At 42.0% G+C, this 57,671-nt stretch carries 50 protein-coding genes (1 of these 50 cut by a window edge); 11 read left to right on the top strand and 39 right to left on the bottom strand.

Annotated features, from left to right (window positions below; genetic code table 11):
• The 27 genes from HMPREF2832_RS06240 to HMPREF2832_RS06115 form a co-directional block, all read right to left on the bottom strand.
• Window positions 1-975: the 5' portion of a flippase gene (locus tag HMPREF2832_RS06240; RefSeq protein ID WP_070506057.1), read on the bottom strand. It extends 441 nt beyond the left edge of the window; only the first 975 of its 1,416 coding nucleotides appear in the window; its start codon is at window positions 973-975; its stop codon lies beyond the left edge, outside the window.
• Window positions 976-977: 2 nt separating this feature from the next.
• The gene (locus tag HMPREF2832_RS06235) at window positions 978-2,126 is read right to left on the bottom strand and encodes a polysaccharide polymerase (RefSeq protein WP_070506036.1); all 1,149 of its coding nucleotides are present in this window, start codon (window positions 2,124-2,126) and stop codon (window positions 978-980) included.
• Between the two features lie 33 nt (window positions 2,127-2,159).
• Complete coding sequence (locus HMPREF2832_RS06230) at window positions 2,160-3,230, bottom strand: glycosyltransferase family 2 protein (RefSeq protein WP_070506034.1); 1,071 nt, start codon at window positions 3,228-3,230, stop codon at window positions 2,160-2,162.
• Window positions 3,230-4,195: a DUF6625 family protein gene (locus HMPREF2832_RS06225; protein ID WP_070506032.1), complete on the bottom strand. Its 966-nt coding sequence runs from the start codon at window positions 4,193-4,195 to the stop codon at window positions 3,230-3,232. The genes HMPREF2832_RS06230 and HMPREF2832_RS06225 overlap by 1 nt, the downstream gene beginning before the upstream one ends.
• Entirely contained in the window at window positions 4,192-4,833 is a 642-nt protein-coding gene (locus HMPREF2832_RS06220) for a DUF1919 domain-containing protein (protein ID WP_070506030.1), read from the bottom strand. The genes HMPREF2832_RS06225 and HMPREF2832_RS06220 overlap by 4 nt, the downstream gene beginning before the upstream one ends.
• 1 nt (window position 4,834) lies before the next feature.
• Complete coding sequence (locus tag HMPREF2832_RS06215; RefSeq protein ID WP_070506028.1) at window positions 4,835-5,983, bottom strand: glycosyltransferase family 4 protein; 1,149 nt, start codon at window positions 5,981-5,983, stop codon at window positions 4,835-4,837.
• Between the two features lie 2 nt (window positions 5,984-5,985).
• Window positions 5,986-7,158, bottom strand: coding sequence for a beta 1-4 rhamnosyltransferase Cps2T (gene cps2T / locus HMPREF2832_RS06210; RefSeq protein ID WP_070506025.1), 1,173 nt, complete (start codon window positions 7,156-7,158; stop codon window positions 5,986-5,988).
• 38 nt (window positions 7,159-7,196) lie between these two features.
• A complete protein-coding gene (locus HMPREF2832_RS06205; RefSeq protein WP_070506023.1) occupies window positions 7,197-8,573 on the bottom strand; it encodes a sugar transferase in 1,377 nt (458 codons plus the stop codon).
• 19 nt (window positions 8,574-8,592) lie between these two features.
• Window positions 8,593-9,285, bottom strand: coding sequence for a tyrosine-protein kinase (locus tag HMPREF2832_RS06200; RefSeq protein WP_070506022.1), 693 nt, complete (start codon window positions 9,283-9,285; stop codon window positions 8,593-8,595).
• 12 nt (window positions 9,286-9,297) lie between these two features.
• Window positions 9,298-9,993 carry a Wzz/FepE/Etk N-terminal domain-containing protein gene (locus tag HMPREF2832_RS06195; RefSeq protein WP_070506020.1) on the bottom strand — a complete coding sequence of 232 codons (696 nt, stop codon included), beginning with the start codon at window positions 9,991-9,993 and terminating at the stop codon, window positions 9,298-9,300.
• 44 nt (window positions 9,994-10,037) lie between these two features.
• A complete protein-coding gene (gene cps4B / locus HMPREF2832_RS06190) occupies window positions 10,038-10,769 on the bottom strand; it encodes a capsular polysaccharide biosynthesis protein Cps4B (RefSeq protein ID WP_070506018.1) in 732 nt (243 codons plus the stop codon).
• A complete protein-coding gene (locus tag HMPREF2832_RS06185; RefSeq protein WP_070506017.1) occupies window positions 10,766-12,235 on the bottom strand; it encodes an LCP family glycopolymer transferase CpsA in 1,470 nt (489 codons plus the stop codon). The genes cps4B and HMPREF2832_RS06185 overlap by 4 nt, the downstream gene beginning before the upstream one ends.
• A 189-nt stretch (window positions 12,236-12,424) precedes the next feature.
• Window positions 12,425-13,030: an anaerobic ribonucleoside-triphosphate reductase activating protein gene (gene nrdG, locus HMPREF2832_RS06180; protein ID WP_003009087.1), complete on the bottom strand. Its 606-nt coding sequence runs from the start codon at window positions 13,028-13,030 to the stop codon at window positions 12,425-12,427.
• 4 nt (window positions 13,031-13,034) lie between these two features.
• Window positions 13,035-13,535, bottom strand: coding sequence for a GNAT family N-acetyltransferase (locus HMPREF2832_RS06175; RefSeq protein WP_070506015.1), 501 nt, complete (start codon window positions 13,533-13,535; stop codon window positions 13,035-13,037).
• A 40-nt stretch (window positions 13,536-13,575) separates the two neighbouring features.
• On the bottom strand, window positions 13,576-13,716 hold the full coding sequence (locus HMPREF2832_RS10255; RefSeq protein WP_003002079.1) for a hypothetical protein: 141 nt from the start codon (window positions 13,714-13,716) through the stop codon (window positions 13,576-13,578).
• Between the two features lie 11 nt (window positions 13,717-13,727).
• Window positions 13,728-15,938, bottom strand: a complete 2,211-nt coding sequence (gene nrdD / locus HMPREF2832_RS06170; protein ID WP_031574358.1) for an anaerobic ribonucleoside-triphosphate reductase — start codon at window positions 15,936-15,938, stop codon at window positions 13,728-13,730.
• 122 nt (window positions 15,939-16,060) lie between these two features.
• Entirely contained in the window at window positions 16,061-17,899 is a 1,839-nt protein-coding gene (locus HMPREF2832_RS06165) for an MFS transporter (RefSeq protein WP_070506014.1), read from the bottom strand.
• Between the two features lie 171 nt (window positions 17,900-18,070).
• Window positions 18,071-19,606: a cardiolipin synthase gene (gene cls, locus HMPREF2832_RS06160; RefSeq protein WP_070506012.1), complete on the bottom strand. Its 1,536-nt coding sequence runs from the start codon at window positions 19,604-19,606 to the stop codon at window positions 18,071-18,073.
• Window positions 19,607-19,884: 278 nt separating this feature from the next.
• Window positions 19,885-20,295, bottom strand: a complete 411-nt coding sequence (locus HMPREF2832_RS06155; protein ID WP_070506010.1) for an SP_0198 family lipoprotein — start codon at window positions 20,293-20,295, stop codon at window positions 19,885-19,887.
• 76 nt (window positions 20,296-20,371) lie between these two features.
• Window positions 20,372-21,604 (bottom strand): bifunctional folylpolyglutamate synthase/dihydrofolate synthase, encoded by a 1,233-nt coding sequence (locus tag HMPREF2832_RS06150; RefSeq protein WP_049496457.1) that lies wholly within the window; start codon window positions 21,602-21,604, stop codon window positions 20,372-20,374.
• Window positions 21,605-21,912: 308 nt separating this feature from the next.
• A complete protein-coding gene (locus tag HMPREF2832_RS06145; RefSeq protein WP_003001941.1) occupies window positions 21,913-22,218 on the bottom strand; it encodes a DUF1292 domain-containing protein in 306 nt (101 codons plus the stop codon).
• A gap of 22 nt (window positions 22,219-22,240) precedes the next feature.
• Window positions 22,241-22,660, bottom strand: coding sequence for a Holliday junction resolvase RuvX (gene ruvX / locus HMPREF2832_RS06140; protein ID WP_049472111.1), 420 nt, complete (start codon window positions 22,658-22,660; stop codon window positions 22,241-22,243).
• Window positions 22,660-22,926 carry an IreB family regulatory phosphoprotein gene (locus HMPREF2832_RS06135; protein ID WP_003002070.1) on the bottom strand — a complete coding sequence of 89 codons (267 nt, stop codon included), beginning with the start codon at window positions 22,924-22,926 and terminating at the stop codon, window positions 22,660-22,662. The genes ruvX and HMPREF2832_RS06135 overlap by 1 nt, the downstream gene beginning before the upstream one ends.
• Before the next feature lie 124 nt (window positions 22,927-23,050).
• Window positions 23,051-23,647, bottom strand: coding sequence for an SP0191 family lipoprotein (locus tag HMPREF2832_RS06130; RefSeq protein ID WP_070506008.1), 597 nt, complete (start codon window positions 23,645-23,647; stop codon window positions 23,051-23,053).
• A gap of 135 nt (window positions 23,648-23,782) precedes the next feature.
• On the bottom strand, window positions 23,783-24,181 hold the full coding sequence (gene spx, locus HMPREF2832_RS06125) for a transcriptional regulator Spx (RefSeq protein ID WP_003009108.1): 399 nt from the start codon (window positions 24,179-24,181) through the stop codon (window positions 23,783-23,785).
• Between the two features lie 87 nt (window positions 24,182-24,268).
• On the bottom strand, window positions 24,269-25,414 hold the full coding sequence (gene recA / locus HMPREF2832_RS06120; protein WP_070506006.1) for a recombinase RecA: 1,146 nt from the start codon (window positions 25,412-25,414) through the stop codon (window positions 24,269-24,271).
• 119 nt (window positions 25,415-25,533) lie between these two features.
• On the bottom strand, window positions 25,534-26,802 hold the full coding sequence (locus HMPREF2832_RS06115) for a competence/damage-inducible protein A (protein ID WP_070506004.1): 1,269 nt from the start codon (window positions 26,800-26,802) through the stop codon (window positions 25,534-25,536).
• 375 nt (window positions 26,803-27,177) lie between these two features.
• Between HMPREF2832_RS06115 and HMPREF2832_RS06110 the strand changes: the two genes are divergently transcribed.
• The gene (locus HMPREF2832_RS06110) at window positions 27,178-28,209 is read left to right on the top strand and encodes a S66 family peptidase (RefSeq protein WP_049496474.1); all 1,032 of its coding nucleotides are present in this window, start codon (window positions 27,178-27,180) and stop codon (window positions 28,207-28,209) included.
• Window positions 28,210-28,271: 62 nt separating this feature from the next.
• Here HMPREF2832_RS06110 and HMPREF2832_RS06105 read toward each other — a convergent pair whose 3' ends face one another.
• From HMPREF2832_RS06105 to mutL, 3 genes are read right to left on the bottom strand one after another with little or no spacing between them, the layout of a single operon-like run.
• Window positions 28,272-28,835 (bottom strand): DNA-3-methyladenine glycosylase I, encoded by a 564-nt coding sequence (locus HMPREF2832_RS06105; protein WP_049496478.1) that lies wholly within the window; start codon window positions 28,833-28,835, stop codon window positions 28,272-28,274.
• 9 nt (window positions 28,836-28,844) lie between these two features.
• A complete protein-coding gene (ruvA, locus tag HMPREF2832_RS06100; RefSeq protein WP_049496482.1) occupies window positions 28,845-29,438 on the bottom strand; it encodes a Holliday junction branch migration protein RuvA in 594 nt (197 codons plus the stop codon).
• Window positions 29,439-29,458: 20 nt separating this feature from the next.
• On the bottom strand, window positions 29,459-31,402 hold the full coding sequence (gene mutL / locus HMPREF2832_RS06095; protein WP_049496485.1) for a DNA mismatch repair endonuclease MutL: 1,944 nt from the start codon (window positions 31,400-31,402) through the stop codon (window positions 29,459-29,461).
• Window positions 31,403-31,649: 247 nt separating this feature from the next.
• Between mutL and HMPREF2832_RS06090 the strand changes: the two genes are divergently transcribed.
• Both HMPREF2832_RS06090 and HMPREF2832_RS06085 read left to right on the top strand, forming a co-directional pair.
• A complete protein-coding gene (locus HMPREF2832_RS06090; RefSeq protein ID WP_049496490.1) occupies window positions 31,650-32,090 on the top strand; it encodes a LytTR family DNA-binding domain-containing protein in 441 nt (146 codons plus the stop codon).
• Complete coding sequence (locus HMPREF2832_RS06085; RefSeq protein ID WP_049496494.1) at window positions 32,084-32,539, top strand: DUF3021 domain-containing protein; 456 nt, start codon at window positions 32,084-32,086, stop codon at window positions 32,537-32,539. Before HMPREF2832_RS06090 ends, HMPREF2832_RS06085 begins: the two co-directional genes overlap by 7 nt.
• A gap of 259 nt (window positions 32,540-32,798) precedes the next feature.
• On the opposite strand, the gene mutS is transcribed toward HMPREF2832_RS06085, so the two are convergent.
• Together mutS and argR are read right to left on the bottom strand one after the other, a co-directional pair.
• The gene (gene mutS, locus HMPREF2832_RS06080; RefSeq protein WP_070506003.1) at window positions 32,799-35,348 is read right to left on the bottom strand and encodes a DNA mismatch repair protein MutS; all 2,550 of its coding nucleotides are present in this window, start codon (window positions 35,346-35,348) and stop codon (window positions 32,799-32,801) included.
• A 120-nt stretch (window positions 35,349-35,468) separates the two neighbouring features.
• Window positions 35,469-35,909, bottom strand: a complete 441-nt coding sequence (argR, locus tag HMPREF2832_RS06075) for an arginine repressor (RefSeq protein WP_023919910.1) — start codon at window positions 35,907-35,909, stop codon at window positions 35,469-35,471.
• Window positions 35,910-36,013: 104 nt separating this feature from the next.
• Between argR and argS the strand changes: the two genes are divergently transcribed.
• Complete coding sequence (argS, locus tag HMPREF2832_RS06070; protein ID WP_021154104.1) at window positions 36,014-37,702, top strand: arginine--tRNA ligase; 1,689 nt, start codon at window positions 36,014-36,016, stop codon at window positions 37,700-37,702.
• A gap of 153 nt (window positions 37,703-37,855) precedes the next feature.
• Window positions 37,856-38,101, top strand: coding sequence for a hypothetical protein (locus HMPREF2832_RS06065; RefSeq protein ID WP_023919916.1), 246 nt, complete (start codon window positions 37,856-37,858; stop codon window positions 38,099-38,101).
• A gap of 194 nt (window positions 38,102-38,295) precedes the next feature.
• Here the strand turns inward: HMPREF2832_RS06065 and nrdI are convergent, their stop codons facing one another.
• The 5 genes from nrdI to malQ form a co-directional block, all read right to left on the bottom strand.
• Complete coding sequence (gene nrdI, locus HMPREF2832_RS06060; RefSeq protein ID WP_049495685.1) at window positions 38,296-38,751, bottom strand: class Ib ribonucleoside-diphosphate reductase assembly flavoprotein NrdI; 456 nt, start codon at window positions 38,749-38,751, stop codon at window positions 38,296-38,298.
• Between the two features lie 61 nt (window positions 38,752-38,812).
• Complete coding sequence (locus tag HMPREF2832_RS06055) at window positions 38,813-39,328, bottom strand: ABC transporter permease (protein ID WP_049495688.1); 516 nt, start codon at window positions 39,326-39,328, stop codon at window positions 38,813-38,815.
• A 425-nt stretch (window positions 39,329-39,753) separates the two neighbouring features.
• The gene (locus tag HMPREF2832_RS06050) at window positions 39,754-42,546 is read right to left on the bottom strand and encodes a GbpC/Spa domain-containing protein (RefSeq protein ID WP_049495690.1); all 2,793 of its coding nucleotides are present in this window, start codon (window positions 42,544-42,546) and stop codon (window positions 39,754-39,756) included.
• A 692-nt stretch (window positions 42,547-43,238) separates the two neighbouring features.
• Complete coding sequence (gene glgP / locus HMPREF2832_RS06045; RefSeq protein WP_070506001.1) at window positions 43,239-45,497, bottom strand: glycogen/starch/alpha-glucan family phosphorylase; 2,259 nt, start codon at window positions 45,495-45,497, stop codon at window positions 43,239-43,241.
• A gap of 43 nt (window positions 45,498-45,540) precedes the next feature.
• Window positions 45,541-47,070: a 4-alpha-glucanotransferase gene (gene malQ, locus HMPREF2832_RS06040; protein ID WP_070505999.1), complete on the bottom strand. Its 1,530-nt coding sequence runs from the start codon at window positions 47,068-47,070 to the stop codon at window positions 45,541-45,543.
• A 446-nt stretch (window positions 47,071-47,516) separates the two neighbouring features.
• Here malQ and HMPREF2832_RS06035 point away from each other — a divergent pair, with 446 nt between their 5' ends.
• The 6 genes from HMPREF2832_RS06035 to pulA all read left to right on the top strand — a co-directional run bounded on the left by HMPREF2832_RS06035 (window position 47,517) and on the right by pulA (window position 55,070).
• The gene (locus HMPREF2832_RS06035; RefSeq protein ID WP_070505997.1) at window positions 47,517-48,773 is read left to right on the top strand and encodes an extracellular solute-binding protein; all 1,257 of its coding nucleotides are present in this window, start codon (window positions 47,517-47,519) and stop codon (window positions 48,771-48,773) included.
• Between the two features lie 127 nt (window positions 48,774-48,900).
• Window positions 48,901-50,196: a sugar ABC transporter permease gene (locus HMPREF2832_RS06030; protein ID WP_070505995.1), complete on the top strand. Its 1,296-nt coding sequence runs from the start codon at window positions 48,901-48,903 to the stop codon at window positions 50,194-50,196.
• A gap of 1 nt (window position 50,197) precedes the next feature.
• Complete coding sequence (locus tag HMPREF2832_RS06025; protein ID WP_021154117.1) at window positions 50,198-51,040, top strand: sugar ABC transporter permease; 843 nt, start codon at window positions 50,198-50,200, stop codon at window positions 51,038-51,040.
• Between the two features lie 144 nt (window positions 51,041-51,184).
• A complete protein-coding gene (locus HMPREF2832_RS06020; RefSeq protein WP_021154118.1) occupies window positions 51,185-51,997 on the top strand; it encodes a DUF1189 family protein in 813 nt (270 codons plus the stop codon).
• 11 nt (window positions 51,998-52,008) lie between these two features.
• Entirely contained in the window at window positions 52,009-52,992 is a 984-nt protein-coding gene (locus tag HMPREF2832_RS06015) for a LacI family DNA-binding transcriptional regulator (RefSeq protein ID WP_013904333.1), read from the top strand.
• Between the two features lie 8 nt (window positions 52,993-53,000).
• Window positions 53,001-55,070 (top strand): type I pullulanase, encoded by a 2,070-nt coding sequence (gene pulA, locus HMPREF2832_RS06010; protein WP_070505994.1) that lies wholly within the window; start codon window positions 53,001-53,003, stop codon window positions 55,068-55,070.
• Window positions 55,071-55,105: 35 nt separating this feature from the next.
• Here the strand turns inward: pulA and HMPREF2832_RS06005 are convergent, their stop codons facing one another.
• Both HMPREF2832_RS06005 and aspS read right to left on the bottom strand, forming a co-directional pair.
• A complete protein-coding gene (locus HMPREF2832_RS06005) occupies window positions 55,106-56,047 on the bottom strand; it encodes a YitT family protein (RefSeq protein WP_070505993.1) in 942 nt (313 codons plus the stop codon).
• Window positions 56,048-56,122: 75 nt separating this feature from the next.
• The coding region (aspS, locus tag HMPREF2832_RS06000) for an aspartate--tRNA ligase (RefSeq protein WP_070506054.1) at window positions 56,123-57,671 on the bottom strand (1,549 nt) is incomplete at its 5' end.

Genomic DNA, 57,671 nt, shown 5'->3' with positions numbered 1-57,671 from the left:
AAAAATCATGATGGCAATGGCATAACGCGCATCCTGGAAGTCCTTCCCTAGGAAGAATTGAACAAAATCATCATTGACGATTAGCATACCGGCAATAATCGGGAAAATGACCAAATTATAAATCAAAAAGGACATTTGGTGCATCTTGTTAACAGCCTTTTGGTCCCCTGAGGATAAGAGGCTCGATACCCGAGGCAACATGACGCTGCCCAGTGAGGTCACCAAGGTCAACAAAATATTGACGAGTTTTAAGGCTTGGTCGTAAATCCCCACATCCTTTGTAGAGGCGAGAGCCCCAAGCATGGTCCGATCCAAGGTGACATAGAGGGAAATGGCGATCTGCGGTAGAAAGAGCAGAATGACCGGCTTTAAATGTACCCGTGCATAAGCCATATCAAAATGGGCTTTCCCAATGAACTCCCGAGCGGGTAGCCACATGCTGAGCTGACCTAAGAGCTCAAAGATGGTGAGCAAGAATACGTAGAGATACAGATCATTGGCAGATTTGACAAACAAGAAGATGGAGATGACTCCAACCAGTTTGACCGTGATATTTCGAACGGTAATCTTGCGAAAGTCTTCCAATCCCTGAAAGAGCCAGGAGATATCGAGTCCCTTCGCAACTAAACTGAGCCCCAAAATATAGGCCACAGGATTTTGCATGGATGGAAGCATCAAGCAAAACAAAGCATAAAGGAGGAGAGAAACAGCTGTCGCTCCCAACTGGAGGGTATAGATCCCCCAGAAATTCTTTTGGATATCTTTGCGGTGTCCTGAAATCTCTTTGGTCCCATAGTTAGCCACCCCTAAAGTCGCTAAAAGAATAAAGTAGGTGACAATGGAGTTGAAATAGCCGTAAGTTCCTAAATCTTCAGAACTAAATACCCGAGTGACATATGGGGTAGTGATAATCGGTAGGATAATCACCAGTAGCTGGTAGGAAAGATTATAGGCGTAATTTTTAAGAACTTTCATGATCATTCAATTCTATCTTTTATTTTGTATTGAGCTGGCACAAGACTAGCAAAAAGTGTAAAAATAAAAATATTATATCCTGGTCTTATCCAAAAAGCTTCTATCATACAATTAATTGTAATAAGCGATAATAAAGCTAAGAATAGAAACATACCCTGTTTATAAATTCTCTTTGATGCAAGTACATAAATCAATACCAGTAAAACAACAGGAACAACTCCGTAGTAAAATAACATTTGAATATAAGAGGAATCTACATAGTTATAACTGTATACAGATTCTGTTGTGCCACCATATCCTATAAACTTAACCCCGGTTGCTCCAAACAAATGTAAGCCATAGGTCTCTATTGCATTCTTCCCTAAAAATAACCTCATACTGAATAAGTTGTTCAAATTCACAAATAATGAAGAAGACCAGGTAAAGAAATACGATAAGTAAAACATTAAGAAAGAAAATATAGCTGCAAAATAAGGTAGGATCCCATAAATTTTAAATTTTCTTTCTTTAGTAACATACATGACAATAAAAATGACAGTTGCTACAAGTACAGAAAGGGCATTTAACCTAGCATCACAAAATTTGATGATAAAAAATGCTAAACTAATGCCTACCAAGGTTCGTAGTATAATGAACCGTTTCCGTAGTACATATCCCCAAGCAATAAATAAATAAAAACAGTGAGACGCAAAGTCAGTTGGATAAATGAAACCAAAGGAATTTCTAATCACAAAGCCAGACGAACGGACCTGAGCAAATTGTAAATTAGGAATAACTCCCAGAATTGAAAGTAAGAAAACTCCGAACACTATCGTTCCTGACACAATAACGTATGTTTTTAAGATAACATCAATATCTGCATCATATAATAACAAAATCAACAATGAATAAAGTAGGAAATTAGTCCCACCCGTATGCATGAATACGATAGAACTTGTTAGTAGTAATAAAATAGCGGTTAAGATATAAAAGAACGTGAATTTTTTTATATACAAAAATCTAAAACATAATAATAATGAAAAACTGATTAATAAAATAACCGGAAGGTTTGGGATTATTCTGTTTAACATTGTTGTCATAAGAGTATCGTACCCAACAATGAGAGTCAATACTAGAATAACCAAAAGGTTCTCAAACTTAATTTTTAACATAATACCTTTTTACTCTTAATAAAATAGCTACACCTATTTAAAAGCAATTTTACGTAAAATTGGATTCATTTTCATTTTTTCAATAAAGATGACTGTCCGAAATTTTTTTTTGGCGAGAAGATCAATACTCAATCTTCTAAGAAAAGAAGAAATATCTCGCTGTCTTAATAAGGTCTTATAAGACCCTATCATTTGATTCCTATTTCCTGAAAAAATATTATCAAAAGCTTTATTAGTAATTATAGATTGCAGTAATTCTATCTTTTCTCTCCTTCTCGCATTTAAATTAGAAATTTGAAAGGCTGCACTTACAATGATTTTTGTCTTAATTTCTTGAATTAATGTGGCATCTTCTATTTGGAACTTCTCAAGTAATTTTTGCAATGCTTGAAGTTCATCTAATTGTATTTCGATTCTTCTAGGATGAAAACTGGTCAATGCTGAACCGCTTCTACCAGCAATATAATTATAAAGAATCGAATCAATAAATTGAATGGTATTTAAATATCGATAAACTTGAAAATTGAATGAAGTATCCTCTCCTATTGGTTTACTAGGAAACTTAATATCGTGTTTTAAAATAAATGACTTGTTATAGATTCTTGACCAAACATTATACATCATATCAGTTTTGAATAACTCTATAAATTCATTTCTAAATTCATTCTTTCCAAGAAGACCACAATGCGTATACAAATGAGGGCGACAAGACAAAATAGTGTCCTTATTTTCTTTAATTTCATTGTAGCCAAAACAAAGAACATCCCATTTATCATTGAGGTTAGGAAAAATTTTTTCAAAGAAATCCTCAGATACAAAGTCGTCTGGATCCATAAAAAATAAATAATTACCCCTTGATAAAGAAATACCTAGGTTCCTGGCTTCTGATACTCCGTTATTTTCAATATGCCTAACACAAACATTAGAAAAATTATTTTGGTACTCATCGCAAATCGCACCACTATTATCACTTGAACCGTCATCAATTAACACAATTTCATAATTGATTGATGACGATTGCTTAAGTATGGAATCTAGGGCTCTTTTTAAATAACCTTCAACATTAAATACTGGAACAATAATGCTCAAATCTATATTATCCATTAACCCTTCATCCTTAATTTATGACGAATAAACTCTAGTGTCCATTTCTCTTTTTTAAACTTCTTTAAAATTGTTGATTTAACATATGCCCAATAGAATTTATTTCTTGTTACTTCTAAAAACTCTTCCTTAGAAATCTTCTCTCCAATAACTAATTGATTTGGTATAACATAAAATGAATCTACTAGTCTAAACTCAGGACACTTAATCACTCTCTTTTGAAAATGTGCATATAGAGGACGATTAATCTCTATATTACCATCGATTAAATTTATTGATTCCAAACCATTTTCCTCTGACCAAAAATAATAGCGTTTAGGTTCATTTTCACCATATTCTCGAAATGAGAAATGACTAATATCGATATCATCAAAAAACTTATCTTGCAGTTGTTTGAAATTACTTTTTTCAAAAATCTTTTGGATACCGTTTGCCTCATCAAAAATAAAACTTTGTTCACTCGTATAGACATTGTGATAATCTAATCGATAGTTTAAACCTTGACCAGACATAAAAACACGATTAACTTCACTTGAATTCTTAAAAATTTGCAGATGACCTAAAAGACCATATCTAGCATAGTCATTCTCAAAAAAGCTATGCTCTTCAAAAAATTGATAAATATCACCTAGTAAGACATCTGTGTCACAAAAACCCCAGTAATCATAACCCTTTAACTCTTCTTCAAAGATAAGCCCATAAGCAACTTTATAGTCACATAATTTATAAGGTGTTTTAAGAGAGATTTTAAAATCAAACTTAGACTGAACTCTCTCTCTTAACTCATCAAAAGAAAGAGTTACAAATTCTATATTTTTTGCATTTAAAATTTCAAATTGGTCAATCTTTTGATCCGTATAAATTAAGAAATCAATTTTTTGATTACGTTTAGCGGTCAACAAAAAATATGGGAAAAATTTTGGAAGTCTTCCGAAATATGGAATAATAAGTCTTATTCTTTTCATTTAGTTAGATCCTCTCCACCCTTATTCAGCCAAGTGACAGCATCAAAATAGCGGTGGTACGTTTTCAGATCAATGCCAACGTGTCCTTGCTTTTCAGCTGATTTAAAATGAACTAATGAAGGCAAGTCACTATAATTCTTTGAAGAGAAAATCACCTTACTCTTATATGGAAGCTCTTCAAACTCTTTCATCAGCTCATAAGTACAAGCATCATTGTCATTGAACTTGAAATACAAATTATCCCAATGCATTCTCTTCAAACGGCGGTTCCATTTTTGAGTTGCTTCTTCTTCATCTGCATAATGCAAAAAATGAAGTTCAATATCATCAAGAATTGCAAGAGGGTAGGCGTTATCAAAGTCTTTGATATATTTCGATTCCTGAACAAATTTCAAGGGGATGTTTCCACTCAAATAGTGTTTTAAATTCTTGAGCATCTTGATATAATCAGGCGAAAAGACAAACATCCCTACAAATGGTGTTTGATAAGGCAAGCCCAACTCCTGATATACTTTTCCAGCCCAACAATTATCACAAATGATCGTAAAATTTTTATTCTTGAGTCTTCGTCTAGGAATAAAGTTAATAATTGGATAAATGATTGGTTTTAATTTATTCTTAATTTTTTCAGTATTCATTTTAATATTTCTTATACAACTCCGAAAAATTCCGAATATAACTTTGTAATGAGAAGAGTTCTTTTTGACGTTGGACAGAGGCCTTACCAAATTGTTCTCTCTTCTCAGTATTCTCTGCTAATTCTTGGATAGCCTTAGACAATCCTGTTGGCTCATTTGGCGTGGCAAGAAGGCCGTTATCACCTTCCTTGACCATTTCACAGACACCACCATGACGGTAGCCGACTACAGGTTTACCACAAGCCATAGCTTCTAGTACGACTGTTGGTAGTGGATCTGGATTGGTACTTGGCAAGACAAAGATATCAAACATATTATAGAGCTCTGTTGTCTTACTATAATAATCGATACGCTTGATTTGTTCAGCTACTGGTGATTCTGAAATAGCTTTTTCCAAGTCACCCACGCGCCACTCTTCACCTTCAAATGCACTCCCTGCCAGAAAGGCTACTGCTTTTGAATTAGCCTGTAAGATTGGAGTGACAGCTTCTAAGAAATCGCCTTGCCCTTTCCAAGCATTCACTCGACCAACCATTCCGATAATCAAAGCATCCTGGGCGATACCAAACTGGTCACGAACTGCGCTAGCATCCATCACCTGATAGACCGCATTGTCAACACCATTATAGATGACTTGAACTTGGTCATCTTTTACAAAACGAGACTGCTTGACGTGATTAGCAACAGCATTTGAAACTGTCACAATCGTATCCGCATAGCGCCCCATCAAAAAGTTGATAAAATCTGAAATGGCTTTTGGCTTGACGATAATCTCATGCACATGCCAAATCAAAGGTAATTTCAACTTACGTTTAAGATAAATCCCCTCAAGTACCGCAGTTGTATTGTTGTGAACAAGGGTAATCCCATTTTCTTTAGCATATTGAGCAATCTGTTTGGAGTAACGGTTATAAGAGCCAAAGTACTCAAGAATCCCTTTTGGATTAAAATATTTCCGGCGCAAGATTGGGTAATCAATGACTTTAACCTTAGCACCGACATCTTCTAGAGCACCCACTAAGACACCGTCATTGGGTAAAATAACGTGTGCTTCAAAAGCATCTTTATCCAAACCCTTAATAAGCTCCAACAAAACCTTGTCAGCACCATACATTTCGGCACCAGCGTGAAGATATAAAATTTTCTGCATTTCTATCCTTTAAATACTTTCTCGTAGTCTGTAACAATTTTTTCCCAAGTAAAGGCTTCAGCAATCCGTTGACTTGATTTTTGATTGAGATCTTCGATTGCTTGAGTATCCATTTGTTCAGCCTGATCGATGACATGTGCCAATTGATCTTTCTTCCAATAGAGCGCCCCATCTTCACCGACTTCACGGTTAAAGCCAACATCCAACAAGAGATTGAGCTTAGTAGACTCAAGAGCCTCAAGAAGGGATGGATTGGTACCACCTACTTCATGACCATGGAAGTAAGCAAAGGCATTCTCACGGATGTATTTGAGCAATTCTTGATCATAGACCGTCCCGACAAACTTCACTCGAGGATCTTGATCAAATCCAGTATCTTTACGCAACTGTTCATAGAACTTGTTTTGTTCTACATTGGTAATTAGAACAAAATCTTTTTGGGAGTTTGACTGCATAAAGCCACGAATCATGGCCTCATAGTTGTTTTCCGGTACAAAACGTCCCACGACAAGGTAGTAATCTCCTTCAGTAACTTGCTTATCTGCAAACCAAGTCCGTACTTTCTCGTCTTCTTTACTCAGGATAGACTTGCTTGTATCGGTTCCATAAGCAATATAGGTCGTCTGTGGCTGATACTTAGCATAATCCTTCTGAATATAAGCTTCGATGTTCTTACTATCACAAATCAAAAGATCAGCATGTTTGACCATGAGTTGCTCAGAAAACTTCCAATACTTGCGGACTGGGAGACTCCATTTCGCGCGAAGCCATTCATGACCATCTGGATTGACCATGAGGGTCCCACCGATCGCCTTGATTTTCTTTTTAATTTTTGAGATAAAAGGACCAATCCGGCAAGCCAAGATATAGAAGATCGGAGCTTGATCCTTATTTTCTTTAGCCATTTCAATAGCCTTATTGAGGGCCGCAATATCATAAGCAATAGCACGCGCAGGACCGATATTAGGGACGTCAATATTGTAACAGATTGCTCCATTATGCTCGAAAGTATCTGCTGTAATGTCTGATTTTGCAGAGTTTTCCCGCATACAAGCCACATAATACTGAATTTCTTTGTCTTTTTGGAATTCTGTCAATTTCTCAACAAAGGTTTCAAAACCACCATATTTTGCTGGAATACCTTTGGAACCAACTATATAAATTGATTGTGTCATTTTTCTCCTAACATGGAAAGGACGAAGTAGGCAGTCTCCTACTTCGCTCCTTCTTTTCTAAGTACAACCTTCACGGTCTTGAGCAAGATCTGAATGTCTCTCCAAATCGTCCAATCATCCATGTACGCAACGTCCAGTTTGACCACTTCGTCAAAGTCTGTAATCTCACTGCGTCCGCTCACTTGCCAAAGTCCCGTAATACCTGGTTTGAAGCTGAGTCGGCGTTTTTGGGCTGGCGTATATTCTTGGTATTCGTCAACCGTTGGGGGACGAGTCCCAACCAGACTCATATCACCGATCAGAACATTGTAAAATTGTGGCAATTCATCGAGACTGGTCTTACGGATAAAGCGTCCGATTGGCGTTACCCGCGGATCATTTTCCATCTTAAACATCCCACCTGTCATGGTATTTTGTGCCATGAGATCTTTCTTAATCTCTTCGGCATCCACACGCATGGAGCGGAATTTATAGAAGTTGAAATACCGTCCGTTCTTTCCGACCCGCTTCTGTACAAAGAAGGCAGGTCCGCCATCCTTGCGAATCAGAGGGACTAAGACGATACTCACTAGGCCACAAATCAAGAGACCAAAGAGGGCTCCTGCAATGTCCAAGAGACGTTTAGCAAACACGTGACTCGACTTGTAGAAATTGGTTGAGAAAGTAACAACACTTAGTCCTCCGACTTCTCGAACCCGTTTATTACCTAAGGACGCGAAGTTAAAGGCATTGAGATTGACAGTTACATCGATCCCCATACTCTCAAACTCCGAGACCAAGTCACTAATATTGTAGTCCTCACTTGGCAGATTGATAAACACTTCATCCACCACTTCCTTGGTCACAAAATTCATCATTTGATCTGGCTGCACCACCCGTACACCTGAATGAGCAAAATCAGTATCGTCCATGACAGTGACACCGATTAGTTCTCCATGATAAAGGCTGGGCGAATGCAGAATATCAAACACTTTTTCCATCCGACTGGTCGCTGTGATCAGGAAAATCTTTCTCGAGCTTTTCCGCCGTGGGGAAACAGACCTCCGGTATCTCTTGAGCAAGAGATCCATGACATAGACAGAAAATGTATTCAAAAGAAAGAAGTAGATCATCCCCCGACGAGAGATGGAAAAGACCCCATCGAGCATAAAAGAGGTAAAGGTGATCCCAACAGCGAAAAACACATTGTATTTCAAGACCTGAAAGAGCTCATCCAGGTAACCCCTGCTATAAAAACGATAGGCAATATTGCTAATGTAGAAAGCTACAAAATGTAAGAGATAGAGAATGGCGATCGTCTGTGACGTGTATTCTGCATCCTTAAAAAGACTCACAATGTAAGCTGAAAATAGGACAGCTAAACTTTGAAAGAGAACAATATTTAGTTTTTCCAGTTCAATTCTTTCTTCTCCCATTTCCCCTCAATCCTATTCTTTACTTTTTCCCGTACTCTCCGTAAGATCCGTATCCTCCATACGAACCATATTCAGCAGCTTTAATGTTAAATTTATTGAGCACAACTCCCAAGAAAGGTGTGCCTGTTTGTTCTAATTGGTCCTTAGCTTTTTGGACAGCCTTGCGTCCATTGGCGCCAGATTCCGTGATCAAGACAGTTCCATCACAGCGTTGGGCGATAATGGCCGCATCGATCACAACCCCAATTGGAGGCGTATCGACAATGATGTAGTCAAAATGCTCACGCAGGGCATCCATCATCACAGTGAAGTTCTTGCTTTGCAAGAGACCTGTTGGGTTTGGTGCGACCTGTCCAGATTCGATGATATCCAAATTTGGAAAATCTGTCGCATACAAGATTTGGTCCAATTGGCTACGGCCAGATAAGAAGTCGGTCAAGCCTTGAATCTTAGTACGACTACGGAAAATCCCTGTCATGACAGAGTTCCGGATATCACAGTCGACCAAGAGGGTCTTGTAACCCGCACGAGCAAAGGCAACGGCCAAGTTGGTTGAAGTGGTTGATTTCCCTTCATTTTCTTGAACAGATGAGATAGCGATGACTTTCAAGTCCACCCCACTCAATTGGATATTGGTCGCAAGGGCATTGAAGTACTCTTCTGCCTTCCGAACTTCTTGCAATTTGTTTTTTGAAATTTCTAACGTATTCATGCGATCCCCAGTCTACAGTTTCTTAATATCTGGCACAACACCAAGTAAGGTGAAGCCCATCAGCTCTTCAACGTCTTCTGGTCTCTTAACACGATCGTCCAAGACTTCTACTACGACCATGAGAACCACCATCAAGCCCGCTCCAGCAATAAAACCAAGAAGGACATTGCGTCGGATATTTGGTGAAGAAGGTGTTTGAGGCACTTCTGCTTCATCCAAGGTCGTAACATCTGACACCTTGGTCACAGCAATGATCTTTTCAGCTGCTACATTCCGAAGGCCATTGGCAATACGAGCTGCTTCTTTTGGATCTCCGTCCTTAGCCGTGATCGAAAGGATACGAGTATCTGTCGGAACAGACACACTGATCTTTTTCGACAACTCAGCAGGTGTCATATCGAGTTTCAATTCTTCGATAGCTTGGCTCAAGACATTTTGAGAAAGAATGATCTCACGGTAGTCCTTAACCAAGTAAGAACCAGCCTGCAAATCAGAGTTTGTCAAGGCATTGTTGTCTTGGTTTTGACGGCTGACCACATAGATCCGGCTAGTACTTTGGTATTCTTTCTTGGCTAAAAAGGCACTGTAGCCAAATGCTGCAATGGCAAAGACAAGAGCGACCAAAACGATCGAAAACTTGCGTTTCCATAGGGTCTTCAGCATAGCAAAAACATCAATTTCCACTGCTTGATTTTCTTGATTGTTCATTTCCTAATTACTCCTTCATGTGGATCTCTCCACCTGTTTCATGGTTAGATTAATTCATCCGCTAACAAGAGCTGTTGATTGTCGACAAAGAGCCTTTGTGCTCGTTGTTCTCCGTATTCTTCCTTGATCAAACGATAGGCTTCCGCCATATAAGGCGGTCGTTTATCCACATTGTGCATATCACTGGCCACAAAGTGCACCAAGTCTTTTTCTAAGAAGTACCGAGCTCGTTTTTTGAGTTGTTTTTGCTCATCCCCAAAGAGGCGAGGCTTGAGAACGCTGGAACTATTGATCTGCATGTAGCAGCCCATGTCAATCATCTCTTGCACGCGCTCCTCATTTTTCTCCAAGCACTTGTAGCGCTCGATATGGGCCACCACCGGTGTCACACCTAGATGGAGCAAACGGTCCAAAGCCGTATGGATCTCCTTGTAAGGCGTTCCCATGCTGAATTCAATCAGCGCAAAGCGCGTATCTGCCAAACGTGGAATGATCTTTTCTTCCAGTTTTTTCAAGACATCATTCGTAAAGTAGATCTCTGCCCCGTAATGAATCGTTAAATCTGATGCGACCTCTGCCGCAATTTTTTTCACTTCTTGAAAATTTTCAGAAATCTTTTCTTCGGGAGTTTCAAACATCCCCTTGCGACGATGAGAAGTGGAGATAATGGTCCGCACCCCTTGGCGATAGCTTTCTTCCAATAAGGCACGCGTATCTTCTCTTGTCTTTGGTCCATCATCCACATCAAAGACGATGTGCGAGTGGATATCAATCATTTTTCTTTTCCTTCCATTACTTTTTGAATGGTTTCCTTAGCCTTGGTCAAGCTGGCTTGATCCAACTCCATGACATAGAGGTTGGATCCAGGCATAGCATAAGACGGCAAGTCATTTCGTCCTTGACCAGTAATCGCTTGAGATGTCACCTCATAAGAACCACCCGTTTCTAACTGGGTATTGATCAAGTTCATCATAGTCGGCAACTGCATATTGGTTTGGACAGAATCTTGGAGGTTTCCGATAATCTCGTTGTAGTTGCTTAAGACCTTAGTTGAGGTCAACTTTTTGATAATGGCCGCAATGACTTTTTCTTGGTTTTTCCCACGGTCATTGTCGCCACCTTGGAGTGAGTAGCGTTCGCGAACAAAACCGAGGGCTTGCTCTGAATTCAAATGAACCTTTCCAACCGGGAAATGGAACTTGCCATGCAGGCTCGTGAATTCTTGGTCATTTTCCACATCGATCCCCCCTAGAAGGTCAATCAACTTGAGGAAGGAGGTGAAATTGAGACGAACATAATAGTTAAGCTTGATATCATAGAGATTCTCAAGGGTATGGATCGAAGCATCCACTCCGTAGATCCCCGCGTGGGTCAACTTATCGTTCTGGTTGTTACCACCATCTGCAATCGGTACATAGGCATCCCGTGGAGTCGTTGTCAATAGGACTTGCTTGGTCTTCCGATTAACCGTCATGATGATATTGACATCTGAACGAGAAACCGAGGTTACCGGACCATAGGTATCGATCCCGCTGACATAGATGTTAAAGACATCCGCATTGGCAGACACCTTGCTCGTCGCTGCCACTTCTTTTCGGACCTTGTAGGAATAGATTTTCTTCAACTTCTTCGCATAGTCCGCATCTTCTGCGGCAATGGTATCCTCAAAGGTACTGTTGAGCACCATAGCAGAAGCATTCCCTTCTTGCAGGCTCTTATAGGCATCTAGATAAGTCGGTGCATCCACTACAGAAATTTCCTGACCCTTGGTCTTTTTGATGTTGTCCAAGAGGGCAGTAAGATTAGCTTCGTTATTGTTGCCCTTTGGTGCTACCACTTCCTTGATTTCTTTGATATCTTTGATGTCACTGTCTTTCTTGACATAGACAGCCATCTCAAACTCTGTATAGTTAGAGTGGCCATTGACATTACTGGTCAGATTCAGCAGCTGTTGACTAGCAAATAAAACTCCTGAACTAGCCAATAAGCCGACAAGAAGCAGGACCAAAGTTGTCTTTTTGGCCTGATTTTTGATCACAAACCAAGCTGATAAGAGCAAGAGAAGAGCTAGTAGTGCAATCACGAGAACATTGACATAACGAAAAGCCAAGATGTTATTGGCCAACATGGTATAGGTCGCCCAACTTGCAGTCATAAGCAAAAAAATAAGCAATACGGAATTAATGATTCGCAATTGCCCCCACTTATGTTCTGAACGACGACTCCGTCTCCTTTGTGACATAAATACCTCCAATTAGTCCTAATCATATTTATTGTAACATATTTTTAGCAAAAAATGCATTAATTATCACTTTTTTGTCCATTATGTACATTTAAAAAGTAAGCGTTTTCTGAAACAGGCGAAATCCCTTGTATACTTATGCAGAGAACCTAAAAAAACCGGGTGGAAAACCCGGTTTTTTTGAAGATCCTACAAAAGATCATCTCGTTTGACCTGCTCAAAACTTTCTTTACCGTCATTGAGCTTGTCCCAGATGACGACTTTTCCTTCTTTGAGGGATTTTTGAACATCAATGATCCGCTGGTTAGAAGAGCCACGGAACTGCAACATGAGGTTGCGTTTGCTCTTATCATAGCGGCCATCGACCAGAATATCAATCAGCGAGAGAAGCTCTAGTTTGTCTGGTGTCTCCAGCATCATTTCTTCCCAGGTGTAGCCGGTCCAAGACCAAATATCTTTGTCGGGCAACTCTTTTCTCACGCGCTTGACCAAGGGCAGAAGGATGCCAGTGTTAAGAAAAGGTTCCCCCCCAAGCAGGGTCAAGCCCTGGACATAAGGTTGGGCCAGATCTGCCATGATCTGTTCTTCTAACTCTTTGGTGTAGGGAATACCTGCATTGAAAGACCAGGTCGCTACATTGTAACAGCCCTCACAGTGAAACATGCAACCCGCCACATAAAGGGAGTTGCGCACCCCTTCGCCATCGACAAAGTTAAAAGCCTTGTAATCGATGATGCGTCCTTGACTCAGTTCTTCACTCTTCCATTCACCTGGTTTAGGTGTATTCCATGTCATCCTTCTACTCCACTTCTATCCAATAACGCTCCGTTCCATTTCGAACATCTTCAAATTGACCGCCATTAGCTAAGATAACCGCTCGGCTGGCCGGATTTTCCGTGCTACAAGTCACCAGAGCACGATGGATGTTCTTTTCTTTAGCAACTTGCAGACCTTGACGGAGAGCTTCCTTGGCATACCCCTTGCCTCTTTCAGAGGGACGGATGGAGTAGCCGATATGACCAGCATAATTCAGCAATCCCTCGTTTAGTCTCAGCCGTAGATTCAAAAAACCTAAAGCATGACCTGATTCATCAAACAATACGAACTGAATTGATGGAACGCGATTTTCAGGCAAGTTTATTCCCATTTCTTTATTAAGGTTAGTTTCTAGCCACTCCTCATAATCAAAGTTCTCAGCATTCCAAAAGCCGCCGTCGTGGGCCGACTGGGTCTCTTCGAACTCTGCCATCATGTTTAGAATGGTTTCTTTATCTGCTAATCTTGGTCTGCGTAATTCCATCTTTACCTCCCCCCCATACGAGAAAAGCGAGAGCGGACTCTCACTTTTTCTTATTCTTATTTAAAAATTGTTCTCTCAGGCTGGCTACTCGGTCTTTTTTATTGATTCCACCCTTTGAATGCTTCTCGTGGAATCGTTGAACCTGAGCCTTGCCCTTATCATCTAATTGGTATTTTCCCATAATATCCTTTTCTAATCTGTCACTTGGTGACCAGCTGATTTGATAGTGGATCCATTCATGTGTTTGACCCGTGCAGCGATTTCCTTATGACGGCCATTGACCATCGGACGAGCTTGCGGGTTTCCGAGATAACCACAGGTCCGTTTGACCACATCAACCGTCTTAGGATCGCTATTGCCACAGTTTGGACAAGCAAATCCGCGCTCAGTCGGCGTGAAATCTCCTTCAAAATCACACTTGTAACAACGGTCAATCGGCGTATTGGTTCCGAGATAACCAACCCGGTCATAAGCATAATCCCAAACTGCTTCAAGGGCTTTTGGATTTTGTTGGAGCACAGGGTATTCACAATAGTGGATAAAGCCACCAGACGCCCCAGCTTCAGGATAAACTTTTTCAAAATCCAACTTTTCAAATGGCGTTGGGTTCTTACGAACATCGTAGTGGAAACTATTGGTGTAGTATTCCTTGTCTGTGATATCCGGAACCTTACCAAATTTCTCCGTATCTAGGCGACAGAAGCGGTCTGTCAAGCTTTCTGACGGTGTCGAATAGATGGAGAAGTGGTAATCATACTGGTCAGACCATTCTTCCACGCGCGCTTTCATATCCTTGATGATATCGATCGTGAATTGTTTGGCTTCTGGATTGTGTTCCCAATTTGGACCATAAAAGACGGTTGCGACTTCATAGAGTCCGATATAGCCAAGAGAAACGGTCGCTCTGCGATGACGGAAGAGTTGATCTACCTGGTCATACTTGCCCAAGCGTTTCCCGAAAGCCCCATATTGGTAGAGAATCGGCGCATTGGCTGGTGTCGCTTCTTTGGTACGTTCCACGCGGTAAACCAAGGCATCTTCAGCAATGTTCATCCGTTCATTAAAGATTTGCCAGAACTTCTCCTTGTCTCCGCCTGATTCCAAGGCAATCCGAGGTAAATTGACTGTCACAACCCCTAGGTTCATCCGGCCAGAATTGACTTCCACACCATTCTCGTCCTTCCAACCTTGAAGGAAAGAACGACATCCCATCGGTACCTTGAAGGAGCCTGTCAACTCGACAATCTTGTCATAAGACAAAACGTCTGGATACATGCGCTTCGTAGCACATTCCAAGGCCAATTGCTTGATATCATAGTTAGGGGTTCCAGGCTCTAGGTTGAGTCCCCGCTTGAGGGTAAAGATTAATTTTGGAAAAATGGCTGTCCGATGTTCCGATCCAAGCCCCTTGATTCTGATTTCCAAAATCGCCTTTTGGATTTCCCGCTCAAAGCGATTGGTTCCTAGACCAAAACCAAGCGAAGTAAAGGGAGTTTGTCCGTTCGAGGTAAAGAGCGTATTGATCTCATATTCCAGCGATTGCATGGCATCATAGATATCTTTTTGAGTCTTGCTCCAAGCATAGTCCTCTTGCTTTTCAGGAAGCACCCACTCTTTTGCATCTGCCAAGTGTTTTTGGTAGTTCTTTTCTGCATAAGGGGCCAAGACTTCATCGATCCGGTCAGCTGAGCACCCCCCGTACTGACTAGAAGCTACATTGGCAATAATCTGCGAAATTTGAGCCGTTGCAGTTTGGATGGATTTAGGACTTTCTACTTCTGCATTCCCAATCTTAAAGCCATTTCTGAGCATACCTTCAAAATCGATCAAACAGCAGTTGGTCATCGGTGTATAAGGGCTATAGTCCAAATCATGGTAGTGAATATCCCCTTTTTGATGGGCATTGGCTACGTGTTTGGGCAACATTTTAAGACCAATAGACTTACCGACAATCCCTGCCGTCAAGTCCCGTTGCGTATTAAAGACATCGCTGTCCTTATTGGCATTTTCATTGACAACCGCTTGGTCCTTGTTGAGGAGTTTTCCAATCGTAAAGTTGATATCCGTCGCTTTTGAGCGCTCAAAATCCCGCTGAGTCCGATAAGTAATGTAGCTCTCAGCAATCGCATATTCGTTGGCTTGAAGCAATTCATGTTCAACAACGTTTTGGATCTCATAGATCTTCACGCCATTTGGAAAACGTTCCAAGATCTCTGCGATCACACGATCGACAATGGCTTCTAGTTTGGCTTCCATCACTGGAGTGAGAGAAGTCACTTCTTCTGTCGCCTTCAACAAGGCTTTATAAATTTTTTCAACATCGAATTGAACACGACGGCCATCTCGTTTTTCAACAAAAATATCCGGGGCCATTCTCAGTTTTTCTTCTCTCAAGGTGATCATACCAAACATGCCTCTCTTCATTTATTTACATACAAGTTGTATTATACCACTCCAAAAATAAAAATCAATATCTTGTGGTGAAAATTCTAAAAAACTTTCTAAAACACAAGATATTGATTTTCTTAAGAGCATTGATAGAGTTTGAAATGACGGTATTTCTTCTCAACCAGACGATAATTTTCTTTGAGCAAGTCCTTCATATTGGAGGTCAACTCCACCTGATTGTTGACCACAATATACTTCGGTTCAGACCGATCGATTTGTTGGATCACATTGGTCCGATTTTCATTAATTCCCAGATAAGACATTGGGGTCAATAAGGCAGAAGCTGCCAAACGATCACTTTCTTGATAGAGAGTAGCTGTCGCATCCCAAGCATAAATGGTATCTTTCGACTTGGTGTGATTTTTAATGTAGCTGGCAATAGCGCTCCGTTCACTGGATTGACCAGACTGAAGCACAACATCTTGAACCACCGGATTCGCCAACAGATAGACAAGGGCTACTAGCGGTAAGAAAACTTGGCTTGTAAAGTAAGCGGCCCAAACTTCCTTGTTTTTCTTCTTCCGACCACGACGTTCGATCCCATCGTTTTCTTCCCCATCTCGTGAGAACCAGATCGCAAACAAAGGAAGAACAAATGGCAACATTGGCAACAATTGGTAAGCGCCTTGCTCCGGAAGACCAATAGACACGATGAGGACTACCAGGCTACCTGCCCATCCCATAAAGCGGAAGATCCGGCGAGCACTGCTATTTTGCTTCGTAAAGGACATCAAAAAGGCAGAGACCAGACCAAAGGCCAGCGCCAACAGTCCATAATAAATGGCATTACTGAAGGTCTGTCCATTGCTAAAATTCAAGGCATTAAAGACATAGGTTACTTGGTTAATGGCATAGCCAAAAGTCTGATTCAAAACGGTGATATAGCCAATTGGATAAAAGACGAGTGAAAAACCAAGGAGAGCTGCTAGCAGTTGATAAAAGCCACGCGCCCATCTCTTCTGCTTGATGTTAAAGGCTGTTAATCCAAGGAAGGCCAACAAATAAAACAAGGCACTGGTCATCGGATCAATCAGGAAAGCCACAGCTGCAATCGCACCATAAAGGATAAAGCCTTCATCCTTACGATGCCCAATCAAATAAGCCAAAATGAAATTCATGCTGGCAAATAGGATTGGAAGGCTAAAGAGAGTCACATAAGTCCCTCCAAAACCAAGGCCTAACACCAAGAAATAAAAGAGTAACTGGACATTCTTCGCTGTATCTTTATCAGACACCAGCAAGCGCACAACCCGATAGAGGTAAGTCCCCGCAAAGAAGAGGGCAATCGCTTGAAGGATCATCAAGATCCAATGTCCACCAGCTAAACTTCCCAACCAGTTGATTGCATAATAGAGCAGACCATTGGTTCCGTAAAAATCACCAAACGGTACTTGACCCTTGGTCATTGCCCAGCCAGCATACAAGTTTTGAGATTGTTGATTGGTTGCAAAACGGGTTAAAAACGGCACCCCGACATGCAATAAACTAATCAAAAGACTCAACACAAAAGGAATCGCTAGGGGCACTGGACGCTTGGATTGACGACGGATAGGCTCAACTGCCACATCTGCCTCTAGCTCTTCCGTATTCTCTTCTACCTTAGATGCTTCCGCTTTTGTCGTTTCAACTCCCGCCTTACGCGAACGACGACTCATCCGACTGAGCGGTTGCTCCGGTTCCTGTTCTGATTCTTGTGTGGGTTCTGCTACTGCTTCTGGCTTGGCATCACTAATTTCCTCTGATGCCTCCATTGCAACCGGCTCCTCCAAGACTTCTGCCTGTTGGCTATGAGTCGGTTCTTCTTCACGAAAGACTGATTTATCTAGCACTTCGCGAATTTCACGTGTATCCTGAAAACTATCTCCCACGTGAATCCCTAATTTTTTCGAAGTCATTTCTTGCTCTTTTTCGCTCATTCTTTTTCCTTTTCTTCGCTATTCCTCTGCTCTTTCCTTTTAGAAAAAAGCCCATTATCTTCTCTAGTATACCAAATTCTGCCGACCATGTCAGCCTCTCGCCACATAGTCCTATGGAAAAAGAGTCAGCCCCCTCGGTTTCTGACTCTTTCTTCTGTATGCCCACACCTATTACAACATCGGTGCGAACAATTGCATAATTTCCTTGATTAAGCTTTGGTGCCATGTAAAGCGGAAGGTATCTTCAGTGATTTCTTGGGATACTTCAAAGATGTTGTCAAAATCCGCCCGGATCTCTTTCAGAGCAGGCGTCCGATACATCCAGACCGCATTTTCATAGTGATGGACCAGACTGCGGTAGTCAAAGTTAATCGAGCCCACAACCGCCATTTCATCATCTGCTAGGACTTGCTTGCTGTGGACAAAACCAGGTGTGTACTCATAGATCTTCACTCCTGCATCCATCAAATCTAAATAAGCCCCACGCGTAACGATTTGGATCAATTTTTTATCCGGAATATGCGGAGTCACGATCCGAACATCCACCCCACGAAGGGCAGCATTGCGGATATCTTCTGTCAAATCATAATCGATGATCAAGTAAGGAGTCGTGATATAGACATAATCCGTCGCTTGGTTGATCATATTTTGATAAACCGTCTTTCCAACCTGCGACTTGTAAATCGGCTTTGGTCCACTCCCATAGGGAATGTAGAGCCCTTCTCCTTCGACCGCCTTATTTTCAATATGGTAGCGGTCAAAATCCTCGATTTCCCCACGGTTGATGTACCAGTTCATGAGGAAGAGTCGCGTTAAGGCCTTAACAGCTCGTCCATCTAAACGGATGGCACTGTCCTTCCAGTGACCAAACCGCTCAATGTGGTTGATGTACTCGTCTGCCAAATTGACACCACCCGTATAGCCGATCTGCCCATCAATGACCAGAATCTTGCGGTGGTCTCGGTTGTTATAAGCTACTGTCAAACGGGGGATCACCTTGTTAAACTTATGGGCATCAATCCCCTTCTTTCGCAATCGTTTGGTATAGTTCCCAGCCAAGGTTGCCATACAGCCGATATCATCATAAAGGAGTTTGACCTCAACCCCCTCTTTCACTTTCTGCTCTAAAATCTCTAAGATACTGTTCCACATCAAGCCCTCATCAATAATGTAAAACTCGATGAAGATAAATTTTTTCGCCGCTCGCAGATCCTCTAGTAGTTGCTCATACATGTCCTCTCCTAGAGGGTAAAAGGTCGATGCCGTCCCATTGTAGAGATCTGCATTGTGGTCCATGGACAAAATCGACTTGACCAAGCCATAAACCGCCTTGCTTTCTTGCTTGAGCTCCTTACGCAACTGATGACTATTGTCCTCTCGAAACTTCATGGACTCCATATTTTTCAGCTGGATCATTTCCTTTTTGGACAAACGCCGCTCTCCAAACATGAGGTATAAAAGCGATCCAAAGACAGGAATGACGGCAATCAAGAGCCAGGTCACCTTATTTTCAGGCGGGGTATTTCGATTAACAATAGCTAAGATTGTCGACACATATAAGAGCCCAATGACTGCAACAGATAGCCAATGAGGGAACCATCTATTAAGCCAGAAGAAGGCCGCAAAGGATGCCCATAGTTCAAAGCCCATAAACAAAATACTAAATCCATATTTGGACATTAATAGACGTAATTTTCGAAAGGTCACAGCATCCTCCTTTTTTCTTTCTACTAGTATACCAATTCTTTTTACCCGTTGCAACGACCAACCAAACCCCTTCTAGACAAACAAAAAGAGAGCTGGGACAAAAGTCCTAGCCTCTCATTATTTTTGGACTGTCGAGCAAGACGCAGTGGTTTAGTGGGATATACTACGCTGATTTCATCAGCTTTTACAGCCTTACTCAACTGTGCGGAGGTGGGACAACGAAATCGAATTCTAACGAATTACCGATTTCTGTCCCACTCTCCCTCTTGTTTCGTCCCTTATTGCTTGGTCAGAACGATAATTCCTTGATCATCCTCTGCTTGCTCTAAGTCTTCTAGTGACAACTGATCTCCTTCGATCCGATAGCGATAAGGTTCATCCCCGATACGCATGGATTGATTGACCGGATCAATACTAACCTCTTTGGTCTCTTCTTCGCCATCAGCGTCTTGCACTGTAAATGTGCCTTTTTGACCCGTCACCACCAGCAGAATCGTACTCTCCTCATCCTGCCCTCGATAGCTTCCGTCTATAGACACTCCTTGCTCTGGCTTTTCACTGGTCGAAGCCACTGTCTCAGATGAACTTGAGCTAGCGCTGCTAGAAGTCTGAGTTGCTTTTTCTTGCTGGCTACAAGCAGTCGGGAAAAGGGCTACTGCCAAGGTCAGTATAGACATGATTTTTTTCATTAAGATTGACTCCTTTCGCCATAACCGTATACTATCTACCACCAGTATACGCCAAGAAAGTCTTTAGGTCAATTGTTTACCCCTCTAATAAAAATGCCCTTACTTCTGCAATAAAATACAAAGATCCTGTCACAAATAAGACCTCATCTGGACGACTCTGATTCCTAAATTCTTTGATATAGGCCTTGTAGTCAGCTACATAGGGTAGGTCTTGTCGATCGCCCTGCGCCACTACTTCTCCATAATGGAAGGTCGTCAAAATCAATTCAGCTTCTGGCAAACCTGTTTGAAGGGCTTCGAGCATCCCGCTGTAGTCTTTTCGCTTGAGGGCCCCAAATAAAATCTTCACGCGTTTCCCGGCTAAGCTCTTTGCAAACTCAATCAAACGCAGCATGGCGTGAGGATTATGGGCGCCATCCAAATACAACTGGTCGCCAAATAACTCTAGACGTCCCGGCCACCGCGTCTCTTGTAAGGCCAGTTTGACCTGATCCATATCCACTTCTTGATCTAGGCCTTCCATGTAGAGGAGAAAGGCCTCTAGAGCTACTGCAGCATTTTCCCGTTGGTAATCACCCTTCAAGCCCAGAGACGGCAAGACAAGTTCCACGTTTTCATTCCAAAAACGATCCCGCTCTAAGCCAAAATCTTTCTGAAAGGCATGGAGATCCACAGCCAATTGCTCCGCTTTTTCTTGACAAACAGCTGCTGCTTCATCAGATAAGGGCCCCACCACAGCTTTCTTATCCTTCTTAAAGATCCCTGCCTTTTGCTGGGCGATTTCCGCAATCGTCCCTCCCAGTGTTTCCTGGTGATCCAGGCCAACCGAAGTGATCACTGCGATCTCTCCTGTCACTACATTGGTCGTATCTAGAAGCCCACCGATACCAACTTCCAATAAGACCACATCCACAGCCTGTTCCTTAAAATACAAGAGGGCCATGAGGCAGATAATCTCAAAGTAAGAGAGTTGGTCCTGAGTTTGAAGCAAGGCCTGCTCCATTTGTTGGACTTCTTGACCAATCCGAGTAAAATCTTCATCAGAAATTGGCTGATCCCCAATACAAATCCGATCATGGATACTGATCATATGAGGAGAAGTAAAGGTCCCAACCTTCTTCCCGTGAGCCATCAACAATTGACGCAGAAAGGCGATTGTGGATCCCTTCCCATTGGTTCCTGTCACATGAAGGATCGGATAAGCCTTATCCGGCCTCCCTAAAAGGCTGACTGCCTGCTCCATACGATCCAGTCCCGATCGAAAATTCAGACCGATCCGACTATTCATCCATTGCTCAATCTTATTCACATCTTCCTCCTAAAAGAAAAAAGCGACAAAACCTCTTATGACGTTTGCGCTCCTTTCTTTTGTAGTTATTTCTTTCTCATTTTTACAGCAAGTCCATCGGACATTCCAACTCTTTCTAGTTTCTAGGAGTTGGGCTAAAAACGTCCCCCGGACTTACTTGCGGTCTTTGTTTCTAGCGCAAGGGTAAAAACATCCACTGGATGTTTCAACTCTTTCTAGTTTCTAGGAGTTGAGGTGATACAGTCCCCCGGACTTACCAACTCTTTCTAATTTCTTGGAGTTGGGGTAAAAACATGCACTGGATGTTTTTACTCCTCCATAAAGCTGTTGAAGACTTCTTCGATCATATCCCATTCTGCATCTGAGTCTTCTGGGATTGGTTGAAGGTCGCCTTCTGTTCCGTCTTCGTTTTCTGTAAATGAGTAAGCTTGGATTTCAACTTCGCCGTTTTCATCTTCTTCTGCATTTGCAGGGATCAAAAGGACATAGTTCTTTCCAAATTCTTCTTTGCCATCGATGGTCAAAAGAATTTCAAACAAGGTTTCATTTCCTTGTTCATCCACCAATGTGATTAATTCACGTTCTTCATGGTCGTGGTTATGATCATGTGCCATACTATTCTTCCTCGTTTTCTTTCTAAAAATTACGATCTAAATAATTTTGTAAAATGAGCTGCGCCGCTAACTTATCAATAACTTTTTTGCGTTTGCTTCGGCTAACGTCTGCTTGCTCAATCAACATCCGCTCTGCAGCAACTGTTGTCAACCGTTCATCTTGGTAGTCGACTGGCAACCCAAACTTTTCAGCAATCATTGCGCCATAAGCCTGACTGGCTTCCACACGCGGTCCGCTTGTGTTGTTCATGTTTTTCGGCAAGCCCACAACAAAACGGTCTACCTTGTATTGAGCCACTAATTCGGCTAAGCGCTCCAAACCGAATTCTTTTTTGTCTTCATCGATTTGGATGATTTCAAGACCCTGAGCTGTAAAACCGAGAGGATCACTCACAGCAACCCCGACGGTCTTTGAGCCAACATCCAATCCCATAATTCTCATTAGAGGTCTATTCCTTGCCCTTTCAAATAATAACGTACCAATTCTTCCACGATCTCATCTCGTTCATATTTACGAATTTGGTTCCGTGCATTATTATAACGAGGTACATAGGCAGGATCACCACTGAGTACGTATCCTACGATTTGATTAATTGGATTGTAGCCTTTTTCATCCAGTGACAAGTAAACATCTTTCAATGTCTCGCTAATTTCCTTACGATTTGAATCATCAAGATTAAAACGTACTGTTTCATCTGTAAATCCCACAAGAACACCCTCTTTCCTTAGAATATTACTATTATACCATAATCAAGAGTTTTCCACAACGGTCAAGCCCTTGATTTTACAGCTTTTTCAAGCATTTTTGAGCTATTTCAGTTAAACTGTTTTTTTATTTTTGCTCACTTGCTCCAGCATTGATAAGATTGTCCGCAAATTGACTCGGTGTTAACTTCAACAACTCTGGTAAGTGATTGTTTTTGAAGTAAGTCATGCCTTCGGCCTTCTTCACATCCATCGCTTCAAAGTCATAGGTGATCGTCACCTTGTATTCATTCTCATTTTCCAAGGTCAAATCAGCTGTGAAACCTGGCACTGTCAAAGCTTCCTTAAAGGCATCATCCTTGTTAAAGGATTCTCTCAATTGCTTTTGTGCTTCCTCGACTCCAACCTGTTGGATTCCTTTTTTCAACTCCTCATCGGTTGCCGTCACATTGATGGTCTCCAATTTTTTAAAGGTGTTCCCCACATAGGTGACGATTTGCGTCTGTTGTGTCCCCTTGTCATCTTTTGGAAAGACAAAGGTCCTAGTGATGACTTTATTTTCTTCAGCTTTTTGCAGAATACTCTTATTATCCTTTTGCAGCTGCTCTGCTTTTGCTTGGAGCGCCTTTTGTTCACTTGAATTTGGCGTTTTCGCTTGTTTTTTTTGACCGCATCCAGTCAAACACAAGGCAAGCGCACCCAATAAGAAGATTTTCCTTTTCATTTTCCATTCCTTACTAGTTATTGTTTTCTAAAATATTGTATCATAGATTTCGTAAAATGGCGCAGTAAACTGCTTTTCATTCCGATTTTTAAAAAGAAAAAATCAGAAACAAATTGTTTCTGATTTTCAATCACTTTAAAGAGCTGCACGCATCCGCGCTTCTGCATTTTCTACATTTCTAACTGATCGTGGCAAGAAGGCACGAATATCATCTTCTTTGTAGCCCACTTGGAGACGTTTGTCATCTACCAAGATCGGACTTTTAAGAATACGAGGTGTTTCCATGATGATGTCAATGACTTCATTGACACTCAAGTCTTCGATGTCCACTCCTAGATTTTTAGCGTATCGATTTTTTGAAGAGACAATACTTGCCACTCCATTTTCAGTCTTTGTAAGGATATCCAATAATTCTTCTTTGGTGATCCCTTCCTTACCGAGATTTTGTTCTTTATAAGTTAGCTGGTGAGCGTTGAGCCAAGTCTTTGCTTTTTTACAGCTGGTGCAACTTGACACTGTATAAATTTTAATCATGCATGCACTCCTTTCGCTACACGATAATACTATCGTATTAAATTATAACACAAAAACCATCAGTCTAGCGACCTATTTTGAAAAAAATTAATCTTCAATTTCAATCGCATCATCTAAATCTAGAGTTACTTCTTCTACGACAGGAGCTGCTTCTTCAGTTTTATCAAGGGTTTTCACTGCTTCGTCTTCTTCGATCAAACCAAAATGAACCCGAACCTTGTGGTCGATTTCGTCAAAAATTTCTGGGTGGTCAGCCAAGAATTTCTTAGCATTTTCAGATCCTTGACCAATTTTTTCGCCGGTATATGAGTACCAGGCACCAGCTTTTTGGATGATATCCAAATCTGTTGCAATCTTCACCAATTCACCTGTACGTGAAATTCCTTCCCCGTACATGATTTCAACCATGGCTTCTTTGAACGGTGGAGCTACCTTGTTCTTCACAACCTTGATCTTGGTTTCCTTACCAACGTTGGTATCTTTTTGGTCCCCAGTCCCCTTGATTTGAGTGTTCCCACGAACATCTAGACGGACAGAAGCGTAGAATTTAAGGGCACGACCACCAGGTGTGGTTTCAGGGTTCCCAAACATGACCCCAACTTTTTCACGCAATTGGTTGATAAAGATGGCAATGGTCTTCGTCTTATTGATCGAAGCTCCGAGTTTACGCATCGCTTGGCTCATCATCCGCGCTTGCAAACCAACGTGGCTATCCCCGATATCTCCATCGATTTCCGCACGTGGTACCAAGGCTGCAACAGAGTCGACAACCACCAAATCAACCGCACCAGAGTCGATCAATTTACCAGCAATTTCAAGTCCTTGTTCCCCTGAGTCTGGTTGAGACAAGAGAAGTTCGTCGATATTGACCCCAAGAGCTGCTGCATAAGATGGATCCAAGGCATGCTCGGCATCGATAAAGGCAGCAATGCCCCCTTCTTTCTGTGCTTGCGCTACTGCATGGAGGGCAACGGTTGTTTTACCAGATGATTCTGGACCATAGATTTCGATGATCCGACCTTTTGGATAACCACCAGCACCCAAGGCAATATCAAGCGCCAAGGAACCAGAGCTCATGACTTGTACTTTTTGCTCTGCACGTTCACCCAAACGCATGATCGATCCCTTACCAAAGTCTTTTTCGATCAATTTCAGGGCATCATTGAGCGCTTTTTCACGCTCATCTCCAAATTTCTTAGAGATATCATCTAATTTTTTCTGTTTTTTCGCCATTCTTTTCTCCTATTTTTTACTATACAGGAAATGCATGCAACTCACTGACGTTTTCCGGTCTTTGAAAGGCACATTTCCTATCCATTTTTAGAATTATTCTTCATTTGGCACAAGCTTCATTATACCAAATTTTCACCATTTAATACAGCCAAGCGCACCAAATTAAAGGCATGAAGAACTGCAATTTCGCGGACATCCGCCCGGCTACGTCCAGCGATATTAACTTGGACACTATCCACTCCATTTGGAGTCGCAAGTCCGATAAAGACAGTCCCTGCTGGGTGCCCTTCTAGACTATCTGGCCCCGCAACTCCGGTCAGGCTAACACCATAATCGGATCCTGTTAACTTACGGGCCTGTGAAGCCATGGCTTGAGCTGTAAAATGAGACACCACTCCATGTTGCTCCAACTCTTGAGCTGGAATAGACAACATCTTGCTTTTTTCTTCCAGACTATAGGTGACAAAACCACCTGCAAAGATGCTAGACGCCCCTGAAAAATCTGCCAAAGTCGCTTGGAAGAGGCCAGCCGTCAGGCTTTCTGCAGCTGTAATGGTCTTACCAGTCCGTTTCAAGAGATCAAAGGCCACCTTGGCCATCGAATTGTCATCCCCATAACCGTAAAACAACTCTTGCAAAGGTTGATGATCCAGGGTGTGGCGTGATAAGATTTCCTTTTCTAAGACATCGAGCTTAGCATCCGCTGAAGCTTGATCCTTCGCCTTTGTAGATAGACGCAAGGTTACTTCTCCTGTCTTGGCATAAGGGGCAACTGTCGGATCACTCTGCTCTTCAATGATATCTGCTAGGATCGTAACCAGCTGGCTTTCCCCAATTCCAAAGAAGCGCAAGACTCTTGAAAAGAGCTGTTCCCCTGTTGTCAAATGAGGCACCAATTGTTCATTGACCATGGGTTTTAACTCACTTGGTGGACCAGGTAGAACGACATAGGTCACACCGTCGACTTCAATCAAACCTCCAACCGCGAGACCTGTACGGTTTTGAAGGGGGATTGAACCGGCAATCAATTGTGCTTGTCGCTCATTATTGGGCGTCCGGACATAATCAGGGCGACTGGCAAAGAAGGTGTCGAGTTTGGCAAGCGCTGTTGGATCAAAAACCAGTTCTTTCCCTAAAAACTTAGCAAGGGTTTGCTTGGTCAAATCATCCTCTGTTGGCCCAAGTCCACCACATAAAATCACCAAATCACTGCGTTTTGAAGCTGTCTCAATGGTCGAGAAGAGGCGACCTTCATTGTCTCCTACCGCCACATGATAATAGACATCAATCCCTAAACTAGCCAATTTTTCAGACAAGAATTGAGCATTGGTGTTGACAATTTGTCCTGTTAGAATTTCTGTTCCAACTGCAATAATTTCCGCCTTCATGGTGCCTCCTACTTATACTATTCGTAATTTTCATTTCATTTTAACACAATTTCCTAAATTATTAAAAAAACAGATTGAAGATAAAGTCCATTTTGGACAACTTTCTTCAATCCTTTTCTTTTAGTGTATAAAGTAAAAACTCTTAGAAATACCATTACATCAGCATTCCTAAGAATTTTAACTATGTGGCAATCAACTTCTAAAGGGCTATTTTCTATTGTTGATAGAGCTTATCCATATTCTGAAGCAACCATATCTAGTAGTTGCTTTTTTACTACTTTCTTGATCTAAAAGCCTTCTTCTGGCTCTAATTCTTGTTGTTTCCCCTCATTTTTTGTGATACAATAGCATCAATTTTTTCTAGGAGGATGAGATATGGTTTCTACTATTGGTATTATAAGTTTATCTAGTGGGATTATCGGAGAGGACTTTGTCAAGCACGAAGTGGACTTGGGGGTCCAACGACTCAAAGACCTGGGACTCAATCCTATCTTTTTACCTCATTCACTAAAAGGCTTAGACTTTATCAAAGAACATCCCGAAGCTCGCGCGGAGGATTTGATTCAGGCATTTTCTGATGATAGTATCGACATGATCCTATGCGCCATCGGTGGAAACGATACCTATCGCTTGCTACCTTATCTTTTTGAATATGACCAATTACAAAAAGTTATCAAACAAAAGATTTTTCTTGGCTTCTCGGATACGACCATGAACCATCTCATGTTGCATAAACTAGGAATCAAGACTTTTTATGGGCACTCCTTCTTTGCAGACATTTGTGAGTTAGACAAAGAAATGTTGCCATATAGCTGCCACTACTTTAAAGAATTAATTGAGACTGGTAGAATCTCAGAAATCCGCCCTAGTAACGTTTGGTATGAGGAACGGACTGATTATAGTCCCAAGGCTCTGGGAACACCTCGTGTCAGCCATGCAAATACAGGTTTTGACTTGTTACAAGGCAATGCTCAATTTGAGGGAGAAATCCTCGGTGGTTGTCTTGAGTCTCTCTATGATATTTTTGACAACTCTCTACACGCAGATAGCACAGACCTCTGCCAAAAATACAAACTTTTCCCTGACTTGTCAGACTGGGAAGGAAAAATTCTCTTGCTAGAAACAAGCGAAGAAAAGCCTGAACCTGACGACTTCAAAAAGATGTTGCGGACTTTAAAGGACACGGGCATATTCGCGGTCATCAGTGGACTCTTGGTCGGAAAACCTATGGATGAGACTTTCTATGACGACTATAAAGAAGCACTATTGGATATCATTGATAGCAATATCCCGATTGTCTATAATCTGAATGTCGGACACGCAACTCCAAGAGCAATTGTCCCCTTCGGAGTACACGCCCATGTAGATGCAACGGAGCAAGTCATCCACTTTGACTATAACAAATAAAGCTGAGAGGAATTTCTCAGCTTTTTTTCTATATTCTCAGATACTCTAGTTACCTATATTCACTAATCACCGTTTTTCCATTCACAAGCATTCTCATGATCATTGACCAGGCCTACTGCTTGTAGGTAGGACAGGACCGCAACGGGACCTGTAAACTTAAAACCACGCTTTTTGAGGTCCTTGGCTAGCTTCTCAGAAAGAGCTGTCTTCACTGGAGCCTGTCGGTAATCTGGAACATCATTGACGATGGTTTTCCCATCGACAAAAGACCAAAGATAAGCATCAAACGATCCAAATTCTTCCTGGACTTTTAAAAAGGCTTGAGCATTGGCCCGTGTCGCAAAGATCTTGGCACGATTGCGGATGATGGCTGGATTGTCTAACAAAATTTCCAGTTCAGAGTCGGTCATCTCTGCGACGCGTTGAATTTGGTAACCATGAAAAGATTCTCGGAAAGCCTGCCGTTTATTGAGCACCGTTTCCCAAGATAGACCGGCCTGATAGGTCTCCATACAGAGTAACTCAAAAAGTGCCTGATCATCATGCAGAGGCCGACCCCATTCTTCATCATGGTAGGCTACATAGAGAGGGTTATTCATTTTGACCCAACCACAACGTTTTGGCATCTTCTTCTCCTATTTGACCAACATCTTAAGGGCTGACTTGATATAGTTCTCTGCTGTATCGGTCGTTCCTTCAAAGAACTTCTTGATTTTCTTAAGTTCCGTTGCCTTGTAGCCCAATGCTAACATGGCTTCCATAGCTTCTTCAAGGGCTTGGTTTTCTTCTGCAACTTTGGCTTTGGACTGAGCCGGTGCATCTTCTAGATCAAGATTGATCTTACCTTCCAAGTCCAGCACCATCTGTTGGGCTGTTTTCTTGCCGATCTTTGGAAACTTGGTCAAGTAGGTGATGTTCTTGCTTTCGATGGCTTGGACAAGGCCTGCATTGTCATCTGCAGCGATAATAGCCAGAGCTGAGACAGGTCCAATCCCAGAGACTGAGATCAAGTTTAAAAAGAGCTTTTTCTCTTCTTCGGTTGCAAAACCATAAAGAAGGTGGGCGTCTTCCCGGACCACTTGGTGCAGGTAGACTTGCACCTCTTGGTTCATTTTGCCAGAGTAGGCATAGGGATTGGCCACATGCAAGAGATAGCCGATCCCAGCTGTTTCTACCACAATGTATTTAGCGGTGATTTTCGTTAAAATTCCTTTAATGTATTCGTACATAATCTTCCTTTATTGTTTGTTTAATACTTGCCCAATTCCCGTAGACTGGTGTGATTTTCTTGAATACGTCGGAACATCTTTTCCATGTCGGACTTGGTGAAGTTGACCAAGACCGGACGGCCATGAGGGCAGTTATAAGGGTTGTCACATTGGGACAGTTGGTAGATGAGATCGCGTGCAGAGTAATCGTCCAGTGTGTGATTGGCCTTGATGGAGCGTTTGCAGGACATCATGATGGCCAACTCAGCCCGGTATTTCTTGATGGACACTTCCTTGGTCAAAAGGAGCATATCACACATTTCATAGATGCCCGACTCGATCTCTTCTTCCTTCATCCAGATCGGATGCTCCCGTAAGATCAACTGGTTAGCTCCATATTCTTCTAAGTAGACGCCCACTTCTTCTAAGAGGTGCTTGCGCTGTTGCAGGCGGATCAGATCGTCTGTAGGGAACTCAAAGATATAAGGCACTAGCAGTTGTTGCTGACTGCCGTCTACGTTCCCGATGCTCTCCCGGTATTCTTCGTATTTGACCCGCTCTTGGGCCGCGTGCTGGTCAATGATATAAAGGCCTCCATTGCCTTGGGCAAAGAGATAGGTTCCATGCATCTGACCAAAATATTCCAACTCTGGGAAGGTCGAATGTTCTTCCCCATTCAACTTATCATAGGCCTTGTCTAGACTGGCCAGATCCAACTCTGGGTGGTCCAGTTCATCATAAACCGCAGTCTTTCTTTCTGCAAACTTGATCGCGCTTGTTGGTTTTTCTGCTGGGTTTTCTTGACTTGTAGAATCAGCAGTTACCTCATCTGTCAGAGGCCGTTGAGGATCTGCCACTTCTGGTCGAAGTTTGAAATCTTGACTCTCTCGGTCATAATAGAGACGGTTTTCCTTTAAAGGCAGGGTCGTCTGTACCGGTTTTTCTGTTCGACGAATGGTCGACTTGGCTAGATTTTCTAGAGCATCCGGAATCAGATCCTGCTCTTTCAAAGCATTCGCAATAGCCTGGGAGATCAAGGCCATCAGTTCCCGTTCTTTGGAGATACGAACCTCTTGCTTGGTCGGGTGAACATTGACATCCGCTAAGTAAGGATCGATCTGGATATTAATGATCGCGAGCGGGAAGCGGCCCACCATGAGTTTACTACCGTAGCCATCTAAAATAGCCCGATTGAGCAAGAAATTCTTGATGTAACGGCCGTTGATAAAGAGGCTGATGTAATTGCGATTGGCACGAGTCAATTCAGGCAAAGACACAAAGCCCGTCACTTCAAAATCTAGATCGCGATTTTCAATGGCCACCATCTTCTTGGCAGACGCCAGGCCATAGACACCCGCAATCGCTTGCCGGAGATTACCCGTCCCCGCTGTTTTGGTCATTTCTTTTCTATCATTGATCAAGGTAAAGGCAATCTCAGGATGGGCCAAGCTCAAGCGGTTGAGAATATCCACGATATGGGATAGCTCTGCCTGCTGGCTCTTTAAATACTTGAGACGAGCAGGTGTATTAAAAAAGAGATCTTCCACTGTGATCTTGGTCCCAACAGGGCTTGTCGCTGGCTCCAACTCCTCAATTTCGCCACCCTTTGCGACCAATTTGGTCCCGTGGGCAGCTCCTTCTTGCGCCGTTAGAAGGGTTAGAATACTAACAGAAGCAATGGAAGGCATGGCCTCACCACGAAAACCAAGCGTTCGAATACGAAAAAGATCCGCTTGACTCTTGATCTTACTGGTCGCATGTCGACGGAGGGCCAAAGCGACCTCATCGTGCGCAATTCCTTCCCCATTGTCTGTAATCCGAATCGACTTCAATCCTGCTTCTTCGATTTCAACAACGATCTGGCTAGCCCCAGCATCGATCGAGTTTTCAACCAATTCCTTGACCACACTAGCAGGTCGTTCAATCACTTCACCTGCCGCAATCTGATTGGCTAGGACTTCTGGCAATTCAATAATCTGTGACATGTCTGCTCCTTTACCTATTTTTTCACCGATACATGTAGCTCTATTATACCACAGATCCACAAGACTCCCTTTCTTAAAAAATGGAGGCCGGCCCCATCTTCTTCTTTAAAAACCGCATAGGCAAAGAAAACGACCACATGAACAAATCCCCTTGTCTTCCCTTTGGAAAAAGTGTTTAATAGTAGTGTAAAGAAGGAGCCGGGCTAGCAGGCCAACCGACTTTACCCAAAGGAGGGAGTACGATCTTATGAAAGTTGAAGTACAAATTGATTCCCACTTCCAAGAAGAAGCGGTGATGATCACAGCACCTGCACTGTCTGCGCGTGTAGAGAAAATCCGTGACTTTGTGGAAGAATTGGATCAAAAAGGGCGCTTACGTGCCAAAAAGGATGGGGAGGCTTACCTGATCGAAAGCCATCTATTCCAACGTTTTTACATTGAAAATCGGCAAGTAATTGGTGAGACTATGACAGATCAATTTATTCTGACTGGACCACTCTATCAGCTATCTGAAGACTTGCCGACCTGCTTTCTCAAAATTTCCCAATCTGAAATTATCAACACAAAAGAAATCGATCACCTACACTTTACCAGTGGAGGATCCGTTCAAATCTATCTTAAAAACGGGAGTCTGACCTACTCCTCCCGTCGTTACTTGAAAGCCATTAAGGAGAAATTATCATGCTAAAACAATCTTTTTCTGACGCCCTGAAAGGGATTCTCATCGGGCTCATCCTATCCATCTTCTTTTCCTATCTCTTCTCACCTGAGTTGTACCTTCCCTTAAGTCCCAACTCTGCAGTCGGCCGCTGGATGTTCTTGCATCATGTTCACGGCTCACTGGTCATGCTCTATTGTGCCCTCGTTTGGGGTGCGATTGGGGTCCTCTTTAGCTTCGGAAGTCTCCTCTTTCAAAAAGACTGGAGCCTCTTACGGGCTACTCTGAGCCATTACCTACTCATGTTACTTGGGTTTATTCCCCTAGCTACCTTGGCCGGCTGGTTTCCAGCACGACTCGGATTTTACCTCTCACTCATTGTCGAATTCACCCTCGTTTACGTGATCATCTGGTTGGTCTCTCATCATTTTTATAAAAAACAAGTTCAAGAAATCAATCAAAGCATTGCTAACCACTAATAAAAGAAAAAAGACTGGGCAAAAACTGTCCAGTCTTCGATGTTTAATAGGCATACCTGTATGACGCAGTGGTTGATTGGTATCTTTGTTCGCTTATTAAGCTCCAAAGATGACCTATGTGGACGGAAACAATGTTTCCTTTATCTGCAACCTCCAACAGTCTCCCAGATTGTTGGAGCTATGCGGGGGTGGGAAGATTGAAAAGGTTTGGGGAACCTTTTCAACCTTTTTTATATTGGAGTTCTTTCCCACTCCCTTTTTATAATTTCTTTTTCAATTCGGCGACTGCCATCATGACTTCCATCGGAGTCATATTGTAGAGATCCAGATTCTTCAATTCTGTGATCACCGTATTTTCTGCCTCCTCCTCAAAGAGGGACATTTGTTCAGCAACCTGCGAAGGTACTTCCTTTTTAGGAGTTGCATCCACAAGCGGTACTTGCTGGGCTTGTCCTTCGAGCTTGGTCAAAATCGCATCCGCCCGCTTCAGCAATTCTTCTGGCAAACCAGCGATCTTGGCCACGTGAATCCCATAGGACTTATCTGCTGGGCCAGGTTCAATCTTGTGCAAGAAGGTAACCTGACCATCTCGCTCCAAGGTCGCAACATGGACATTTTCCAAACGGGACAAGGTCTCTGAGAGAGCCGTCAACTCATGGTAATGGGTCGCAAACAAGGTTTTGGCTCCGGTCCGATCATGGATATATTCGATGATGGACTGGGCGAGGGCCATCCCATCATAGGTCGCCGTTCCCCGTCCCAACTCATCAAATAAAATCAAGGACTGGGGCGTCGCCTTGCGAATGGCGTGATTGGCTTCCATCATTTCCACCATGAAGGTAGACTGCCCCGATACCAGGTCATCAGCAGCTCCGATTCGAGTATAAATCGCATCAAAAATTGGCAACTCGGCCTTTTGCGCTGGAACATAGGAGCCAATCTGGGCAAGAATCACAATGATCGCCAATTGGCGCATATAGGTAGACTTCCCGCTCATATTTGGCCCAGTAATCAGCTGAATATCCCGTTCTTCATCCATAAAGATGCTATTAGGAATATAGGACTGGGCTCCCACCACTTTCTCAACAACCGGATGGCGGCCTTTGTCGATCGCGATTCGTCGTTCTTCATGAAAAAGGGGACGATTCAACTGTTGCGACTCAGCGACACTGGCTAGACTTTGTAAAACATCAACCGTCGCAATCGCCTGAGCTAACTGTTGCAGACGTTGGATATACTTGCCAACTTCTTCACGAATCCGCATAAAAATCGTATATTCCAGATTAGCAGACTTCTCACGCGCCTCTAGCATATCTCCTTCGATACGTGCCAATTCCTCCGTACCAAAGCGTTCTGAATTTTTCAAGGTCGCCTTGCGGAAAAAGTGAGCAGGAACGTGACTCAATTGAGAATTGGTGACATGGAAATAGTAGCCATCCTTCTTGTTGTAATCAATCTTTAGACCTGTAATGCCACTGGCTTCGCGCTCCTTGGCTTCAATCTCAGCAATCCAACCAGTACCATCTCGAAGAACGACACGGTACTGGTCCAATTGCTCGTCAAACCCAGTTCGGATGATATTTCCCTCCGTAATAACAGCAGACGCTTCCGGAGCAATAGCTGAGGTAATCAAGCGGTGCAACTCAGGAAGTTCATCCAAGCGTGCAATCAAGACATCTAAGACCGGATCACCAATTCCCAGTAGAATCGACTTGATCGTCGGCACATGCCCCAGAGTATCTCCTAGCTGCAAGAGATCCTTAGGATTGATCTTACCAAAGGAAACCCGACTCGCTAAGCGTTCAATGTCATAGACCCCTTTGAGGCTGTCGGTCAAATCGCTCCGTTCAAAGAAATGATCCATAAAGACCTGAATGATGTCCTGGCGCTCTCGAATCCGTTTCAAATCGACTAAGGGTTTCTGAATCCAGGACCGCAACAAACGACCGCCCATGGCCGTCTTGGTTTCATCCAAATACCAATACAAGCTACCATGTTTCTTCCCAGTCCGTGCATTCTCTGTCAAATCCAGACTAGCCTTGGTCGCAAAGTCCATCTGCAAGAAATCGCAAATCTCATAATGATGGGCTTTTTTGAGGTGACTCAATTCCCGCATTTGTGTCTGGTGGACATACTGGAGAAGTTTTCCAGCCGTTTTCTTTTCGAGCTCACTCAACTGATCCCCTAAGAGTTGAACATCGTCAAGCGCCGTCTCTACATGTGACAGCAAAAGATTCATCTGGCTAATAAACACACGCTCTTCCTGTTCTGGCAACTCATAACCCAGGACCACCTCACGCGCACGTAAATTGCGGATTTCTCCACAAACCATAGTGAAGTCATTGAGGGTCGTCACCTGAAACTCCCCTGTTACCAGATCCATATAGGCTAGCCCATACTCATTCCCTGAACGATCCAAGGCAACCAGGAAGTTATTCTCACTATCTGGCTTGGTCGAATCCACCACTGTACCCGGCGTAATCACCTGTACGACTTCACGCTTAACGACCCCCTTGGCTTCTTTGGGGTCTTCCATTTGTTCTGCAATCGCGACCTTATACCCCTGTTCAATAAGAACATCAATATACTGCTGGGCCGAGTGGTAGGGAACACCCGCCATAGGAATTGGATTCTCTGCATTTTTATTCCGTGAGGTTAAGGAAATCTCTAAAATTTGAGCTGCATTCACTGCATCTTCATAAAATAATTCGTAAAAATCTCCCATTCGAAACAGCAAAAAGGCATCCGGATAGTCTTTTTTGATATCTAGATACTGCTGCATTCCAGGGGATATTTTCTCTACTGCCATACTTCTTTATTCCTTACTCTTGCATCATTTTCTGACGCAAGCTCCATAGATGAAAACAGGAGTAGATAGCTCACTATCTTCCTCCTTTTGACATCTCTCTTTCTCTCCAACGGGGCTTGATTACTGCATCATCCCTAAAATTTCATTTTGAATTTCAATGGCTGCCTCTTGGTCACGGCAGACAATCAAGAGGGTATTGGCCCCTGCTACTGTTCCCAAAATACGCTCATCTGACATTTCATCTACACCATTGGCCAAGAGAGCTGCTTCTCCTAGCTCTGTCCGCAAGACCAAGGTGAATTCTGCTCGTGAGACAGACTTGGCGTGACTGGACAACATAATATAAATCTCTGCCACCTCAGGCTCATTTGGCAAAATATAATACAACTGGTCTTTTCGTTTCACCTTGACTAGACCCAGATCTCGCAAATCTCGTGACAGAGTTGTTTGCGTTACAGCAATGCCTTTTGCTTCTAATCGATCCTGAATCTCTTTTTGAGTCGATAATTTTTCATTTCGAATCATTTGTTGAATCAAAAGGTGACGTTCTGTCTTTTTCATTGGACCTCCACTTTTGAATAAATATACTTTAAATTATACCAAAAAAATTGAAAATTCGCTCAGAATTGTGTTAAAATAATAGTTAAAAGGACTAAGGAGCTAATATGAACAATAAAGAACTCATTGCTAGTGAATTGGCCAAAGTGATTGACTCTCTTGACCAAGATGCTATTTTAAACTTGCTTGAACAACCAAAATCATCTGATCTTGGCGACATTGCTTTTCCAGCCTTCTCACTTGCAAAAGTGGAACGCAAGGCTCCTCAAGCAATTGCTGCAGATATTGCTGAAAAGATCGACCAAAGCGCCTTCGAAAAAGTCGTTGCAACTGGACCTTACGTGAACTTCTTCTTAGACAAATCTAAGATCTCTGATCAGGTAATCAAATCCGTCATCGAAGCAGGGGCAGACTACGGTCAACAAGACGAAGGTCATGGCCAAAACATTACCATCGACCTTTCAAGTCCAAATATCGCAAAACCATTCTCAGTTGGTCACTTGCGCTCAACCGTTATCGGGGATGCTCTTTCAAACATCTTCCGCAAAATGGGCTACAACACCATTAAAATCAACCACTTGGGGGACTGGGGTAAACAGTTCGGTCTCTTGATGGTAGCCTACAAAAAATGGGGTAGCAAGGAAGCTGTCGAAGCCAACCCAATCGATGAATTGCTAAAACTTTACGTTCGGATCAACGCTGAAATCGAAAACGATCCTGAGCTTGATGATGAAGGACGTCTCTGGTTCAAGAAACTGGAAGATGGGGATCCAGAAGCGACTGAATTGTGGCAATGGTTCCGTGACGAAAGCTTGGTAGAATTCAACCGTATCTACAAACTCCTCGGTGTTGAATTTGACAGCTTAAACGGAGAAGCTTTCTACAATGACAAGATGGATGAAGCTGTCCAAATCCTTGAAGACAAAGGCTTGTTGAAAGAGTCTAAGGGTGCTAGCATCGTTGAGTTGGATGATGTCAACCTTCCACCAGCTATGATTAAGAAATCAGACGGTGCCACTCTTTACATCACGCGTGATATCGCAACCGCTATCTACCGTGCACGGACTTACAACTTTGTGAAAAACATCTATGCTGTAGGTCAAGAACAATCCAACCACTTCCGTCAGTTGAAAGCTGTTCTGAAGAAAATGGGATTTGACTGGAGCGACGATATGGTTCACGTTGACTTTGGTTTGGTGACAAAAAACCGCCAAAAATTGTCAACTCGTAAAGGAAATATCATCCTTCTCGAACCAACTCTTCAAGAAGCCATCTCTCGTGCCAAAGCGCAGATCGAAGAAAAGAATCCTGAATTGGAAAACAAGGAAGAAGTGGCACATGCAGTCGGTGTTGGTGCGGTTAAATTCTACGACTTGAAGACAGACCGCCGCAATGGGTATGACTTCGACCTCGAAGCCATGGTATCCTTTGAAGGAGAAACTGGACCTTACGTTCAATACGCTTACGCTCGTATCCAATCCATCCTTCGCAAAGCCAACTTCACACCATCTACAGATGCGACATACAGCTTGAGCGATCCTGAAAGCTGGGAAATCATCAAGCTTCTCCAAGACTTCTCTCGTGTTGTCAAACGTGCCGCTGAAAACTATGATCCATCCTTGATCGCAAAATATGCTATCAATTTGGCTCAAGCCTTCAACAAATACTATGCACACACTCGTATCTTGGATGAAAGCCCAGAACGCGAAAGCCGTCTTGCTCTTAGCTACTCAACAGCAGTAGTCTTAAAAGAAGCCCTTCGCTTACTTGGTGTCGATGCACCTGAGAAAATGTAATTTCTTATCTAATGATTGATAAGTAGAACATCTCTTATGGGAGTGAGAGGAGAAACTAAATGCGATTCAATTTAGTTCTTTCTCACTCCTTTTCTCATGTCCAATGCCCTTCATTCTCTACATTTTCAGATCCTTTATATACAGGAGAAATCTATGAATCAAACCGTTTACATCTTAATACTCATCAGTTTAGTGGTTCTCTTTTTATTTAACAAGTACGAAAGAGAAAAACTACAACGGCTCTTACAAGAGCAACTCTTGAAAGATCAAGCTTTCAAAGATAGCATCAAGGAAAAAATCCAAGAAACCGACAATATCAACGATGTCATCCATGCCATCAATAAAGACTATCGATTGGGGCTCCTACTTGCTAAAGAAATCACAGAAAAATTAAAATAAAGCGTAAAAGAGAGAGGGGGACAGAAATCGGTAATTCGTTAGAATTCGATTTCTTTGTCCCGCCTCCGCACAGTTGAGTAGGGCTGTAAAAGCTGATGAAATCAGCGTAGTAGAGCCCACTCAACCACTGCGTCTTGCTCGACAATCCAAAAACAATTAAGAGGCTAGGACTTTTGTCCCAGCCTCTCTTTATTTTAAAGATGATACAAATCTTCTACAATGGCGACTACTTTTTTAATATCTCCCAACATCCCCCGCATTTCAAAATCAGCTAACATAGGGAAACCAAAGCGTTGGCTGTATTGCTTAGCGGTTAAACAATATTGATTGTTAAAATTCCGATTGCCTGATCCAACCACTCCTAAGCACTTGCTGGCGTTGTCTCCATAAGCAATAAAATCCGCAACATCTGTCGTCAAAATTTCCACATCGCCATTGTCAACACCATTTCCACCCTCCAAATAGGTTGGCAAAAAAGTGATAAAAGGATTGGTCATTTCAAAGAAGGGCTGGCCCTCTTTGACCAGGTCTTTCACATGCACTTTCTCGATTTCAAGTCCGGGATGGGCTTCTAGCAAAAAGTCACTTAAACGGCGGACAAAACTCTCTGTGTTCCCACTCAGACTAATATAAACAAAGGATACTTTCATCTTTTTTCTCCAATCAAGAAGCTCTCTTATCCTCTAAGAGAGCTCCATTCACAATCATCTATTAAGCCGTAGCTTGAGCTTTTCTCAGATGCCAGGTTTTATATAAAATAATCCCAAAAAAGAGAAGGTTCAAAGCGGTCAAGAGTAACAAAGCAAGGAATGAAGATGCTAGATATCGTTGACGAAGCGCTGAGTTTGAAAAACTAGCTAATAGTGGACGTCCTGCAAGATAATTATAGCAAGAGAATACTTGGTTTAGCAAAATCTGCCCCAAATAAGTATAATGGGCTGTTAGCAGATCCTCCTTCATAAAGAGGAAATAGAAAGTTGCAAGCAAAGCGATAAGAATCAGGGAAACAAATAAAAAGGCAAGCGGAGACTGATTGGCTTGTACTGATTTGCCATAATATGCTAAGTAGTCCGCCTTATCTTGAGCTGTCGTTAAGCCAAGTTGTTTTGCAAAGTCATCTGTTAGTTCAAAACTCTTTGAAGCTCCAAAGGTTGAGACAGCTGAAGTCAGGGTTCCAACCGTTGAGAAAAATAACAGGATATACAGATAGATAGGTTTCTTTTTCATACAAACTCCTTTTCATTTCTTACACCCTATTATATCGCGATACAGATAGAAAGGCAAGCGCCTCAAAACCGTGGAAGCACTTGCCTGATCACTGATACGTTCAAATGAAATTCATTTGGAAAAGTAATGTGTGCAAAAGATGAAAAAGACATCGCAAATGTATCATTGGAAAGATTAGAGATATAACGGAGTCCTGTAAACTTTCATTCGAACACCACCAGTATATCTCATTTTCTTCTTGTGTCATCCATTTCTATTCTGCTTCATTTGGACACGATTTGGTCTAAAAAAGCCATTTCCCCTCCTTATCCAAAAACTATTCTGTCCTTTTTCACAACTATTTGGTCATCACTCCCATCAAAAAAGCCAGAAGGACTTGCCTTCTGACTTTCTTTATTTAGATGAATGAACGAAAGGGATAAGAATTAATCCTCTTTTTTCTTGCGAGCAAGACTCAATCCAAGTAATCCAGCCATCGCACCTGCAAGAACAGCTGCAGCTGAGCTTTCTGTACCTGTATTTGGAAGTGCAGGTTGTACAGGCTGTTCCGGAACTTCAGGAGTTGGTTCTTTTGGAACCTCTGGAGTCGGTGGAACGATTGGTGTTGGTGGGTTGTATGGTGTTGGTGGGGTTGGAGGGACTGGTGTCGGTGGAGTTGGAATGTCTGTTTCCGTTACCACTTTATTCTTATGCCATTTCACTTCAGCTTCCGGTTTCACCGGATTCGTATTTGGAACGACTTCAGGAGTCGGTGGGGTTGGCTCTGTTGGTGGAGTTGGAGCTTTTGGTTCCTTCACATCAACCGTAATCACAGTGTACTTAGGTGCTGTTGGCGGAGTTGGTGATTTAGGTTCTTCTGGTTTACTTGGCTCTGCAGGCACTTCCACAACTGTTGGGGTTGGTGGAGTTGGAGCCTTTGGTTCGGTTGGTTTTGTTGGCTCTTTCGGTTCTTCTCCTGGCTCTTTAGGAAGACTTACATTTGAGTTGATGGCAAACCAGTAAACCGTTGGTTGACCAGCCGCATTGGCACCATTAGCCGTAAAGACTAAGTGTCCATCTGACATCTTCAAGCCTGCTCCACCATAATAGAGGTATGGAGAAGATGGATTATCCCAACCTTCAAGAGTTGTTGAAGATTCACCGTTAAAGACAGATCCATGTTCAATATATTGGTTATCTTTAAAGGAAGTTACTTCTTTAGTAGCAGCATCATAAGAAACACTTGAGTTTGGAATTGGAATAAATTTATTATTTCCAACATTTACAGACTCTTGGTGTTCCACATTTTCAAATTTCTTCTTAGGTGTGAACGTAATTTGACCTGTAGTTGCATCTACTTTGTATGATCCGATAACATCATCCTTACCTTCAAAGGTAAATTCTTCTGTACCAATAGAATGAACACTTCCTGAACCCGAAGCATTTGCAGTTAACGCATCCGTTACTTCTTCCTTCTCAGGTGTCGTACCAGGAACCCATTTACCTGTGTCATCTTTAACATAACCATATTTCTGAGTCACAATTTTGAGAGGGTTGTCTGCTGAAATGGAAACAGTTGCAGTACCAAAGTCTGCTTTTCCTGTTTTAACCTTCACTTCATTGTTTTCAATGCTCATGGATGAACCATCTGCATATGGATCCCAAGTTCCACGAACAGTGTTGCCATCTTTATCTTTGGCTTCTACTGTAAGGGCACGAGGTTTATCTCCACTATCTACATAGGATGCACCTGTCCAGTGGTTGAGGGAGTTCAAAGCGACAATCGCATTGTGCTGTGTCAAATCAAACTTATTGCCATCACCATCATAGAATTCAACATCAACAGCAACTTTAACAGGTTTGTCTTTATCTGTTGAAGCACCCACTGTCATGGTTACCGTTGGATCTGCGTTGACTGCTGCAATTCCTTTGCCATCATTTGATGGAAGACTTAAAATCTCATAACGGTAAATCACACGTTTGATTGGATGCATATCCGTATTTTCACGCATGCTAGACTGATTCAAGTTATCATAAGTAACGACAAATTTATCGCCTTCCTTCACTTGAATGTACTCAGTTTCATTATTGGCCCAAGGACTAGTCGCTACAATATCTGAAGCTTCCAATTTATTGGAATCATATTGATGGACATTGCTTGTATTTAAACGAGCTTGAGCATCACGAGTAAGATAAGTGCTGATGCCGTCAATGGTGTGAGTTGCACCACCTTCACGTTGGAAGGTCAAATCTTGAACAGTTGAAACATTTTTAAGGTCAGCATACGCATTGTCTGTCATATATTTGTCGTATGCTTGTTTCGCGTCCGTATATTGTTTTTTGGCAATTTCGTATTCAGCTAATTTCTTTTGATAAGCAATATAATCATTTTCGTACTGTGCTTTTTCAACATTGTACTTTTTAAGATCAGCTTCGTATTGAGCCTTGGCAGCATCTTCTTCTGCTTTCTTCGCTACCAATTGATCATAAGCTTCTTTATCTTTATCGTATTGCGCTTTCTTAGTTTGGTATTCTTGTAAATCTTTATCGTATTGCGCTTTAGCTGTATTGTAAACAGCCATTTCTGCTTCATACTTAGCTTTTGCTTCTGCATTGGCCTTATCTGCTGCTGCTTTTTCTGCTAATTTGGCGTCATAAGCTGCCTTTTGCTGATTGTATGCTGCTAAGGCTGCTTTATAAGCTGCTTGTTGGGTATTGTAGTCCTCTACTTGTTTCTTGTAAGCCGCTTCTGCTTCTGCATTTCTCTTTTCAACCAATGTGATTTCTTGAGATTTTGCTTCATACTCAGCTTTGGCCTTTTTGTAGTTTTCAACGACTGTGTTGATTTCAGCTGTTTGAGCTTTATTATCTGCTTCTGCTGCTGCGATAGATGGTTGGACTTTTTCAGCTTCTTCTGTAACGGTCACACCTTCTGTAGCTGCATCAGCTTTTGCTTTTTCAAGTTCTGGTGATTCTACATAAGTAGTCGTAACTGTTTTATTTCCTTCTGTCACAGTTGTAGATGTCAACTTAGAACTTGTTGCAACAGCTGCATCGCTTGTTGCTGTATCCGTAGTAGTCGCTTCAGTTGCAGGCGCTGTTGCCTCATCTGCTTTCACTTCTGCTCCGTAGGTATTAACAGTAGCCAATCCAGCGATGGCTAATGAAACAACACCGACTGATAACTTACGAATTGAAAATTTTTCCTGCTTCGAAACATGTTCACGATAGCTTTTCATTTTCAAAACTCTCCTTTTTATGTTTAAAAAAATCTCACTGTAGAGGCAAAAATATGCTACTTTCAGTTGACTCTATTGTACCACAATCAACCATTATAAAATATGTGTTGATTTAATTTTTTATTTTATTTTACTTTAAATATATAACAACTTGAAACGCCAAACTTTCAAGTTCTTCTTCATCTTTTGGTTGAAAATATATGTAAACAGGCTTGAAAAAACCTTTATTTTCAAAGGTTTTTAAGCCGCTTCCTCTTTTTATAAATTTCACCAGAAGGCTTTTTAAGGGGAAGTATTTTTTTATACCAATAGATTAGATTTGACCTACAAAATAAAAAATTATGTAACATTCTCCCTTTTTAGGTCCGTAAAATTCAAAAAAACAATAAATTTTAAGGAATCAGCCATTGCTTGAAACCCCTTACCTAGACCTTAGTTAGAGCTATTTTTTGGGGGCGGTTATTCCCTTTTATTTCGAAAAACGAGCACATCGTTTTTTCTTTTTCGATGTCTCCTTCACTTTATTTCAGAAAGCAACATGAAAATCAAGGGCAAATTGAAAGAAAATCTCCTCCCACACTCATGCACCATCTGTAGCTACGCTCCTCCCAATCTCTAGTCCTTTCCAATTTCCTCCCCCAATTCTATAAAAAAGACCAGGGCTCTAAGAACCATGGTCTAATATCAGCTGATTAGTTTAAGTGCCAGATGTCTTCGTTGTACTGAGCGATCGTACGGTCAGACGAGAAGAATCCTGCTTTCGCAATGTTAACGATGACTTGATCCAACCATGCATCACGGTCTTCGTAGTCAGCCAACATGCGTTCTTTGGTTACAATGTAGTCTTCCAAATCAAGAAGAGTCATGAACCAGTCTTTGTTGATCAATTCATTGTGAAGGCGAGTCAAGCGTTCTTTGTTCCCAACTGCAAGAACGGCATCGCTGACGATGAAGTCTACCAATGGTTTGATGGCTTCACGTTCATAGAAGTCTGCTGATTTGTATGCTGATTTGGCATAAAGATCGATAACTGTTTCTGAATCTTCACCGAAGATGTAAATGTTGTCACGTCCAACCAATTCAGCGATTTCCACGTTGGCTCCATCCATCGTACCAAGTGTCAATGCACCATTCAACATGAATTTCATGTTACCAGTACCTGAAGCTTCTTTCGAAGCAAGAGAGATTTGCTCAGAAATATCGCTAGCTGGGATCAAGTAGCTTGCAGCAGTTACGTTGTAGTTTTCTACCATAACAACTTGCAAGTGTGGAGCTACTGCTGGATCGTTTGCAATCACTTCAGACAAGCAAAGGATCAAGTGGATAATATCTTGTGCAATAGTGTAGGCAGGAGCTGCTTTACCACCAAAGAGAACAGTGATTGGGCGAGCAGGGATATTTCCGGCTTTGATGTCCAAGTATTTGTGGATCACGTACAAAGCGTTCATTTGTTGACGTTTGTATTCGTGAAGACGTTTGATTTGGGTGTCAAAGATAGAATTTGGATTGATTTCCACACCTTGATGGTCTTTCAAGAAACGAGCCAATTTCCGTTTGTTGTGAGACTTGATGTTTTCCAATTTTGCTTTGACGGCATCTTTATCTTCATAAGAAAGAAGGTCTTCCAATTTAGATGCGTCATGGTGCCAGTCACGTCCGAGGATATCATCCAAGTAGTGTGACAAGGTTGGGTTGGCATGCATGAGCCAACGACGGAAGGTAATCCCGTTTGTTTTGTTGTTGAATTTTTCAGGGTAAATATCGTAGAAGGCCTTCAACTCCGAATTCTTCAAGATTTCTGTATGGAGAGCTGCAACCCCGTTTACACTGTATCCATAGTGGATATCCATGTGTGCCATGTGTACGCGATCATTTTCATCGATGATTTGAACAGCTGGATCTTTGTATTCAGCGCGAACACGGCGGTCCAATTCTTCAATGATTGGAACCAAGTGAGGAACCACTTCTTGCAAGAATTCAAGTGGCCATTTTTCAAGGGCTTCTGCAAGGATTGTGTGGTTGGTGTAAGCTGTCATGCTACGTACGATAGAGATAGCTTCATCCATTCCAATACCACGTTCTGTCAAAAGACGGATCAATTCAGGGATGACCATTGATGGGTGAGTATCGTTGATTTGGACAACAGCATAGTCAGCAAGGTCATGCAAGTTGCTTCCTTTTTCGATGGCTTCGTCGATGATCAATTGTGCACCGTTTGATACCATGAAGTATTGTTGGAAGATACGGAGCAATTCCCCTTGACGGTTACTATCATCTGGGTACAAGAAGAGGGTCAAGTTGCGAGCGATATCTGTCTTGTCAAAGTTAATACCATCTTCAATAATAGATGAATCAACTGAATCCAAGTCGAACAAACGCAAACGGTTCTTGGTATCGATCTTGTAACCAGGTACGTCGATATCATAAAGGGTAGAAGTCAATGTGAAGTGTGCAAATGGCACTTGGTAGCTACGGCTTGAACGAACGAGCCAGCTTTGGTCAGTCAACCATGCGTTTGGAATCGTTTCTTGTTGGTTGTTTTTAAGGACTTGTTGGAACAAACCAAAGTGGTAGTTCAAACCAACCCCATCCCCTGTCAAACCAAGGCTTGAGATAGAGTCGATAAAGCAGGCTGCCAAACGTCCCAAACCACCGTTACCAAGTGATGGTTCCAATTCCACTTCTTCTACTTCGATCAAGTCTTTACCAGCATCTGACAATTCTTGTTTGACATCGTCGTAAAGACCCAAGTTGATCAAGTTGTTAGACAAGAGTTTACCGATCAAGAACTCAGCTGAGATATAGTAAACTTTTTTCTTACCAGTATTTAATTTCTTTTGAGCGCTTGCTTGCTTGGTGTAATTAAGCAAAGCAATGTACAATTCTTCATTTGAACATTCTGCAATTGTTTTTTGGTGATGATCAATCACATATTTTTGTAATGATTCCATGTTTTAAAGTCTCCTTTGTTTCAACAATTTTAATAGGGAAAGATTATTTTTCTGCTTTCTTAACATCTTTTTTCAAGTCTTTATTTTCACGACGATAGATCGTAGTGAAATCAAACAATTCTTGCTCAACAGCTGGAGTCAATTGATCCGCTGTCATTCGCCATGACCAGTTACCACCAAGAGTTGATGGGAAGTTCATCCGAGCTGAGCCATCTAACTCAAGCAAGTCTTGCATCGTAGCAATCGCCATGAAGCTGACGGAAGCAAAGACGGTGCGAAGCATAGCATGCGGTACAGATTCGTACTCTTTCCGGTTGGTATAACGAGCCAGGTACTCACGAGTTGGATCGTCGATTTCATTGCGGTACCATCCAAGAACTGTGTTGTTATCATGTGTTCCAGTGTACATCACAGAGTTGTTTGGTGCCAAGTGAGGGCTATCGATACTTTCGTCGTCAGGATTGAAGGCAAATTGAAGAATCTTCATTCCTGGGAAGCCAGTACGTTCGCGAAGCTCAATGACTTCATTCGTCATAAAGCCGAGGTCCTCAGCGATGATGTTCAAATCACCGAGTTCTTCCTTCACGGCTGCAAAGAGTTTGTAGCCAGGACCTTTGACCCATTTACCAGGTGCGGCAGTTTCGGAACCAGCTGGGATTTCCCAGTATGATTCAAAACCTCGGAAGTGGTCGATCCGAACAATGTCGTAGATCTTGAAGCTTTCACGCAAGCGTTCAATCCACCATTGGTAGCCGTCTTTGTCCATTGCTTCCCAGTCATAGATTGGATTCCCCCAAAGTTGACCAGTTGCTGAGAACTCATCTGGCGGGCATCCTGCAATGCAAGTTGCCTTCCCGTTTTCATCTGTTTTGAAGAGATGAGGATTAGCCCACATGTCGCTTGAATCTTCCGCTACATAAATTGGCATATCTCCCACAATTTCAATGTGGTGGTCGTTGGCATAAGCTTTCAAGGCCAACCATTGTTGGAAGAAGAAGAATTGAGTCACACGATGGTAAGTCAATTTATCTGTCAATTCTTCACGGTATTTAGCCAAAGCTTTTGGCTCACGTGCACGAATAGCTGCATCTGGCCATTCTGTCCAAGCTTTCAAATCAAAGTGTTCTTTAATAGCCATGTATTCTGCGAAGAGCTCCAACCAAGAAGCATTGGCTTCACAAAATTCTTGGAATTCTTTTTGATCACTTGATTTTAAGAAATTCGCAACTGCTTTTTCAAGCAAAGGACGACGTTGTTCGAAAACCTTTGCATAATCCACTTGAGCAGGATCTTGACCAAAGTCCACTCCTTCAAGGTCTGCTTCTGTCAACAAACCTTGCTCGATCAAAAGATCGAAATCAATAAAATGAGTGTTCCCAGCAAAAGCTGAGAAAGATTGGTATGGAGAATCTCCATAACTAGTTGTACCAAGCGGCAAGATTTGCCAGTAACGTTGCTTGGTCCGAACGAGGAAATCAACAAAATCATATGCTGATTGTCCAAATGATCCGATTCCGTATTGTCCAGGAAGGGAAGAAATGTGCATCAAAACACCACTTTGACGTTTTTTCATGGGTTACCACCTCTTTTTATTTCTTTGAAGCCTGCGATTCGGTGCACGGTATGGGTATCGTTGCAGAGTCATATCCAGCTCTCAAGCGGCTCTACTCTTTGTTAAAATCGAACAGGCGCAACTCAGTTTACGCAATTTTTGCGAAAACGTTTGCGTACCATGTCATTATAAACTTTTTCCATATTTTCTGCAAGGGGTTTCTTAAAAACTTTTTATCTTTTTTTTTAAAAGCCCCGTATTTCTAGTTTAGTATTTATTATTAGCAATGTCAATGAATTAGCGGTTTTTATAGAAGAAAGTTCGGAATTAAAATATTTTTAAAAAAATTGTTTAAAACTACTTGCAAACGTTTTCGCCTTGTGATATACTTAAGACGTTTTAGGAAAACGTTTGTCTAAAACGGTTTCTAATTATTATCTTTTTTTATTCTTTAGGAGGAATAAATCATGAAACGTACAATTTTACGTAGTGCTGCTGTACTTGGTACAGTTGGTTTTGCCGGCTTCTTACTTGCTGCTTGTAGCAATAGCTCTTCAGGTTCTTCTGAAGCAAGTAAAGAAATCAACGTCTATGTAGACAAAGGCTACAAATCTTATATTGAAGAAGCTGCAAAAGCTTTTGAAAAAGAAAATGGCGTAAAAGTTAAAATCAAAACTGGTGATGCCCTTGGTGGATTGGATAACCTTTCTCTTGATAACCAATCTAAAAAAGCTCCAGACGTAATGATGGCTCCATACGACCGTGTAGGTGGTCTTGGTAGCGATGGTCAATTGGCTGAAGTGACATTAAACAAAGATAGCCATACAGATAAAACAACTGAAGCTCTTGTAACAAACGGTGGTAAAGTTTACGGTGCACCTGCTGTCATCGAAACATTGGTTCTCTACTATAACAAAGATCTTGTAAGCGAAGCTCCAAAAACATTTGGTGATCTTGAAAATCTTGCAAAAGATAGCAAGTACGACTTCGCTAGCGAACCTGGTAAAACAACTGCCTTCTTAGCTGACTGGACAAACTTCTACTACACTTACGGTTTACTTTCAGGTAACGGCGGTTATGTGTTTGGTAAAGACGGTACAGATCCTAAAGATATTGGATTGAACAACCAAGGTTCTATCGATGGTATCGAATATGCAAAAACTTGGTATGCTAAATGGCCAAAAGGTTTGCAAGATACAAAAGCTGCTGCTAACTTCATCCAAACACAATTCCAAGAAGGTAAAACAGCTGCTATCATCGATGGTCCTTGGAAAGCTGCTTCATTGAAAGAAGCTAAAGTAAACTACGGTGTCGCAACGATTCCAACTCTTCCAAACGGAAAACAATACTCTGCCTTTGGTGGTGGTAAAGCTTGGGTTATCCCTGCAGGTGCGAAAAACCTTGATGGCGCTCAAAAATTCATTGACTTCTTGACAAGTACTGACCAACAAAAAGCTTTGTTTGACAAGACCAATGAAGTTCCTGCCAACACAGAAGCTCGTAAATATGCGGTTAGCAAAAACGATGAATTGACAACTGCCGTTGTTGATCAATTCAAGAATGCTCAACCAATGCCAAATATCTCAGAAATGAGTGCTGTTTGGGATCCAGCTGCTACTATGCTTTTCGATGCTGTAAGTGGTAAAAAATCTGCAAAAGCATCTGCTGACGATGCAGTGAAATTGATTAAAGAAACCATCGAACAAAAATTCGGTAGCAAATAAGACAGTTTTTAGGTGTGAGTAAGAGGTTGGAGACAAAGTCCCAACCTCTTATGTTCAATTTTCAAGCACAACTTACTGTCTGACTTGTCTTCTTGCTCTCTAGCAAGGACATTATAAGGAGATTTGAATGACTACAGAACAAAACCCTAAAAAGGCTATATGGCTCTCTTTGATCCCGGGTCTTGGGCAAATTTATAACAAACAAAAAACCAAAGGCTATATTTTTCTTGCCGTAACCATTCTCTTTCTCGCCTATTTCCTAGGAATTGGAGCTGGAGAATTAGCGAAATTGGTTACACTTGGAACCGTCCGTGGACAAGATAATTCTCTCTTTATCTTGATTCGTGGCGCCTTCCACTTGATCATCACTGTTGTTTACTTCCTATTTTATGCCTTAAATATTAAGGATGCTGGAACAGTTGCTAAACGCATCAACAACGGGATTGCCGTTCCAAAAACCTTGAAAGAAATGGTTCAAGCCATCTATGAAAATGGCTTCCCATATTTATTGATTATTCCTTCATACATTGCTATGACATTTGCGATTATCTTCCCAGTTTTAGTAACTTTGATGATCGCCTTTACCAACTACGACTTCAAACATACCGCTCCAACAACCTTGCTTGATTGGATCGGGTTCCAAAACTTCACTAATATGTGGACCTTGAGTACCTTCCGCTCAGCCTTTACATCGGTTCTTGGCTGGACCTTGATTTGGGCCCTCGCAGCTTCTACTCTTCAAATCGTACTCGGTATCTTGACCGCTATTGTTGCAAACCAACCATTCGTAAAAGGAAAACGAATCTTTGGGGTTATCTTCTTGCTTCCTTGGGCTGTTCCAGCCTTCATCACTATCCTAACTTTCTCAAATATGTTTAACGATAGTGTCGGTGCTATCAATGCACAAGTTATCCCATTGTTTGCGAAGATCTTCCCATTCTTAGATGGCGTTTTGATTCCTTGGAAAACAGATCCTACCTGGACAAAAATTGCTTTGATTATGATGCAAGGTTGGCTCGGCTTCCCTTACATCTACGTCTTGACTTTAGGGATTCTTCAATCTATTCCAAACGATCTTTACGAAGCTGCTTATATTGATGGTGCCAACGGTTGGCAAAAATTCCGCAGCATCACTTTCCCAATGATTATGGCTGTTGCAGCTCCAACTTTGATCAGTCAATATACCTTCAACTTTAATAACTTCTCCATCATTTACTTGTTTAACGATGGGGGACCTGGTTCTGTCGGAGGAAACGCCGGATCTACAGATATCTTGATCTCATGGATCTACAAGTTGACAACCAATTCTTCTCCTCAATATTCAATGGCTGCAGCGGTAACCTTGATTATCTCTGTGATTGTGATCTCAATCTCTATGGTTGCCTTCAAGAAACTACATGCATTTGATATGGAGGATGTATAAAATGAAAAATTCAGTTCAATTTAAACGCCGCCTCAATCATTTCTTGACTTACCTGTACATGGTGGTTCTTTCAATCGTTATCATTTATCCATTGTTGATTACGGTTCTATCAGCCTTCAAATCAGGGAATGTCAGTGCCTTTACACTTGATTTTAGTGGCAATCTTAGTTTTGATAACTTCTCAAAACTTTTCTCTGAAACCCATTATGGCACTTGGTATATGAACACCTTGGTTATCGCCATTATCACCATGATTGTACAAACAAGTATCGTTACCTTCGCAGGTTACGCATACAGCCGTTACAATTTCTTGGCGCGTAAACAAAGTTTGGTCTTCTTCTTGATTATTCAAATGGTCCCAACCATGGCAGCCCTCACAGCCTTCTTCGTTATGGCTTTGATGCTGAATGCCTTGAACCAACCTTGGTTCTTGATCTTCCTTTATGTTGGTGGTGGTATTCCAATGAATGCCTGGTTGATGAAGGGATACTTTGATACTGTTCCAATTTCCCTCGATGAATCTGCGAAATTGGATGGAGCTGGACACTTCCGTCGCTTCTGGCAAATCGTCCTTCCTCTTGTTCGTCCAATGATTGCCGTTCAAGCACTTTGGGCTTTCATGGGGCCTTTCGGAGACTATATCTTGTCTAAATTCTTGCTTCGTGACGAAGTGAACTATACGGTAGCCGTTGGTCTTCAAACCTTTATCAGTGACCAAAAAAATCAAAAAATCGCCTTCTTTGCAGCCGGTGCTATTTTGATCGCGGTTCCAATCTGTATCTTATTCTTCTTCCTACAAAAGAACTTTGTTTCAGGCTTGACAGCTGGTGGAGATAAAGGATAAAATAGAATCTTATTTCAAGCACATTTTATTTTTAAGTTGAGGGTAGTATGGTGGATGCTTTACTACCCTTCGTTAAGAATAAAATCAATGCAAAGAGATTTCTCTTTGCATTTCTGATACTCTTATATTTAGAAAGGTCATCTTATGCCCTATCCTTTTAATTATTTCGCAAGTATCTTCAATTTCCGCTCTTCTTTTGCAAACCGCAAAAAACTGAGCTGGTTCCAAATGATTTTTACTTCTTTCTTTCTAATCTCTATCACACTATTACCTGTGGCTCTGCAAAATGCTCAACTCAAAACCTATCCTTTGACAACCTTTGTCAGCGATGTGTTTGATCCTTTATCAACAGACGTTATGAAAGATATCCAAGAACACGTCGTGATCAAAGACCAAGAGCTCACCTATACAGGGACTAACCCTGTACACAAGACTTCAAAAGGACAGGTTATCTTAGGCCAAGAGGCAAAGGCTAGTGAAGGCAAGGAGTTAACACTCCATTTTGATCGCAAACAATTGATTATCTCAAAAGAGAATAAAGAACTCGCTACAGTCTCATACCAGGCTATTAATCAAGAGAGCCTTCGGGATAAAAAAAGCTTCACTCAAGCTATCTCTAGCGATTGGTTTCGCGACAATCGACTCCCTGTCAGTCTCTTTCTCGTGATTTTCTCTGGCTTCTTATCGACAGTCAATTATTTGATTCTCATCGTAGGGGCATCTTTCTTCCTCTACTTGACACGAAAATCTCGACTCTTTTCACTACAAACTTTCAAGGAATGTTTCAATTGTATTCTGAATTGCTTGGGACTCCCTATTTTACTGAGTGTCTTCATCAGTTTACTATTCCATCAAGTATTTACTACGACGATCATGATCCAAAATGTCTTATTTGTACTCTATCTTGCTATGGTATTTTATAAGACCCACTTCCGTGATCCAGACTATCACCGCTAGGAGGTTTTCTCATGCGTGTTACCATCAAAGATGTGGCGAAACTCGCTGGCGTCGCGCCTTCAACTGTCACGCGCGTCATCCAAAACAAATCCACGATTAGTGATGAAACAAAAAAACGTGTCCGTGAGGCCATGGTCGAATTGGACTACCATCCCAATCTTAATGCTCGCAGCCTTGTCAGCCAATCTAGTCAAGTCATTGCTTTGGTCCTACCAATCGACAGTGACGTCTTCTACCAGAATCCTTTCTTCCCAACTGTTTTAAGAGGGATTACCCAGATCGCGTCAGACAATGATTATGCCATCCAAATCTGTACGGGGCAAAATGAAGAACGGCGGCTCGACAACCTCAAACAACTCATCTACGGAAATCGTGTAGATGGTTTGATTTTCCTTTATTCCAACCCGAATGATCCCCTCGTTGAATTTGCGATCAAAGACAAGTTCCCCTTCCTCATTCTCGGAAAGGCAGCTTCACCTTTTGTATCGCTAGTGGATAATGATAATATCAAGGCTGCATTTGATGCGACGGATTATTTCATTCAACAAAACTACCGAAAAATTGCTTTTATCGGGGGAAACAAAGAACTGTTCGTATCTCAAGACCGCTACGAAGGTTATAAAGAAGCCCTTCAAAAAGCAGGGATTCCTCTCGATGAAAAACTGGTTCATTTTTCATTTGGTTTTATGTTAGAAGACAATTCTTATCAAATGATGGAGAGCCTTCCCCTAGCAGAGTTAGATGCCATCATGACAACCGATATTCTCGTTGCTGAAGGGGTGCGCCAATACTTATTAGAACACCAGCTGACAATCCCGATTATTTCCTTTGATTCGATCAAACCACGACTCGATATTGAAGCCTATATTGACATCAATGCGGTGGAACTCGGACGTGAATCAGTTCGGACAATTCTACAAATTATCAAGGATCACAAAGAAGGAAAAACTGTTTGCTACCGTCAATTGATTGACCATACCATTACGAAACTTTAGGAGTCTCTATGTCTACATTTACTGCTTATTTAGATGACCAAGACCTGATTCGTATCCAAAAAGGAGAGGAGCATATCCTTCCTTTTTATTTGGAAACAAACCAAGGTCGTCTTGCCTTAATCCCTGTCAAAACGTCAAGTGGGGTGACTGATACAGGAGACTATTTCTTAAGCCCTATTCCGCTTGAACTCGGAGAAGAGTACATCATCTACGATGCTGCTGGAAATTCTTCTATACTCCACTATCGAAACATTGTTCGCAAACCCATTTTTGATCAAACCTTCACCTATAGTGGAGAAGATCTAGGAAGTTTCTACACACCACGTCAGACGCAATTTAAATTCTGGGCACCGATTTCGCAAGATGTGACCCTCCATATCGAAGATCAGGTCTATCCGATGAATCGTACAGAAAACGGTGTCTGGGAACTCGTGCTCAAAGGGGATTGGGAAGGAGCTGCCTACCACTATGAGTTTCGTGTCAATGGCCTAGAACGTCGGATTCATGATCCCTATGCTCTATCCTCTTTAGCGAACTCTGGAGATAGCTTGGTCATCGACCGGAAGAAGATCACACGTCCTATCACGCGTGCCACTCGTCAATTAGACCCAACAGAAGCAATCATTTACGAGATGAGCGTTCGGGATTTCTCTGTCCAAAAAGAGGCTGGCTTTAAGCATCCTGGTAAGTTTAAAGGCTTGACAGAATCGCCCCAACTAAATGGCCAGATCCTTGGATTTGATTACCTTCAAAAACTGGGCATTACCCATGTACAGTTACTTCCAGTTTACGATTTCGGTAGTGTCGATGAAGAGGATCAATGGAAAGCCTACAACTGGGGCTATGATCCTGTTCAATACAATGTTCCAGAAGGCAGCTATGCGAGTGATCCTAACGAGCCTTATGCACGAATCCTAGAGCTCCAAGACACCATTGACACCTATCACCGGGCCAATCTGAGTGTTATCATGGATGTAGTCTACAATCACGTCTACCAGGCAGATGAGTATGCTTTTGAACAGATCGTTCCTGGTTATTTCTACCGTTATAATGCAGAGGGAGAGCGGACCAATGGAACCTTCTGTGGAAATGACGTAGCAAGTGAACGCTCCATGGTGAGACACTATATCAAGCAATCCCTCAAACAATGGGTTTCCCTCTACGGCTTTGATGGTTTTCGCTTTGATTTGATGGGAATCCTAGACATTCCAACCATGACAGAGATTGCAGAAGAACTCCGTGAAATCTATCCTAACATCTATCTCTATGGGGAAGGGTGGAAGATGGATACAGGCCTCTCTGAAGATCAGCTCGCTCACCAGTATAACGCGAAACGATTACCAGCCTTTGGCTTTTTCAGTGATAACTTCCGGGATACGATCAAGAGAACACTTGTAGCCGGTCACCGTCGTGAGAGTCAACATTCTGCGAATGATTTCGCTAACATTCTAACAGCGAATGTCGGAAAGCTAGGGCCTGCTCATTTCACCCAACCGCAACAAGCCATTCAGTACGTCGAATGCCACGACAATGCAACTGTTTTTGATTATTTCCAACTTGAAAAGGAAGAGATTCGTCTAGAAGATCGAAAAGCTCTCTCACGCCTCGCACTTCATTTGGTACTATTATCTCAAGGAGTACCTTTTATCCATGCTGGTCAAGAATTTTACCGCACAAAAGGGCTCGAAGACAACACCTATAACTTGCCAGATAGTCTCAATCAATTGGACTGGACATCCCTTCCAAAATGCCAAGAAGAAATTGCTTTTCTTGAAGAATTGATTGCTTATCGGAAATCACAGCCACTCCTTCGTTTGAAAAAAGGGCAAGAGATTCGCGACTACTGTGATGTCAAATGGTTGTCTGATCATCATTTGATCTACACGATTGAGAAAGATCGTGAAAAAATAACGATTCTTGTCAATATCGGTGATCAAGAACAGACCTATCAACATCCGAGTGATAGTCAGCTGTTATTTGCCTATCCTCATGCCAACCTCCAAGCGCCTATTCCTAAAGGAAAGGAACTTTCTATTCCTGCCCATAGTTGGCTCCTTCTCCATGAAACAGAAGAATAAAAATAAAGGTCACCACAATGTGGTGACCTTTATTTTTATTCTTCTGTTTCTACAAAGCGTCCAATGATATGAACGTTTTCTGAAATGGTGATAAAAGCCTGAGGATCAGCTTTTTTCATAATATATTTGAATTCATTAAACTCTGCACGCGTAATAACTGTCAGCAGAACTGCTTTTTCCTGATGGTTATAGGTTCCTTCCGCATTGTGGATAATGGTTGCTCCACGATGCAATTTTTTATGAATCTTTTCAATAATGGCATCCGGCTGGCTCGTTACGATCATTGCCTGCATCCGTTTTTGCTTGGTAAAGACAGCATCCGTTACTCGACTCGATACAAAGATGGTAATCATAGAATAAAGAGCATACTTCCAACCAAAAGTCAGACCAGCGATCAACATTATAGTCCCATTGACCAAAAAGGAGATACTGCCGACATTCTTTCCTGTTCGTTTTCGAATCGTCAAACTGACAATATCCGTTCCCCCACTGGAAATGTTGTTCCGAAGGGCAAAACCAATCCCTGTCCCCATGACAACCCCACCAAATAGGGCATTCATGATCGGATCGTTGGTCAACGTAATCACTGGCACGAACTGAATAAAGAGAGAACTCATCGAAACCGTAATAAAGGTAAAGATGGTAAATTTATGGCCAATTTGATACCAAGCCACAATCATCAATGGGATATTGATGGCATAAAAGGTTAAGGAAACGGGAATCGTAAAGCCAATAAAGCGTTGGCTCAGAACAGATAAAATCTGAGCTAGACCTGTTGCACCGCTGGAGTATACATGTCCTGGTTGAAAGAAGAAGTTGACGGCAATCGCTGATAGAAAACCATACAGCAAGGAAGCTGACACTTTTTCATCGTATTTCTCACGGGAGATGCTCTTCAGCACGCGCAATAATTTAATGTTATAAGCTAGTCGCCGCACATGATAGCGAAATAGCATATGAAAGCGAGTTTTTTTCATTTTCAATCCATCGATTAGAAGAAAAGGAAAATCTTAGAGCAACTGATTCCTAGACTTTCTCTTTTCTATCTTGTCCTATTCTTGCTCTGCTACTTCTACTTGAAGATTTAACTCATCCAATTGCTTTTCAGAAACGACAGAAGGAGCTTGTGTCATTGGATCTGTCGCCTTGTTATTCTTAGGAAAGGCAATGACTTCCCGAATATTATCTTCACCTGCAAGAAGCATCACGAAGCGGTCTAATCCAATCGCCAATCCTCCATGTGGTGGGAAACCATAATCCATTGCTTCTAACAAGAAACCAAATTGTTCATTAGCAGCTTCTTTTGTAAATCCAAGCGCCTTGAACATCCGTTCTTGTAAATCTTTATGATTAATCCGTAGGCTTCCTCCACCTAATTCATAGCCATTTAAGACGATATCATAGGCAATTGCTCGAACTTTTGAAAGATCACCTTCCAATTCATGCTCTGTTTCAGCTTGTGGAAGTGTAAATGGATGGTGAGCAGACATATAACGGCCTTCTTCTTCAGACCATTCAAACATTGGCCAATCCACTACCCAAAGGAAGTTGTATTGATTGTTGTCAATCAAGTCAAGCTCTTTCGCAAGACGAACACGCAAAGCACCAAGCGTTGCATTGGCTACTTCAAGAGTATCTGCTACAAAGAGAACTAGATCCTTGTCTTCTAACTGTAAAGCAGCTGTCAAGCCACTTGTCAAGTCTGTCAAGAACTTCGCAACAGGACCGTTCAAAGCACCTTCAGCATATTTCACCCAAGCAAGACCTTTTGCACCGTATTGCTTCGCAACTTCTGTCAATTTATCGATGTCTTTACGAGAGTAATGATCTGCTGCACCTTTGACGACAAGCGCCTTAACTGCCGGAGCTTCTGAGAAGACTTTGAAGTCTACACCCTTGACAAGCTCTGTCAAGTCTTGGAGCAACATTTCAAAACGTGTATCTGGTTTATCTGAACCATACAAGGCCATAGCATCATCATAATTCATACGTGGGAATGGGAGTGTTACTTCAATTCCTTTAGTTTCTTTCATGACACGGGCAATCAAGCCTTCTGTGATATCCTGGATTCCTTGATCACTCAAGAAAGAAGTTTCCAAGTCGACCTGTGTAAACTCAGGTTGACGGTCTCCCCGTAAATCCTCATCACGGAAACACTTCACGATTTGATAATAGCGATCAAATCCAGCATTCATCAACAATTGTTTTGTAATCTGAGGACTTTGTGGAAGGGCATAGAAATGACCCTTATTGACACGGGAAGGAACCAAGTAGTCACGTGCTCCTTCTGGAGTTGACTTAGAAAGAAACGGTGTTTCCACATCAATAAATTCTAATTCATCTAAGTAATTGCGGATCGAATGAGTTACTTTTGCACGGAGTTTGAGATTTTCCAACATCTCAGGACGACGAAGGTCTAAGTAGCGGTAACGAAGACGGGTATCATCATTGGCTTCAATTCCGTCCTTGATTTCAAATGGTGTTGTTTTAGCAGTATTAAGAACCGTAATAGCTTCTACCTTGAGTTCTACTGCTCCAGTTGGCAAGTTCGGATTAGCTTGTTCACGAGCTTCCACAAGACCTGTCACTTCTACAACATAT

The organism is Streptococcus sp. HMSC073D05 (assembly GCF_001812015.1).
In the GTDB taxonomy this organism is placed as follows: Bacteria; Bacillota; Bacilli; order Lactobacillales; family Streptococcaceae; genus Streptococcus; species Streptococcus parasanguinis_D.
Note: the sequence above shows the minus strand (reverse complement) of the source record. Positions and strands in the feature narration are given on the sequence as shown.

Coding starts and splice junctions, on each gene's coding strand:
- mutL (WP_049496485.1), bottom strand. CDS start 31,402: ATGTCACAGATTATTGAATTGCCAGAAGTCCTAGCCAATCAGATTGCG.
- HMPREF2832_RS06090 (WP_049496490.1), top strand. CDS start 31,650: ATGAAAGTTGAAGTACAAATTGATTCCCACTTCCAAGAAGAAGCGGTG.
- HMPREF2832_RS06035 (WP_070505997.1), top strand. CDS start 47,517: ATGAAACGTACAATTTTACGTAGTGCTGCTGTACTTGGTACAGTTGGT.
- nrdD (WP_031574358.1), bottom strand. CDS start 15,938: ATGATCACCTTGAGAGAAGAAAAACTGAGAATGGCCCCGGATATTTTT.
- HMPREF2832_RS06185 (WP_070506017.1), bottom strand. CDS start 12,235: ATGTCACAAAGGAGACGGAGTCGTCGTTCAGAACATAAGTGGGGGCAA.
- ruvA (WP_049496482.1), bottom strand. CDS start 29,438: ATGTACGAATACATTAAAGGAATTTTAACGAAAATCACCGCTAAATAC.
- cps2T (WP_070506025.1), bottom strand. CDS start 7,158: ATGACACAATCAATTTATATAGTTGGTTCCAAAGGTATTCCAGCAAAA.
- HMPREF2832_RS06065 (WP_023919916.1), top strand. CDS start 37,856: ATGAATCAAACCGTTTACATCTTAATACTCATCAGTTTAGTGGTTCTC.
- HMPREF2832_RS06200 (WP_070506022.1), bottom strand. CDS start 9,285: ATGAATACGTTAGAAATTTCAAAAAACAAATTGCAAGAAGTTCGGAAG.
- HMPREF2832_RS06145 (WP_003001941.1), bottom strand. CDS start 22,218: ATGGCACATGATCATAACCACGACCATGAAGAACGTGAATTAATCACA.
- HMPREF2832_RS06015 (WP_013904333.1), top strand. CDS start 52,009: ATGCGTGTTACCATCAAAGATGTGGCGAAACTCGCTGGCGTCGCGCCT.
- HMPREF2832_RS06220 (WP_070506030.1), bottom strand. CDS start 4,833: ATGAATACTGAAAAAATTAAGAATAAATTAAAACCAATCATTTATCCA.
- HMPREF2832_RS06105 (WP_049496478.1), bottom strand. CDS start 28,835: ATGCCAAAACGTTGTGGTTGGGTCAAAATGAATAACCCTCTCTATGTA.
- HMPREF2832_RS06005 (WP_070505993.1), bottom strand. CDS start 56,047: ATGAAAAAAACTCGCTTTCATATGCTATTTCGCTATCATGTGCGGCGA.
- argR (WP_023919910.1), bottom strand. CDS start 35,909: ATGAAAAAGACAGAACGTCACCTTTTGATTCAACAAATGATTCGAAAT.
- HMPREF2832_RS06225 (WP_070506032.1), bottom strand. CDS start 4,195: ATGAAAAGAATAAGACTTATTATTCCATATTTCGGAAGACTTCCAAAA.
- HMPREF2832_RS06055 (WP_049495688.1), bottom strand. CDS start 39,328: ATGAAAAAGAAACCTATCTATCTGTATATCCTGTTATTTTTCTCAACG.
- malQ (WP_070505999.1), bottom strand. CDS start 47,070: ATGAAAAAACGTCAAAGTGGTGTTTTGATGCACATTTCTTCCCTTCCT.
- recA (WP_070506006.1), bottom strand. CDS start 25,414: ATGGCGAAAAAACAGAAAAAATTAGATGATATCTCTAAGAAATTTGGA.
- HMPREF2832_RS06085 (WP_049496494.1), top strand. CDS start 32,084: ATGCTAAAACAATCTTTTTCTGACGCCCTGAAAGGGATTCTCATCGGG.
- nrdI (WP_049495685.1), bottom strand. CDS start 38,751: ATGAAAGTATCCTTTGTTTATATTAGTCTGAGTGGGAACACAGAGAGT.
- HMPREF2832_RS06195 (WP_070506020.1), bottom strand. CDS start 9,993: ATGAACAATCAAGAAAATCAAGCAGTGGAAATTGATGTTTTTGCTATG.
- HMPREF2832_RS06020 (WP_021154118.1), top strand. CDS start 51,185: ATGCCCTATCCTTTTAATTATTTCGCAAGTATCTTCAATTTCCGCTCT.
- HMPREF2832_RS06235 (WP_070506036.1), bottom strand. CDS start 2,126: ATGTTAAAAATTAAGTTTGAGAACCTTTTGGTTATTCTAGTATTGACT.
- cps4B (WP_070506018.1), bottom strand. CDS start 10,769: ATGATTGATATCCACTCGCACATCGTCTTTGATGTGGATGATGGACCA.
- ruvX (WP_049472111.1), bottom strand. CDS start 22,660: ATGAGAATTATGGGATTGGATGTTGGCTCAAAGACCGTCGGGGTTGCT.
- argS (WP_021154104.1), top strand. CDS start 36,014: ATGAACAATAAAGAACTCATTGCTAGTGAATTGGCCAAAGTGATTGAC.
- HMPREF2832_RS06175 (WP_070506015.1), bottom strand. CDS start 13,535: ATGGAATTACGCAGACCAAGATTAGCAGATAAAGAAACCATTCTAAAC.
- HMPREF2832_RS06110 (WP_049496474.1), top strand. CDS start 27,178: ATGGTTTCTACTATTGGTATTATAAGTTTATCTAGTGGGATTATCGGA.
- mutS (WP_070506003.1), bottom strand. CDS start 35,348: ATGGCAGTAGAGAAAATATCCCCTGGAATGCAGCAGTATCTAGATATC.
- HMPREF2832_RS06030 (WP_070505995.1), top strand. CDS start 48,901: ATGACTACAGAACAAAACCCTAAAAAGGCTATATGGCTCTCTTTGATC.
- HMPREF2832_RS06205 (WP_070506023.1), bottom strand. CDS start 8,573: ATGGGAGAAGAAAGAATTGAACTGGAAAAACTAAATATTGTTCTCTTT.
- HMPREF2832_RS06130 (WP_070506008.1), bottom strand. CDS start 23,647: ATGAAAAGGAAAATCTTCTTATTGGGTGCGCTTGCCTTGTGTTTGACT.
- HMPREF2832_RS06165 (WP_070506014.1), bottom strand. CDS start 17,899: ATGAGCGAAAAAGAGCAAGAAATGACTTCGAAAAAATTAGGGATTCAC.
- nrdG (WP_003009087.1), bottom strand. CDS start 13,030: ATGACATGGAATACACCTAAACCAGGTGAATGGAAGAGTGAAGAACTG.
- HMPREF2832_RS06050 (WP_049495690.1), bottom strand. CDS start 42,546: ATGAAAAGCTATCGTGAACATGTTTCGAAGCAGGAAAAATTTTCAATT.
- HMPREF2832_RS06025 (WP_021154117.1), top strand. CDS start 50,198: ATGAAAAATTCAGTTCAATTTAAACGCCGCCTCAATCATTTCTTGACT.
- glgP (WP_070506001.1), bottom strand. CDS start 45,497: ATGGAATCATTACAAAAATATGTGATTGATCATCACCAAAAAACAATT.
- HMPREF2832_RS10255 (WP_003002079.1), bottom strand. CDS start 13,716: ATGGGAAAATACCAATTAGATGATAAGGGCAAGGCTCAGGTTCAACGA.
- HMPREF2832_RS06230 (WP_070506034.1), bottom strand. CDS start 3,230: ATGGATAATATAGATTTGAGCATTATTGTTCCAGTATTTAATGTTGAA.
- HMPREF2832_RS06215 (WP_070506028.1), bottom strand. CDS start 5,983: ATGCAGAAAATTTTATATCTTCACGCTGGTGCCGAAATGTATGGTGCT.
- pulA (WP_070505994.1), top strand. CDS start 53,001: ATGTCTACATTTACTGCTTATTTAGATGACCAAGACCTGATTCGTATC.
- HMPREF2832_RS06115 (WP_070506004.1), bottom strand. CDS start 26,802: ATGAAGGCGGAAATTATTGCAGTTGGAACAGAAATTCTAACAGGACAA.
- HMPREF2832_RS06155 (WP_070506010.1), bottom strand. CDS start 20,295: ATGAAAAAAATCATGTCTATACTGACCTTGGCAGTAGCCCTTTTCCCG.
- spx (WP_003009108.1), bottom strand. CDS start 24,181: ATGATTAAAATTTATACAGTGTCAAGTTGCACCAGCTGTAAAAAAGCA.